The sequence below is a fragment of the Pseudomonas sp. 09C 129 genome (assembly GCF_002843625.1).
Classification (GTDB): Bacteria; Pseudomonadota; Gammaproteobacteria; order Pseudomonadales; family Pseudomonadaceae; genus Aquipseudomonas; species Aquipseudomonas chlororaphis.
In genome coordinates this window covers 6,781,932-6,838,312 of sequence record NZ_CP025261.1, presented here as the reverse complement: position 1 = coordinate 6,838,312, position 56,381 = coordinate 6,781,932, and the positions used below count along the sequence as shown (strand labels likewise).

Genomic DNA, 56,381 nt, shown 5'->3' with positions numbered 1-56,381 from the left:
TCGGTTCGGTGGAGGTCTCGTACCTGGTGTTCGCCGGCGAGTTGCCGTGGCGGGATTTCTGGTGGGTGTTCGCCGGGCCGACGCTGGCGGGGAACATCATCGGCGGCAGCTTCATCTTCGCCCTGATCAGCCATGCCCAGGTGCGCAGTGAAAGTGGCCTGCCAAAAACGACTGCGGACCCTGGGCGGGTCCGCGATCGATCAAAAAGCGATCAGTGAGCGTCCTGGGTGACCGCCGGTGCATCCTGGGTGACATGGCGCACCAGTTTGCCGATGGTCAGGCCCTGCAGGAGGATCGACGACAGCACCACGATGTAGGTGATGCTCAGCACCAGGTCGCGCTCCGGGCCCAATGGCAGGGCCAGGGCCAGCGCCACCGAAACCCCGCCGCGCAGGCCACCCCAGGTCAGCACCCGGATAGTGCCGCGCGGCACGCTGCGCCAGCGGCGTAGCAGGACGATGGCTGGAGCCACGGTGAGCAGGCGCGACAGCACGATCGCCACCGCCAGCAGACTCGCGGCCAGCAGGTGCAGCCAGTTGAACGGCAGCAGCAACAGCTCCATGCCGATCAGGGCGAACAGCAGGGCGTTGAGCATGTCGTCGAGCAGTTCCCAGAAACCGTCCAGGTAACGCCGGGTCATGTCGTTCATCGCCAGGTTGCGCCCCAGGTTGCCGATGATCAGGCCCGCCACCACCATCGCGATCGGTGCCGAGACGTGCAGTTCGCTGGCCATCGCCGAGCCGCCGATCACCAGGGCCAGGGTCAGCATCACCTCGATCTGGTGTTGCTCGATGCTCTTGATCATCAGGTACACCAGGTAGCCGATCAGCCCGCCGAACACCACGCCGCCGATGGCTTCATGGGCAAACAGCAGGGCGGTGGCGCCGACGGTCGGGGTTTCGCCGAGCTGGGCGATTCCCAGCAGCACGGTGAACACCACCACCGCGGTGCCGTCGTTGAACAGCGACTCGCCGACGATGGTGGTTTTCAGCGGCTTGGAGGCGTTGGCGGTACGCAGCACGCCAAGCACCGCGATCGGGTCGGTCGGCGAGATCAGGGCGCCGAACAACAGGCAATAGAGGAAGCTCACGTGCCAGCCGAACAGGCCGAAGATCCAGTAGGCCAGGCTGCCGATGACGAACGTGGCGATCAGCACGCCGACCGTGGCCAAAAGGCCGATGGGCCAGCGATAGCTGCGCAGGTCGTTGAGGTTGACGTGCAGGGCGCCGGCGAACAGCAGGAACGACAGCATCCAGTTCATCAGCAGGTCGCCGAAGTCGATCTGGCCGATCAGCTGTTGCACATGCTCTTCCAGGCCGGGATAGCCGAGGACGCTCAAGCCTTGCAGCAGCAGGGAAAACAGCAGGGCGGTGACCATCACCCCGATGGTCGGCGGCAGGCCGATGAAGCGGAAGTTGACGTAGGTGAGCAGGGTGGTCAGGCAGATGAAGGCGGCAACGAGTTCAAGCATCCGGAGTCCCTTGGATAGAAACGTGAAAAGAAAGCCCGAAAGCCATCGGGCAAGGGTTTGATGGGCCGCTGGCGGCCCGGGGCACACCGACAAGGAAAGTTCAGATTCTTCTGTCGGTGAGCCGGTCGGACAGTGCGCGGTTCTGCAGGCGACCGTGGGTCAGTCGCACGCTCGTCGAGGCTCAGCCGGATACATTGATCGCGGCCGCCTGGCGACGTTGCAGGTGAATGAACAGCAGCGCGGTCAGCACCGTCAGTCCGCCGACCAGTGCGCCGGTCCACGGCAGGTCGGCCAGGTCGGCGCCGCTGGCGACGACCAGGCCGCCGATCCAGGCGCCGGCGGCGTTACCCAGGTTGAAGGCGCTCTGGTTCAGGGTCGAGCCCAGGTTGGGAGCCTCATGGGCCTGGTCGATGATCAGCAATTGCAGGATCGGGCACAGGGCGAAGGCGAAAATCCCCCACAGCAGCAACGTGATCGCCGCCGGGATCAGCAGGTGGCTGGTCTGGCTGAACGCGGCCAGCACCAGCACCACGGCCAGCGCCATGGCCACCAGCGATGGCAGCAGGCGGCTGTCGGCCAGGCGGCCGCCGAGCATGCTGCCGGCCGTCAGGCCGACGCCGAACAGCAGCAACATGATGGTCACGCCATGGGGGCTGACGCCGGTGACGTCCTGCAGGATCGGCGCGATATAGGTGAAGACGCTGAACAGGCTGGTGGAGGCCAGCACGCTCATGCCCAGGGCCAGCAGCACGTTGGTCTTGCCCAGGACCTTGAACTCGCTGGCCAGGTTGGCTTTGTCCATGGCGATGTGCCGGGGCAGCCAGAACCACTGGGCAATGGCGGCGAGCACCCCGATCACCGACACCGCCCAGAAGGTCGAGCGCCAGCCGGCGTATTGCCCCAGTGCCGTGCCCAGCGGCACGCCGAGCACATTGGCCAGGGTCAGGCCGGTGAACATCATGGCGATCGCCTGGGCGCGTTTGTTCGGCGCCACCAGGCTGGCGGCGACCACCGAGCCGATGCCGAAAAACGCGCCGTGGCACAGCGCGGTGATCACCCGCGCGGCCATCAGCGTGGCGTAGTTCGGCGCCAGCGCGCAGAGCACGTTGCCGAGGATGAACATCAGGGTCATGCCCAGCAGCGTGGCCTTGCGCGGCATGTTGGCGGTGCCGACGGCGAGGATCGGCGCGCCGAACACCACGCCCAGGGCGTAACCGGTAATCAGCAGGCCGGCATGGGGAATGCTGACGGACAGGTCGCGGGCGACATCGGGCAGCAGGCCCATGATGACGAATTCAGTGGTACCGATGCCGAAGGCGGCAACAGCCAGTGCGAGCAAGGCGAGTGGCATGCGAGGATTCTCTGTCTGTAGTCTTGACGCCCTGATCAGGCATACGCATGCCGGCATTGCTCCTCCATCGGATCAGGTCCGGCGGATCGGGCAGCGGCAGGAGTTATGGGAATAGATATGCGCAACTGAGTGCGGCGTGGTCGGCGTCAGTATAGACAGCCGAGGCCCTTAGGTGAATCGATTCTCTTATCGCAAACAGGGAGTGTGAGGTGCTGGCGACAACTCTGGTTCTGGTGGCGGCGCTGCTGCATGCGGCGTGGAATACCCTGATCAAATTCAGTGGCGAACGGTTATTGGTGGTGGCCTGCATGGACAGCGTCGCCTTGTTGTTCGTGGCATTGATGTTGGGGGTCGTCGAGTGGCCGCCGCTGCAGATCTGGCCGTGGATCCTGGCGTCGGCGGTTTTCGAGTTGCTCTACCGCTACCTGCTGATCCAGGCCTATCGAGTCGGCGACCTGGGTCTGGTCTACCCATTGATGCGCGGTCTTTCGCCCCTGGTGGTGCTGGCCCTGACCCTGATCTTCGCGGGCGAGGTGCTCAGCCCCCAGCAGATCCTCGGCATCCTGTTGATCCCTTTCGGCATGCTGTGCCTGCTGTGGCAGGGCGGTGGCGGCGACCGCCTGCCATGGTCGATGTTGCCGGTGGTGGCGCTGATCGGCCTGTGCATCGGTTGCTACACCTTTATCGACGGCCAGGCATTGCGCCGCTGGTCCCATCCGCTGGATTACCTGGTGTGGGTGACGCTGCTCAGCGCCTGGCCCTTTCCGTTGCTGGCGCTGCTGCGCAAGCGTGCGGCCTTCAGCCTGTTCTGGCGCGAACAATGGAGGCTGGGGTTGAGCGTCGGATTCTGCGTATTGTTCAGCTACGCTCTGGTGCTGTGGGCCATGCAGCTGGGATCGATCGCCGAGGCGGCGGCGCTGCGGGAAATCAGCGTGATCCTGGTGGTGTTGTTCGGTATGCGTTACCTGAAAGAACCTTTCGGCCGCCCTCGGCTCTTAGCTTGTGGGCTGGTGCTGATCGGCATGCTGGTGATGAAGTTCTGACCCCGCTCCCCTCATGACTTTAAAAAGGACTCTGCCATGACCGTCGCTTTCTGGTGTGTATTGATCGCCATCTTCCTGCCGTACCTGTGCAACAGCATCGCCAAGTTCAGCGGGGGTAACTTTGGCCTGCGGCAGAACCATGACCCGCGGGCCTACCTCGAAACCCTCGAGGGTTTCGCCCGGCGGGCGCAAGCGGCGCAGCTCAACAGTTTTGAAGTGACCCCGGCCTTTGCCGCGGGGGTGATCATTGCCCACATCGCCAACGTCGCCGAACTGGTGACCATCGATGTGCTGGCGGTGTTGTTCATCACCAGCCGCCTGCTGTACATCATCTGCTACCTGGCGGACTGGGCGATCCTGCGGTCGCTGGTGTGGTTCGTTGGTGTCGCGCTGATTGCCAGCTTCTTCTTCGTTTCGATCTGACCTTCGTCACTGCCGCCGCCTCTCGACGAGGCGGCAGCGGCGCCAGGGCTATTTGCTGTCGGTGACTTCAGGCACTTTCGGCAGCGTGGCGCCCTTGGGCCAGAGCATCCAGATCTGGCCCTGTTGTTTCATGTCTCCCGCCAGTTGCCCGGCCGCGTCGCCGGTGCCCCAGAACAGGTCGGCGCGAACTTCGCCGGCGATCGCGCCACCGGTATCTTGCGCCGCCACCGGGCGGATCAGGCTGCTGCCATCGGGCCGGGTGGTGGAAAGCCACAACAGGCTGCCCAGCGGAATCACCTTGCGGTCCACCGCCACGCTGTAGCCGGACGTCAGCGGTACGTTCAGCGAGCCGCGCGGGCCTTCGTTGCTGTCCGGGTTGCGGTTGAAGAACACGTAGCTGGGGTTGCTGCCCAGCAGTTCCGGGATGCGATTGGGGTTGGCCTTGGCCCAGGCCGCGATGGTGCCCATGGTCACGTCTTCTTTCTTCAGTTCGCCCTGATCCACCAGCCAGCGGCCGATGGGACGGTACGGGTGGCCGTTCTGGTCGGCATAACCGATGCGCAACTGGCGCCCGTCTTCCAGCTGGATACGACCCGAGCCCTGGATCTGCAGGAATTGCAGGTTCATCGGGTCGGTCAGCCAGGCGATTACCGGCGCCTTGACCCCCTTGGTCTCGATGGTCGCGGCATCGTCGTAGGGTTTCAGCACCCGGCCTTCGAGGCGGCCGCGCAGGCGCTTGCCCTTGAGTTCGGGATAAATGCTGTCGAGGGCGACGATGATCATGTCTTCCGGCACGCCATAGACCGGTACTGACGCGGCCTGGGTCTGGGTCAGGCTGCCCGGATAGACAGGCTCGTAGTAGCCGGTGATCAGGCCGTTGCTGCTGCCGCTGGCCGAGCGCAGGCCGTAGACGTCCAGGTGCTGCTTGAGGAAGCTGCGGACATCGAGGGCGGTGAGCGGCACATTGGCCGCCGTCGCGCAGGTCGGGCCCCACACCGGGTCGGCTTTCAGCCGGGTGCAGGCACTGCGCCAGGAACCGAAGCCGGCCAGCAGGTCGTCGTCGGACACAGTGGGCAAGGTTTCCCAGCTGGCGCTGGTATAGGTGGCGATGGCGTGAGGCTGGGGTGGCTTGCCGACTTCGCCGCCATTGCATCCGGCCAGCAGGATCGCGGTCGGCAAGGCCCAGGCCAGGTGTCGACGCCACAGCTTGAAACGGGTGTTCATTGGGTACTTCCTTTGTGGCTTGCCTGGGCGCATGGCAACGTCAGGCAATCCATATTGTTAATAGGGCTATTGGTCTTTGCCGGACAGGCGAGGATACTGGCGGCCGTTTCCCGTGACCCGAAGCCACCATGACGCTTAAAAGACTCTCTGTTGTATTGCTGGCCTGCCTGACGTTGTCCGCTTGCGGCGGTGTCGATCCGAACTCCCCGCTGGGTCAGCGCAAGGCGATCTTCAAACAGATGCTCAAGACCGGTGAAGACCTGGGCGGCATGCTCCGTGGGCGTATCCCGTTCGACGGCCCACGCTTTACCGAAGGCGCGATCAAGCTGGACAACCTGTCCCACGAACCCTGGAAGCACTTCCCGCAGGTCAAGGAACAGGAGCACAGCAGCGCGACTGACGATGTCTGGCAGAAGCAGGCACGTTTCCAGGAACTGGCCCGCACCCTCGAGGCGGCCACCGGTGAACTGGTCATCGCCAGCAAGGTCCAGCCGTACAAGGCCAGCAACCTGGGGCCGGCGGTACAGAAAGTCGAAGATGCCTGCAGCGCCTGCCATAAAGAGTTTCGCGATCACTGATCCTGTCGCCTGAGGTGTCTGCGGCGGGCACATCTGCCGCAGCGGCTCGAACTTACTTGTCCAGTTCGTCGAGGGCTTCCTGCAATTCCTTGCGGGACTCGGCCAGCTTGTCCTTGCGCTTGTTGATCTTCTCGGCGTCGCCTTTTTTCATGGCCTTGTCCAGGTCGGTCTGGCGCCGGCTGACTTCATGCTTGGCGTCCAGCACCTTGTTTTCGCGTTCCTTTTTCAGCGAGGCGTCGGTGCAGTTCGCGGTGGCTTCGCTCAGGGCTTTTTCCAGGCCGGCCTGTTGTTCGCTGTTGCCGTGGGCCTTGGCCTGTTCGAGCTGGGTGCTGATGGCCTGGCGCTTGGCGGCGCAGCCGGTGAGTTCCGGGGCCTGCTCGGCGGCCATCAGGGCTGGGGTTGTCAGGGCGAATGCGGCGAAGAGGGTGAGCGGTGCAAGAAATTTCATAAAGGCTCCATGTGAAAAGATGAATAGCAGGAGTGGGGCGACGGGCTGTTTGAGCCATCTGCGTCCCCGGGGTTCAACGCCGCCGGCTGTAAAAGCCTCAGAAGCCTTCGATTCCGGCGGCACGTAATTCTTCACTCACGGCCAGGACCTGCGGATCGCGGAAAAAGGCGCTCAACTGAGCGGCGCGTCCCGGGCCGATAGCGCTTTGGGCCTGCCATTGTTCGGTGGTTCTGGCCGCCAGCGCCGCCCAGCCATCTTCGAGCCTGGCGTCGCCGGTCGGTGGCAGTCCAAGGGCTTTGAGCCAGCGATGAAACGGCTGTCGGCGGGCGCTGTGCAGGCTGCTCAGCAAACGCGCGATGCTGCGTTCGCCAAGGCCGGTAATGTTAGCAAGCTCTGCAGGTTCAAGGGTCAACCAATCGACCAAGCCGTTGATCAGTCCGGCGTCCACCAGCTTCTCCCAGGTGCCGGCGCCGACATGGGGCAGGTCCAGCCCGGATTTTCCGCTCAGCCAGGTCAAGCGTGCGAGGAACTGGCTCTCACAGCCGGGCAGGGGGTGCCAGCAACTGAGCGCATGGAAGGCCGAGGCATCCGGAACCTGCAGCGGAACACGCTGGGGCGTGCGCAGTATCACCGCGTTCAGGCGCGGGATGGTCAGGCCGGCGAGGCTGATCGACACCTGGTCGCCAGGGCGGATATCCAGCTTTTGCCAGCGCGGCAGCGAGCCGACGCTGACCCGCCTGATCTGCCGGTCGTCGAGCAGGACCGGCTCCAGTTCGAGCATCGGGGTGATCCGGCCGGTGCGGCCGATCTTGAAGTCGACCTTGCGCACCCTGGCCAGGGCCTGGGCGAACGGGTATTTCCATGCGGCGATCCAGTAGGGCGCCTTGGCCTGCCAGCGTTGCGCCTCTGGGCGTCGGCTCTGGCGCAGGACGATGCCATCGCTGGCGAAGGGCAGGGCCGAGCGATACCAGTGCTCTCGCCAGTGCCGGACCTCGGCGAACGTACTGACGCGCTGGCTGTACTCGCTGCTGTGGGCAAACCCCAGGGCCTTGAGGCCGGCCAGGCGCTGCGCCAGGGTGCTCGGGCCTTGGGGCCAGTCCCAGACGAACAGGCCGATCCGGCTGGCTTGCCGAGGCTCCAGCTGGTTGCGCGCCAAGAGGCCGGCGACCTGGCCGCGGGCATTCAGGCTGCCGGCCTTGGCCTGTATGTGATCGTTCTGGCGCCAATAGAGCTCGCCCTGTAGCAGCAGGTCCCGCGGTTCGGGCAGGCGTTTGGGGATGGCGCTTATCAGTTGCGCGGGCCCGGTCCAGTCCTGGCCCTGAAGGCCATCCCCGCGGCTGATGGCTTGCTGGAAGCGTCCCTGGCGATAGACCAGGGTCACGGCCACGCCGTCGATCTTGGGCTGGACCCAGACCTCCTCGCGGCCGGCGAGCCACTGGCGTACGGCACTTTCATCGGCCAGTTTCTCCACGCCGGTATGGGGAATGGGGTGCGGGACAGTACCGCGTGCGGTGCGTAGCGGGTTGGCGCGGTCTGCGCTGACGGTGGGGAAACAGCTTTGCCAATGTTCGAGCCGGGCGCGGGACTGGTCGTAGAGCTCGTCAGTCACCGGCGACAGGCCTTCACGGTGGTAGCTGTCGTCCCAGCGATTGATTTGCTGTTGCAGGGTGGCCGTTTCGGTTTGCGCCTGGGCAGGTGCCCAGTCGGGGCACGAGCTGGCGACGCTTGGCAGGGCGATGGCGCTCAGGAGGATTGCGGCCAATAGCGTGGCTCTGTAGGGCATGGGGAGCATCCTTGCTCGGGGGAGTCAGGCTGCAGGCTAGAGGGGTGGGCGGGAGGGAGAAAGGGCGTATGGATTGCCGGGTATTTCGCGGGCTGGTTGGACGATGCGCCGGTTTTTTCGCGAGCCGGCTGATACCCCTGGGAATCAGGCTGACCCCGTAGGAGCGCCCTGCAAATCATGAAACCTTCAGCTACAAAAAAGCCCCGCAAGGCGAACCGTGCGGGGCTTGGGTAAGTGCTGCCGGGATTACAGGTTGGCAGCGGCGCGCAGGGTTTCGGCGCGGTCGGTCTTTTCCCAGGTGAAGGTGGTGAAGGTGTCATCACCCACGGTCTTGGTTTGCGGGGTACGGCCGAAGTGGCCGTAGGCCGCGGTTTCGCGGTACATCGGGTGCAGCAGGTCGAGCATGGTGGTGATCGCGTACGGACGCAGGTCGAACACTTCGCGCACCAGCTTGATGATCTTGTCGTCGCTGATCTTGCCGGTGCCGAAGGTGTTCAGCGAGATCGAAGTCGGTTGCGCCACGCCGATGGCGTAGGACACCTGGATCTCGCAGCGCTCGGCCAGGCCGGCGGCGACGATGTTCTTGGCCACGTAACGACCGGCATAGGCGGCCGAACGGTCGACCTTCGATGGGTCCTTGCCGGAGAACGCGCCGCCGCCGTGACGGGCCATGCCGCCGTAGCTGTCGACGATGATCTTGCGACCGGTCAGGCCGCAGTCGCCGACCGGGCCGCCGATGATGAACTGGCCAGTCGGGTTGATGTGGAACTGGGTGTCCTTGGACAGCAGTTCGGCCGGCAGCACGTGCTTGACGATCAGTTCCATCACGCCTTCGCGCAGGTCTTTGTACGACACGTCAGGGTTGTGCTGGGTCGACAGGACCACGGCGTCGATGCCGACCACCTTGCCGCCTTCGTAGCGGCAGGTGACCTGGGACTTGGCATCCGGACGCAGCCACGGCAGCAGGCCGGACTTGCGGGCTTCGGCCTGGCGCTGCACCAGTTGGTGCGAGAAGGTGATCGGGGCCGGCATCAGCACGTCGGTTTCGTTGCTGGCGTAGCCGAACATCAGGCCCTGGTCGCCGGCGCCCTGGTCTTCAGGCTTGGCGCGGTCGACACCCTGGTTGATGTCGGGGGACTGCTTGCCGATGATGTTCATCACGCCGCAGGTCGCGCCGTCGAAACCGACGTCGGAGCTGGTGTAGCCGATGTCGGTGATGACGTCACGAACGATCTGCTCCAGGTCAACCCAGGCCGAGGTGGTGACTTCGCCGGCGACGATGGCCACACCGGTCTTGACCAGGGTTTCCACCGCTACGCGGGCGTGCTTGTCCTGGGCAATGATGGCGTCCAGCACCGCATCGGAAATCTGGTCGGCGATTTTGTCCGGATGCCCTTCAGACACGGACTCGGAGGTGAAAAGGGAGTATTCGCTCATCTCGACGGTTTCCTAAAATTTACCGATGGTGAGTGTCGCCAGCCGGTCGCTGAAAGTGGCGGACCTGGATCTGGAAACCATTACGTAAACCTACATACAGACTTTCTCCGGGAACCAGTCCCGCAGCGGTGGCCCAGCGGGCCAGATCATCCTGGTCAAACCCCAGCCAGAGATCACCGCAGGCCTCCCTGGCCCAACTCTGGTTGTGGCTGCACAACTCTGTCACTAACAGGCTGCCGCCCGGTTGCAGCAAGCCGGCCAGGCGCTTGAGCGCATCGGCCGGCGCGGCGAAATGGTGCAGGACCATGTTCAGCACCACGCAATCGGCCGCCAGGCTCACGCCATTCAGTGCATCGGCCAATTGCAGGCTGACGTTAGCCAGCGTTTCGCGTTCACAGACCTGGCGTGCCAGTTCGAGCATGGCCGGGCTGTTGTCCAACGCGGTCACCCGGGCGAAACGACGGGCCAGTTCCGGCAGGAAACTGCCATCCCCGGGGCCGACTTCGATGGCCGTGGCGGTGTCCGTGAAGTTCAGTTTGTCGAGCAGTGCCAGCACGCTTTCGCGGTACTGGGGCAGTCCTGCGATCAGGTCCTGCTGGGCGCGAAACTTCTCCGCGACCCGTGAGAAAAAGTCCTGGCTGGCGGCCGCCCGCTGGCGGTGCACCAGGCCGATACGCGATTGCACTTCGCCGGGCAGCGTCAGGTTGTCCACTTCATCCAGCAGGGCGGCGTGCAGCCTGCCGCCCAGCAGTTCGGTGTGGGGCAGGGCGCGCCGGTAGAAGATCGCGTTGCCTTCGCGGCGGGTTGCCACCAGGTCGGCCTGGGCCAGGACCTTCAGGTGGTGGCTCATGCCGGATTGGCCGATGGCGAAGATCTGTGCCAGTTCCAGTACGCCGAACGAGTCGTTGGCCAGCGCGCGCAATACATTCAGCCGCAGCGGGTCGCCGCCGGCCTTGCACAGGGCTGCCAGCTCGTCGCAGTCGTCATGGTTCATGGAGGGCGCGCGTAAATTCATAAGGCCAGCAGTCTAGTGACGCACCCCCAACCTCGCAAGACCAATATCAAAAAGTTTTGATATTGGTCGATAGATGGCACTTAACGCAGGTCCCTGTGTTCTACAAACGAACTGCGGAATGGTTTCATCAGGCGATTGCCCCTTTATCGACCGGAAAAACGCGCCAGAGTCATTATCTGTCATTGCCCCCGCCTACCGGCTGAGGGAAAATGCACGCCTTTTTCCGATTCGTTTTTATTCAACCCGACTTAGATAACCCCCAGGAGATCAGCGATGCCAAGCCGTCGTGAGCGTGCCAACGCCATTCGTGCCCTCAGCATGGATGCCGTGCAAAAAGCCAACAGCGGCCATCCCGGCGCCCCTATGGGGATGGCTGATATCGCCGAAGTACTTTGGCGTGACTATCTGAAGCACAACCCGAGCAATCCATCCTTCGCCGACCGTGACCGCTTCGTCCTGTCCAACGGCCACGGCTCGATGCTGATCTACTCGCTGCTGCACCTGACCGGCTACGACGTCACCATCGACGACCTGAAGAGCTTCCGCCAGCTGCACAGCCGCACCCCGGGCCACCCGGAATTCGGCTATACCCCGGGCGTCGAGACCACCACCGGCCCGCTGGGCCAAGGCCTGGCCAATGCTGTGGGCTTTGCCCTGGCGGAAAAGGTCCTGGCGGCGCAGTTCAACCGTCCTGGCCACAACGTCGTCGACCACCACACCTACGTGTTCCTGGGCGATGGCTGCATGATGGAAGGCATCTCCCATGAAGTCGCTTCCCTGGCCGGCACCCTGGGCCTGGGCAAGCTGATTGCCTTCTACGATGACAACGGCATTTCCATCGACGGCGAAGTCGAAGGCTGGTTCACCGACGACACGCCAAAGCGTTTCGAAGCCTACAACTGGCAGGTGATCCGCAACGTCGACGGTCACGACCCGGAAGAGATCAAGACCGCGATCGACACCGCGCGCAAAAGCGAGCAGCCGACCCTGATCTGCTGCAAGACCACCATCGGCTTCGGTTCGCCGAACAAGCAAGGCAAGGAAGACTGCCACGGCGCGCCACTGGGTGCCGAGGAAATCGCCCTGACCCGCGCCGCGCTGAAGTGGAACCACGGCCCGTTCGAAATCCCGGCCGACATCTATGCCGAATGGGATGCCAAGGAAGCCGGTCGCGCCGTCGAAGCCGAGTGGGACCAGCGTTTCTCCGCCTACTCCGCCGAGTTCCCCGAGCTGGCCAACGAGCTGGTGCGTCGCCTGAGCGGCGACCTGCCGGCTGACTTCTCCGAGAAGGCCGATGCCTACATCGCCGAAGTCGCGGCCAAGGGCGAAACCATCGCCAGCCGTAAGGCCAGCCAGAACGCCCTGAACGCGTTTGGCCCGCTGCTGCCGGAATTCCTCGGCGGTTCGGCCGACCTGGCCGGTTCCAACCTGACCCTGTGGAAAGGCTGCAAGGGTGTCAGCGCCGAAGACGCCAGCGGCAACTACATGTACTACGGCGTTCGCGAGTTCGGCATGACCGCCATCATGAACGGCGTGGCCCTGCACGGCGGCCTGGTGCCTTACGGCGCGACCTTCCTGATGTTCATGGAATACGCGCGCAACGCGGTACGCATGTCGGCCCTGATGAAGCAGCGCGTGATCCATGTCTACACCCACGACTCCATCGGTCTGGGCGAAGACGGCCCGACGCACCAGCCGATCGAGCAGATCGCCAGCCTGCGCTGCACCCCGAACCTCGACACCTGGCGTCCAGCCGATGCCGTGGAATCGGCGGTGGCCTGGAAAAACGCGATCGAGCGCAAGGACGGTCCTTCTGCGCTGATCTTCTCCCGCCAGAACCTGCAGCATCAGACCCGCAATGCCGTGCAGATCGCCGAAATCAGCCGCGGCGGCTACGTGCTCAAGGACTGCGCTGGCGAGCCTGAGCTGATCCTGATCGCCACCGGTTCCGAAGTCGGCCTGGCGGTGCAGGCTTTCGACAAACTGACCGAGCAGGGCCGCAAGGTGCGCGTGGTGTCCATGCCATGCACCAGCGTGTTCGATGCCCAGGACGCCGGCTACAAGCAGTCGGTCCTGCCGCTGCAGGTCAGCGCGCGTATCGCCATCGAGGCCGCGCACGCGGACTACTGGTACAAGTACGTCGGCCTGGAAGGTCGCGTCATCGGCATGACCACTTACGGCGAGTCGGCGCCTGCGCCGGCCTTGTTCGAAGAGTTCGGTTTCACCCTGGAAAACATCCTGGGTCAGGCCGAAGAGCTGCTGGAAGACTAAAAAAGCGCGAATGCGGCGGCCTCTGGTCGCCGCATCACTTTGTAGGAGCGAGCTTGCTCGCGATGGTCGTCAACGATAACGCTGGCTATCTGGATAACCGCGTCGTCCTGAAGCCCATCGCGAGCAAGCTCGCTCCTACAATGGTTTTGTATCGCTCATGAAGTTGTCGGCTAACGAGAACCCCATGCCTCAACCGCGTCCCTATAAAGTTGCACTCAACGGCTACGGCCGGATCGGTCGTTGTGTCTTGCGTGCCCTGTTCGAACGGGGGGCTGCGGCCGGGTTCGAGATTGTCGCGATCAACGATCTGGCCGACATGGCCAGCGTGGAATACCTGACACGCTTCGACTCCACCCATGGCCGGTTTCCCGGCGAAGTGAAGGTCGACGGCGACTGTCTGCATATCAATGGCAACTGCGTGAAGGTCCTGCGCAGTGCCACCCCCGAAGGCATCGATTGGGCGTCCCTGGGCGTCGATCTGGTGCTCGAATGCTCCGGCGCCTATCACACCCGTGAAGACGGCCAGCGTTTCCTCGACGCCGGTGCGCCGCGGGTGCTGTTTTCCCAGCCGATGGCCAGCGAGGCGGATGTCGACGCCACCATCGTCTACGGCGTCAACCAGGACTGCCTGACCGGTGACGAGCTGCTGGTGTCCAATGCGTCCTGCACCACCAACTGCGGCGTGCCGCTGTTGCGCCTGCTGGACCAGGCCATCGGTCTGGAATATGTGTCGATCACCACCATCCACTCGGCGATGAACGACCAGCCGGTGATCGACGCCTATCACCATGAAGACCTGCGCCGCACCCGTTCGGCGTTCCAGTCGGTGATCCCGGTGTCCACTGGTCTGGCGCGCGGTATCGAACGGCTGCTGCCGGAACTTGCCGGGCGAATTCAGGCCAAAGCTGTGCGCGTGCCGACCGTCAACGTGTCCTGCCTCGACATCACGATGCAGACCGTGAGCGATACCGACACCGGCGAAGTCAACCGGATCCTGCGCGAGGCCGCCACCAGCGGTCCGCTCAAGGGCCTGTTGGCCTATACCGAGTTGCCGCACGCCAGTTGTGATTTCAACCATGATCCGCATTCGGCGATCGTCGATGCCAGCCAGACCCGTGTTTCCGGCCCGCGGCTGGTGAACATCCTGGCCTGGTTCGACAACGAATGGGGTTTTGCCAACCGAATGCTGGACGTTGCAGGACACTATCTGCAAACAGCCGCACCCAAAGCTGTCTCTTAACTTCCCGTTTCCAAAAAAACAGTAACCCAGGAATTGCGACCCATGACCGTGTTGAAGATGTCCGACCTCGATCTGCAAGGTAAGCGCGTACTGATCCGCGAAGACCTCAACGTCCCAGTCAAGGACGGTGTTGTCACCAGCGATGCGCGTATCCTGGCTTCGCTGCCGACCATCAAGCTGGCCCTGGAAAAAGGCGCGGCCGTGATGGTCTGCTCGCACCTCGGCCGTCCGACCGAAGGCGAGTTCTCCGCCGAGAACAGCCTCAAGCCAGTGGCCGACTACCTGAGCCGTGCCCTGGGTCGTGAAGTGCCGCTGGTGGCTGACTACCTGGGCGGCGTCGACGTCAAGTCCGGCGACATCGTGCTGTTCGAGAACGTGCGCTTCAACAAGGGCGAGAAAAAGAACGCCGACGAACTGGCCCGGCAATACGCCGCCCTGTGCGACGTGTTCGTGATGGACGCCTTCGGCACCGCGCACCGCGCCGAGGGTTCGACCCACGGCGTGGCCAAGTTCGCCAAGGTCGCCGCTGCCGGCCCGCTGCTGGCTGCCGAGCTGGACGCGCTGGGCAAGGCCCTGGGCGCCCCGGCCAAGCCGATGGCGGCCATCGTCGCCGGCTCCAAGGTGTCGACCAAGCTCGACGTGCTCAACAGCCTGAGCCAGATCTGCGACCAACTGATCGTTGGCGGCGGCATCGCCAACACCTTCCTCGCCGCTGCCGGCCACCCGGTCGGCAAGTCGCTGTACGAGCCGGACCTGCTGGATACCGCGCGCGCCATTGCCGCCAAGGTCAGCGTGCCGCTGCCGGTGGACGTGGTGGTGGCCAAGGAATTCGCCGAAAGCGCCACCGCTACCGTCAAGCTGATTGCCGAGGTGGCGGCCGACGACATGATCCTGGACATCGGCCCGCAAACCGCGGCGAACTTCGCCGAGCTGCTGAAGTCGTCGAAGACCATCCTGTGGAACGGTCCGGTCGGCGTGTTCGAGTTCGACCAGTTCGGTAACGGCACCAAGGTGCTGGCCCAGGCCATCGCGGAGAGCGCGGCGTTCTCCATCGCCGGCGGCGGCGACACCCTGGCGGCCATCGATAAATATGGCGTGGCCGAGCAAATCTCCTACATTTCTACCGGTGGTGGCGCTTTCCTCGAATTCGTCGAGGGCAAGGTACTGCCGGCGGTCGAAGTCCTGGAAAGCCGGGCCAAGGCCTGAAGCCCCAATGGCCAGGCAAGGGAGTGTTCATATGGTCAAGACGTTACCGCTGTTGATCGTCGCGGGCTTGCTGGCCGGTTGCGGTAGTCAGCCTGCCCAGTCGGAGCCCGAGTCGGGAGAGCCTGAGAGAGGTTGCTATCAGGCCGACTGGCAGGCCGAGACTGCGCCGGTGATCAACAAGCGCATGGGACCCGATGGTCTGGACAAGTACGAGACTCCAGCCAAGGCCAAGGAACATGGTTGCCCTTGACGGGTCTGATTCGATAACGCGTTGTGCTGGCGGCCGTGGGCCGTCAGCCGAGGAACACCGATGAAAGGCTTTATCGCCGTGGCTGCGCTGGGATTGCTGGCAGGTTGCGCCAACTTCGACCTGTTCAAGCCGGCCGAGACGGACAACTGGACGACCTGGGTGTGCGACAGCCAGGCGCAAGTGGTCTGGCGCTACACCGACAGCGGCCGCAAGGAAGTCGATGTGCGGTTGGGCGGGGCCGATCAGGTCTATCGCCTGAAGCTGGAGCCGAGCGGTTCCGGTTCGCTGTACAGCAACGACATGCTGGCGTTTCACGAAAAAGGTGACGAAGGCCTGGTTTACTGGGTCGCCACCAACGATTTGATCGGCCGCGGCTGTAAAGCGCCGTAGGCCGGGAGCCGATGCTGAACCCGTAGGAGCGAAGCTTGCTCGCGATAGCGATCCAACCGTCAACAGGAATGTTGAATGCGATGACCCTGATCGCGAGCAAGCTTCGCTCCTACAGAGATAGGCGCGGCTCGCAAGATTGATGCAGTAACGAATCGGCAGGCCGGGCTGACCCCCGATCTGCAATCACTTGAATAGCAGCCGCCGCTACGGCAGGCTTGCACGATTAACGACCCTCGACCGGGAGAGATACACACAATGGCACTCATCAGCATGCGCCAGATGCTGGACCACGCAGCCGAATTCGGCTACGGCGTTCCAGCCTTCAACGTCAACAACCTTGAACAGATGCGCGCCATCATGGAAGCAGCTGACAAGACTGACTCTCCGGTGATCGTCCAGGCTTCGGCCGGTGCCCGCAAATACGCCGGCGCACCTTTCCTGCGTCACCTGATCCTGGCGGCGATCGAAGAATTCCCGCATATCCCGGTGTGCATGCACCAGGACCACGGCACCAGCCCTGACGTCTGCCAGCGTTCGATCCAGCTGGGCTTCTCCTCGGTCATGATGGACGGCTCCCTCGGCGAAGACGGCAAGACCCCGACCGACTACGAGTACAACGTTCGCGTGACCCAGCAGACCGTGGCCATGGCTCACGCCTGCGGCGTTTCGGTGGAAGGCGAACTGGGCTGCCTGGGTTCCCTGGAAACCGGCATGGCCGGTGAAGAAGACGGCATCGGCGCCGAAGGCGTGCTGGACCACAGCCAGATGCTGACCGACCCGGAAGAAGCCGCGGACTTCGTCAAGAAGACCCAGGTCGACGCCCTGGCCATCGCCATCGGTACCAGCCACGGTGCCTACAAGTTCACCAAGCCGCCTACCGGCGACGTACTGGCTATCGACCGCATCAAAGAGATCCACAAGCGCATCCCCAACACCCACCTGGTGATGCACGGTTCGTCTTCGGTTCCGCAAGAGTGGCTGGCGATCATCAACCAGTACGGCGGCGACATCAAAGAAACCTACGGCGTGCCGGTTGAAGAAATCGTCGAAGGCATCAAGTACGGCGTGCGCAAGGTCAACATCGACACCGACCTGCGCCTGGCGTCCACCGGGGCGATGCGTCGCCTGATGGCCACCAACCCGAGCGAGTTCGACCCGCGCAAGTTCTTCGGCGCCACCGTGACCGCCATGCGCGACGTGTGCATCGCCCGTTACGAAGCCTTCGGCACCGCTGGCAACGCCTCGAAGATCAAGCCGATCTCCCTGGAAGCGATGTTCCAGCGTTACCTCAAAGGTGAGCTGAACGCCAAGGTCAACTAAGCCTTTGTGTTGAACGAAAAAGCCCGCAGCGATGCGGGCTTTTTTGTGCCTGTGGCAAACACCTCATCGTGCAGGAGCGAGGCTTGCCCGCGACGAGGGCCTGACATTCGCCATGGATGTCGCCAGGCAGACCGCTATCGCGGGCAAGCTTCGCTCCTACAGAAGATCAGGTTTCGTTGTGATCGATATCCAGCTTGTAGAAGGTCACCTTGCCGCCTTCGGTGGTGTAGCCGGTGTTGTCCTGCACGTACACCCCGGCCTTGAAGTACAGCGGCTTGTCGCGCCAGGTGCTGCTGAGCTGGGTGTCCCATTGATAGCCTGCGGCGCTGACGCCCAGGGCACCGCCCGGGCTCAGGTGGATCAGGTAGGAGAACTCGCGGTCCAGCGGCACGTTTTCGGCGACGATGATCACCCGGCTATCGGTATCGTCCGGATGCATGCGGACCTTGGCGACTATGTTGCCGCTCTGGGTGGTGGTCTTGTACTGGTACTCGACCTTCACCAGGGGCTTGGTGCTGTTGTAGGCGTGGATCTGGCCGATGACGATCTTGCCCGTGGACGGCACCTGGTTCACCGCCAGGGTGGCGTAGAGCAGGTTGTCGGCTTCCGGGTAGGTCCAGTTCTTCAGGGTGCCGTTGGAGTAGGTTTCCCGCAGCTCGCTGCGCGGGTAGATGGCGTTGGCGGTGCGGGAACCGGTGACGGGCGACCAGAAGAACAGGGTGCCGGTGTCGGAATGGAAATATTGATCCTTGAAGCCATCCACCAGTCGGGGGGTGTCGATAGTCGCCGGTGGACTGCCTTCGGGAATGCTCAGATTCCAGGTTGCGAGGTCGATCATAGTCAAAGCTTCCCGATTTGATGCCGGATAAAAAAGCCGACAAAGGCTTTAGCCTGCGCTTTTGAAGGCGATCTTTATAAGCGTAGAAGGGACTTTTGTTAATGCCCGTCCGGCGGATAATTGGCGTCAACCATCTGTCAAAAAAACACCTCCACCGGTTTCAGCAGCTATGGGGCTGACCGTTAGTCGGGTGCCTCGGGCTTTGGCTAAATGATGGCGCTGTGACAGCTTCTGCTTTATTGGATCCAGGTCTAGAGTGAAGTCTCAGTATTTGTCCGGCCTTGTTCGCAGGCCGACCCTACACAGACAAGAGAAGCAGCATGGAATGCGCGCAAACTCGGCCAGGTGAAGCCCGCTCGGTCTTACTGATTGTTGATGATTACCCTGAAAATCTGCTCAGCATGCGTGCACTCCTGCAGCGCCACGACTGGCAGGTCATGACCGCCGCCTCGGGTGTCGAGGCCCTGGGGCTGTTACTGGAACACGACATCGATCTGGTGTTGCTGGATGTACAGATGCCGGAAATGGACGGTTTCGAAGTCGCCCGCCTGATGCGCGGCAGCCAGCGAACCCGGCTGACCCCGATCATTTTCCTCACCGCCAACGAGCAGTCCAAGGACGCGGTGATCAAGGGCTACGCCAGCGGCGCGGTGGATTATCTGTTCAAGCCGTTCGATCCGCAGATCCTCAAGCCCAAGGTGCAGGCGCTATTGGAGCAGCAGCGCAATCGCCGCGCACTGCAGCGCCTGAGCCATGACCTGGAGAGTGCCAGGGCCTTCAATGCCTCGGTGCTGGAGAACGCCGCGGAGGGGATTCTGGTAGTGGATGAGGGCGGAGTCATCCGCTTTGCCAATCCGGCGATTTCCCGCTTGCTCAACGCTCCGGTGAATGAGCTGGAGGGGGCGTGGCTGCTCGACTATCTGCAAAAGCCCCATGTGCCGCAGTGGGCCGAATCCGAGCTGTATGCCAGCTATCGCAAGGGTGAGACCTACCGCCTGCACGACGCCACGTTGCGTACGGCTCCGGGCCAGCAGGTGTCGGTGGCGTTGTCCTGCGCGCCACTGCCGAGCGAGCAGAAGGCGATGGTGGTGACCTTGCTCGACATGTCGGAAGTCCGTCATCTGCACCAGCAACTGGAATACCAGGCAGTGACCGACCCGCTGACCGGCCTGCTCAACCGTCGTGGCTTCTACCAGACCGTGGAAAGCCTGTTGTTGCGCAGCGAGCGCTCCGACAAGTCGGTGGTGCTGCTGTACCTGGACCTGGACGGATTCAAGCGGGTCAACGATTCCCTGGGGCATGACGCCGGGGACCGGGTGCTGCGCTGGGTGTCCGAACAGATAAAGGCCTGCCTGCGTTCCTTCGACATCCTGGCGCGCATAGGCGGCGATGAGTTCACCGCTTTGCTGGAGCTGGAGTTTCCGGAACAGGCGGCGAAGATTTCCGAGAAGCTCATCGAGCGCATATCGATCTGTCAGCAGTTCGATGGCCTTGAGGTCGCGCTGGGGGCCAGTATCGGTATCGCCATCTACCCCGATTGCGGTTCCAATCTGGATGGCCTGATGCGCGCGGCGGACATCGCCATGTACGAGTCCAAGCGTGCCGGGCGCCAGCAGTATCGTTATTACGACCACGAAATGAACGGCCGTGCCCGCTCGCGGCTGATGCTCGAGGAAAGCGTGCGCAGCGCGGTCGAGCACAAGGAGTTCAACCTGGTGTACCAGCCCCAGGTGGCGATTGCCGATGGGCGCCTGCGCGGTTTCGAAGCCCTGTTGCGCTGGCGGCATCCGAGTGTCGGCGATGTGCCGCCGGGGTTGTTTCTGCCGCTGCTGGAGGAGGCGCGGCTGATCAGCCGCCTGGGGAGCTGGATCTATCAGCAGAGTGCGAGCCAGCGGGCGTCCTGGAAAACACTGTTCGCCGAGCAGACCGTGCTGGGCGTGAGCTTGAGCGGCACCCAGTTCGCCATGCCGAACCTCGCCACCGAACTGCGCCAGGTCCTGGAACGCCATGGCCTGGAACCTCGGCAGTTGGAGGTCGAGATCACCGAAGACGCCCTGACCCAGAACCTCGACGAGTCGCGCAAGCAGCTGCGCCTGTTGCGCAGTCTCGGGGTGCGGGTGGCGCTGGATGACTTCGGTTCGGGCGCCTGTTCGCTGGCCCACCTGCGGGATCTGCAGCTCGATACCCTCAAGCTCGACCGTCACCTGATCGCCAGGTTGCCGGATTCGGCACGGGATGCGGCGCTGGCGCGCTGCGTGATCGACCTGTGCAAGGCGTTCGGCGTGCTGGTGATCGCCGAGGGCGTGGAGACCCTGGAGCAGTACCGCTGGCTGCAGGCCAACGGCTGCGAGTACGTGCAGGGCTTCCTGGTGGCCCGGCCGTTGATCGCCGCGGATGCCGAGCGCTTTGCCGAGCCTTTCGACTGGAGCGCGTTGCCGGGTTGAATTCGCTACACTGGCGGCCTTTCGTGATTGCATTGGCGCCCCATGACCGCGTTGAAATACCTCCAGGCCTATCCCGCCACCCTGCAAGAGCAAGTGCGCCAGCTGATTGCGCAAGGGCGGCTGGGCGATTACCTGAGCCAGCGGTACCCCGGCAAGCACGGGGTGCAGAGCGACAAGGCGCTGTACGGCTATGCCCTGGAGTTGAAGCAGGAGTACCTGCGCAACGCCCCGGCCATCGACAAGGTGCTGTTCGACAACCGCCTGGACCTGACGCACCGCGCCCTGGGCCTGCACACCACGATCTCGCGGGTCCAGGGCGGCAAGCTCAAGGCCAAGAAGGAAATCCGCATCGCTTCGCTGTTCAAGGAGGCGGCGCCGGAGTTCCTGCGCATGATCGTTGTCCACGAGCTGGCGCACTTCAAGGAAAGCGAGCACAACAAGGCGTTCTACAAGCTCTGCGAGCACATGCTGCCGGGCTATCACCAACTGGAATTCGACCTGCGGGTCTACCTGACCTGGCGCGACCTGCACGCCAGGGCAGGTGGTTCCGAGTAACCCTGTACAAGGAACGGGCGATGGACGTGAGCAAGACCAAGAGCAGCTTTTACCGCCGGCTGTATGTGGCGTACCTGATCGACAGCGGCCTGGCCAGCAATGTCCCGGCCCTGACCGAGGCCACCGGCATGCCGCGGCGCACGGCGCAGGACACCATCGCCGCCCTGGCGGATCTGGATATCGTCTGTGAGTTCGAGCAGCAGGACGGCGCGCGCAATCATGCCGGCAGCTATCGGATCAAAAGCTGGGGCGCGATCGACAAGGGCTGGATCGAGGCGAACCTGTCGCGGATCAAGACGGTGTTGGAGTATCCCTGAGGGAACTCGGCAGCCGGTCGATGCGAAGGCGAACCTGCTGGCGCCAGCAGGTTCGCGATGACGCTATCAGCTTCGGCGCATGCCGATATGCGGAATATCGTCTTCCAGGTACTCCTCGCCCACGACGTTGAAGCCGTAGCGCCCGTAATACCCCTGCAAATGCGCCTGGGCCGACAGATAGATCGGCATCTGCGGCCAGCGTTTCTGCGCCTGTTTCAGGGCGTGCTCCATCAGTTCATGGCCCAGTCCCTTGCCCCGCGCTTGCGGGGCGATCACCACGCGGCCGATGACCACGTCTCCGCCCTGGGAGGTCGGGTCGAGCAGGCGCAGATAAGCCACCAGCTGGTCATCATCCCAGGCCATCAGGTGGCAGGTGTCGCCTTCCAGGTCCTGGCCATCGACTTCCTGGTAGGCGCATTTCTGCTCGACCACGAAGACTTCGGTACGCAACTGCAGGATCGCGTACAACTGCTCCTTGCCCAGATCGGTGTGGTGTTTGCAGACCCATTCGATTGTCATCGTTTCATCCTTTGGAAAGCGGTGCCCGGATGTTAAGCGCCTGGCGGGTGGCTTGTCTTGTCTGGTGCTGGAGTGGCGTTTCTGTGAGGTAGGTCAAAATGCCATCATCGCATTGGTTCGTGGCGGTCTTCTTTGTGTAATCTGCGCTGAAGCGCTGTGCAGTGGCACCCATAAGCTACTGTTAGGAGCTGGGTCGTGGCCGTCCGCCGGCCGGAGAACCTCGAGTCTGGGCAAAAAAACACGCAGGGCTGTCCGCCCGCTAAGGATCTTTTAGCATGCCGCGATTGCATCGAGCTTTTGCTTTGATCGGATTGCTGTTGCTGGGCCAGAGCGCTTATGCGGAAAAATTGCGATTGGTCGCCGACGTCTGGCCGCCCTTCACGGATGCGACGCTGGTCAACGGCGGGCTGGCCACCGACATCGTCAGCACCGCGCTGGCCCGGGCCGGTTATGCCAGCGAGTTCGAACAGGTGCCCTGGGCGCGGGCCTTGCTTGGCGTCGGCGAGGGGCGTTACGACGTGCTGGTGAATGCCTGGTTCAATGAGGCCCGCACCCAGCTGGGGCAATTCTCCTCGGAGTATCTGGTCAATCGGGTGCGTTTCATCCGGCGCAAGGATGCCCCCATCGAATACACCAACCTCAAGCAACTGCACCAGTACCCCATCGCGGTGGTGCGCGGTTATGCCTACTCCCCCGATTTCGACAGCGATCCAGAACTGCAGAAGGTCCTGGTGCACAACTTCGCGATGGCGGTGCGCATGCTGGCAGCCGACCGGGTCAAGCTGACCCTGGAGGACGAGTACGTTGCCCGCTATTACCTGGCGCGGGAGTCGCCGCGGGTGCGTAACGCGGTGGAGTTCCTGCCCAATTCCCTGAGCGAGAACGGCCTGCATATCCTGGTCAGCCTGAAGAACCCCGCACATGCGCAGATCGTGGCGGGGTTCGATCGAGAGATCGAGGCGATGAAAGCCGACGGCAGCTACGACCGCTTGCTGCGCCAGCACGGGATGTAAGGGGGGCAGCGGCAAGCTACAAGCTACAAGCTACAAGCTACAAGCAAGGCAGTCCGCACCCGTCTTGCAGCTTGAAGCTCGAAGCTTGCAGCTGCTCTTAGGCCGCCTTGATCAGATGCGCCGCCAGGGTCCGCAAGGGGCCCAGTTGGCGGCAGATCAGCGCCAGTTGGGTCTGCACCAGCCGCTGGCCTTCATCGATCTCGTCCGGCATCTGCTCCAGCTCATTGGCCAGGGCCTCTTCGGCATCGCTCTGGATCGCCACCGGCTGCTTGCTCGCCAGGCCCTGGGCGATTTCATCGATGCTGCTGGCCAGGCTGACCCCGGCCCCGCCGATCAGGTGCTCGCGGACTTCCGCCGGCAGCTGGGTTTCCCGATGCGCGCCGAGGCCGGAGAGGTAACTGAGCAGGGTGTGCGAGAGCACCAGGAAGCGAAAGCCCACGTCCGCTTCCTTACGGAAATGCCCAGGCTCCATCAGCATGTTGGCCAGGGTGGTGGACAGCGCCGCGTCGGCGTTGTGGGCGTTGCGCCGGGCCAGGCGGTAAGCCAGGTCGTCGCTCTTGCCGGCCGCGTACTGCTGCATGATCTGCCGCAGGTAGATGCTGTTGCAGGTCAGGGTATTGGCCAGCACCTTGTTCAGGCGTCGGCCCTGCCAGTCCGGCAGGAACAGGAACACCGCCAGGCCGGCGATCAGGCTGCCCAGCAGGGTATCGAACAGGCGCGGCAGCAACAGCCCGTAGCCGTCGCCCACCTGGTTGAAGCAGAACAGCACCATGATGGTGATGGCGCCGGTGGCCAGGGTGTAGCGGGTGGTGCGGTTGGTAAAGAACACCACCCCGGCGGCAATCGCGAACAGCGACTGCACCAGCGGGCTGGGGAACAGGTCGAACAGCGCCCAGGCGACCACCAGGCCGATGGCGGTGCCGATGATTCGCTGGCCCAGCTTGCGCCGCGTGGCGCCATAGTTCGGCTGGCAGACGAACAGGGTGGTGAGGATGATCCAGTAACCCTGGGAGGGGTGGATCAGGTGCACCATGCCGTAGCCGATGCTCAGGGCCAGGGGCAGGCGCAGGGCGTGGCGAAACAGCAGCGACGTCGGGGTCAGCTGGGTGCGCAGGCGGGTCCAGACGTCCTTGAGGTTGCGCGGCGAACGGTCCAGCAGGCTGCTGTCGGTGGCGTCGGCGAGGGCGTCGGGGTTGCTGGCGTCACTGAGCAGGCGGTCGAGGGTGCCGAGGTTGGCGGCCAGCGCCCGCAGCGAACGCAGCAGGCCGCGCCAGGCCGGGTTGCTCTGGATGCGCAGGTGTTCCAGGGAGGCGTGCAGGTCGCTCAGGGCTTCGGCGAAGCTGGCGTCGTAGACGAAGGGCTGGCGCAACTGGATGGATTCGCCCAGGGCCCGGCAAGCCTTGCCCTGCTGGCGCAGCAGGCGTTGGCAGCGGAACAGTACGTCGCTGTGGAAGAACGCATCGGCCAGGGCGTTGTAGGGGTAGTGGGACGAGCTGGCGCGTTCGTGGATGTCCTGGGCGAGGAAGTACAGCTTCAGGTAGCGGCTGACTTTGGAGCCCGGCCGGCCGTTGCCGACCCGGTGCAGGATGATTTCCTTGGCGGCGTTCAGGGCCGCCACTACCCGGCCGTTCTGCTGCGCCAGTTCCAGCCGGCGTGCTTCCACGTCCAGCTGGCGGATCGGCTCGAACAGCGACGACTTGAGCTTGAGGTAATAGCCCAGCTCGCGGAACAGGCGCGCCAGGCTCTGCTGCACCGGTTGGTTGGAAAACATCGCCTGCCAGAGTACCGACAGCAGGCCGTACCAGGCGGCACCGGCCACCAACAGCAGCGGTTCGTGCCAGAAGTCGGTGACGGCGCCGCCGCGCTGGTCCACGCCGATCATGGTGTAGACCGACAGGATCAGGGTCGCCGAGGCAATCGCCCCGTAACGTTCGCCCAGGGCGCCGAGCATGGTCAGGCCAAAGCTGGCCAGCGCCAGGGCGATGACGAAGATCCAGGGGTAGGGGAACAACAGTTCGACGGAAAGGGCAGCGACGCTGAAACACACCAGGGTCACGGCCAGGGCATTGATCCGGCCTTGCCAGCTGTCGTCGGTCTCGGCCAGGGCGCTGGCGATAATCCCCAGGAACAAGGGAATCAGCAAGGCCATTTCGTCCTGGTACCAGCACAGCGCCATGCTCCCGGTCAGAGCGATGAACACCCGCACGCTGTAGCTGAATTTATCCAGCGCCCAAAGGCGCCGCAGTGACTGACGAAAGCTGGTCGATGACATGAAGTGAGAAAGCCTTCCGGGGCGATGCCGCTAAATTGAGCCAGTATTGACGACCGTGCAATGGGGTCGTCACATCCGACAGCAAATTCTGTTCCCGCTGATGTTCATCGGAACCTTTAGCCGCTGCCGAAGGCTGCGATCGACCCGAAGGGGCGCAGCGATCTGGCGCCCCGAGGTCCTGCGGACCTATCGCAGCCTGCGGCAGCGGCTACAGGATACGGGGAAGCCTTGTAGCCGCTGCCGAGCCCTGCGAGGCTGCGATCGGGCGCGCAGCGGCCGCATAACAGGCGACCGTGTTCGGCCTGTCCCACCGCAGTGGCCGGTTCTGCGGCTCCTGGGGCAGCGGCTACAGGCCAGGTGAACGGCGGATCAGACGTACTGCGCGGCCGCGTAGCCGGAGGCCCAGGCCCACTGGAAGTTGAAGCCGCCCAGGTGGCCGGTGACGTCCAGCACCTCGCCGATGAAATACAGCCCCGGGCTCTTCAGCGACTCCATGGTCTTGGACGACACCTCGCGAGTGTCGACGCCGCCCAGGGTCACTTCGGCGGTGCGATAACCCTCGGTGCCGGCCGGGACCACTTTCCAGCACGCCAGTTGCTCGGCGATCTGCGCCAGTTCGGCGTGGGTGTACTGCTTCATCGGTTTGGAGACGAACCAGTTGTCCGCCAGCAGGCCGGCCATCTTCTTGGTGAAGATCTCGCCAAGCAGGGTCTTCAGCTCGCTGTTCGGGCGTTCGGCCTGTTGCTGTTGCAGCCAGCTTGCGGCGTCGTGGTCTGGCAGCAGGTTGATCTCCACCGTGTCGCCGGATTCCCAGAACGAGGAAATCTGCAGGATCGCCGGACCGCTCAGGCCACGGTGGGTGAACAGGATGTTCTCGCGAAAGCTCATGTCGTTGCAGCTCACCAGGCAGTCCACCGAGGTACCGGACAGCTCGCCGCACAGCTCCTTGAGCTGGTCGGTGATGGTGAACGGCACCAGGCCCGCGCGGGTCGGCAGCAGCTCGTGGCCGAACTGCCTGGCCACCTGATAGCCGAAGCCGGTGGCGCCCAGGGTCGGAATCGACAGGCCGCCGGTGGCGATCACCAGGGATTGGCACTGGAGCTGGCCGAGGGTGGTTTCCAGCAGGTAGCCGCTGTCGAGCTTCTCGATCTGCTGGATCGAGGTGTCCAGGTGCAGCTGGACGCCGACCTGGTCGCACTCGTCGAGCAGCATGCCGAGGATGTCGCTGGACTTGTTGTCGCAGAACAGCTGGCCGAGTTTTTTCTCGTGGTACGGCACGCCGTGCTTGGCCACCAGGCCGATGAAATCCCACTGGGTGTAGCGGGCCAGGGCCGACTTGCAGAAATGCGGGTTGTGCGAGAGGAAATTGCCCGGCTCGGTGTACATATTGGTGAAGTTGCAGCGCCCACCGCCGGACATGAGGATCTTCTTGCCGGCCTTGTTGGCGTGGTCCAGCAGCAGCACCTGGCGGCCACGGCCGGCCGCGGTCAGCGCGCACATCAACCCTGCGGCGCCAGCGCCAATGATCACGACTTCGGTAGAGCGCAAAACGGTGTCCTCACACAAGTGTCGAGGCAACCCCGTTCCCGTAGGAGCGAGGCTTGCCCGCGATAAACGATGATGCGGTTGTACCTGGCAGACCGCGGTGCCTTGATCGCGGGCAAGCCTCGCTCCTACGGGAGAGCAGGCATTGGCCGCGGTGGTATTACAGGATGCGCACGCGCAGCGAACGGCCCTTGATCTTGCCGCTGTTCAGGCGTTGCAGGGCCTGCTTGGCAATGCCGCGGTCCACGGCGACATAGGCCTGGAAGTCGAAGATCGCGATCTTGCCGACCTGGGTGCCGGGGATGCCGGCTTCACCGGTCAGGGCGCCGAGGATGTCGCCCGGACGCACTTTGTCCTTGCGCCCGGCGCCGATGCACAGGGTGCTCATGGCCGGCAGCAGCGGGCCGCCGCCCTGGGATTTCAGGCTGTCGATCTGTTCCCAGTTCAAGGGCGACTTCTGCAATTGCTCGATGGCCTGGGCGCGGTGCGCCTCGGACGGCGCCACCAGGCTGACCGCCAGGCCCTTCTCGCCGGCGCGGCCGGTGCGGCCGACGCGGTGGATGTGGATCTCCGAATCCCGCGCCAGCTCGACGTTGATCACCATGTCCAGGGCATCGATGTCCAGGCCGCGGGCGGCCACATCGGTGGCCACCAGCACCGAGGTGCTGCGGTTGGCGAACATCGCCAATACCTGGTCGCGGTCGCGCTGTTCCAGGTCGCCGTGCAGGCCCACCGCGGACATGCCCTTGGCGGTCAGGTGGTCGACGGTTTCCTGGACCTGCTGCTTGGTGAAGCAGAAGGCCACGCAGGACTCTGGACGGAAGTGGTTCAGCACCTTGACCACCGCGTCGATGCGTTCTTCCGGCGAGATCTCGTAGAAACGCTGTTCGATCTGGCTGTCGGCGTGCAGGGCTTCGGCCTTCACCTGCTGCGGGTCGCGCATGAACTTCGAGGCCAACTGCTTGATGCCCACCGGGTAGGTGGCGGAGAACAGCAGGGTCTGCCGGCGCTCGGGGGTGTAGGCGATGATTTCTTCGATCGGGTCGTAGAAGCCCATGTCCAGCATGCGGTCGGCTTCGTCGAGGACCAGGGTGTTGAGGCCGTCGAGTTTCAGCGAGCCCTTGCGCAGGTGCTGGGACAGGCGGCCCGGGGTGCCGACGATGATGTGCGCGCCGTGTTCCAGCGAGGCGATCTGCGGGCCGAAGGACACGCCGCCGCACAGGGTCAGGACCTTGATGTTGTCTTCGGCGCGGGCCAGGCGGCGGATTTCCTTGGCCACCTGGTCGGCCAGCTCGCGGGTCGGGCAGATCACCAGGGCCTGGCAACCGAAGTAGCGCGGATTGATCGGGTTCAGCAGGCCGATGCCGAACGCGGCGGTCTTGCCGCTGCCGGTCTTGGCCTGGGCGATCAGGTCCATCCCCTTGAGGATCACCGGCAAGCTTTGCGCCTGGACCGGCGTCATCTGGGCATAACCGAGTGAGTCGAGGTTAGCCAGCATGGCGGCGGACAGCGGCAAAGTATTAAAAGCGGTGGCAATGGTGGTCACGGGACGGGCCTGCAAAACAAAATGTCGCGCAGTGTATCAGTCCCGCTCCCTTTACCTGCAATTTCTGGACGAGCGAGCCATCGCTCGCTCCTGTAGCCGCTGCCGAAGGCTGCGATCGGCGGCGCAGCCGACGTCAATCGAGCTGCATGTTTTATCCGATGCGCCTCAGTGCTCGATATGCTCCTGGACCTTCTTCGCCCGTCGGCCGTCCCTGGGCGACAGCTGCAGGAAGATCGCCGCCGCCAGCATCGCCATGATCCCCACCGTGAGGAAGGTCAGCTGGAAGGCGCCGAGCACGGTGTTCACGCCATCGTTGCCGACTTCGGCGGTGAAGCCGCCGAGCAGCGCGCCGGCGCAGGCCACCCCCAGGCTCAGGGACAGTTGCGCCACCACCGATAGCAGGCTGTTGCCGCTGCTGGCGGAAGCGTCGTCGAGGTCGATCAGGGTCACGGTGTTCATCGCAGTGAACTGCAGCGAGTTGATCGCCCCCAGCACCGCCAGCATGCCCAGCAGTAGCGGGTAGGGCGTCTGTTCCGTCACTAGACCCATGCTGGCGAGCATGATCCCCAGCGCCAGGGTGTTGCCGGTGAGGACGATGCGGTAGCCCAGGCGTTCGATCAGCGGACGGGCGATGGACTTGGCGAGCATCGCCGCGGCGGCCAGCGGCAGCATGCTCATCCCGGCCTGGGACGGTGAATAACCGAGGGCCACTTGCAGCAGCAAGGGCACCAGGAACGGCAGGGCGCCGCTGCCGAGGCGGGCGAACAGATTGCCGAGGATGCCTACGGCAAAGGTCCGCACCTTGAACAGCGAAGGCGCGAACAGCGGGTTGTCGATATGCCCGGCCCGCAGCCAGTAGGCCGCGAGGCAGGCCAGGCCGCCGAACAGCAGCAACATCACCCGCAGGTGCGGCAGGTGCAGTTCGCCCAGGCCCTCCATAGCGATGGTGATCAGCACCATCGCCGCGCCGAACAGCAAAAAGCCCAGGCCGTCGAAACGCGTGCGCTCGCTGCCGCGCAGGTCGGGAATGAAGCGCCAGACGGCATAACAGCCGATCGCGCCCACCGGCAGGTTGATCAGGAAGATCCAGTGCCAGGTCAGGTACTGCACCATCCAGCCGCCCATGGTCGGGCCGATCAGCGGGCCGAGCAGCCCGGGAATGGTGATGAAACCCATGATCCGCACCAGTTCCGAGCGCGGGTAGGCGCGCAGCACCACCAGCCGGCCGACGGGCAGCATCAGGGCGCCTCCCAGGCCCTGGATCACCCGGGCGCCGACCAGCATGCTCAGGGAGTTGGACAGGGCACAGAGCAATGAGCCGATGCTGAACAGCAGGATGGCGCCGAAGAAGATTTTCTTGGTGCCGAAACGGTCGGCGATCCAGCCCGAGGCCGGGATCAGCAGCGCCACGGTGAGCATGTAGGCGATGACCACGCCCTGCATGCGCAACGGATCTTCCGCCAGGTCGCGGGCCATGGCCGGCAGGGCGGTATTGAGGATGGTACCGTCGAGGGATTGCATGAAAAAGGCGATGGCCACCACCCACGGCAGCCAGCGGGCGGTGGTGGCGTCAAGTTCGGCACGGTTGGGCATGGGACCTCTTTCTTGTTGTGAACACCTATCCCCCCTGCAACCGCATCGCGGGCAAGCCTCGCTCCTACAGACACGCTCCCGTAGGAGCGAGATTTGCGTGCGACAGCGGTTACAAGGTCAACGTCAGCCGGCTCACCAGTGCGCCCGGCAATTGCGCCGAGGCGGTCTGGCGCTGACTGTAGGTACTGGCCGACAGCAGCAGCTCGCGCTCCCGGGTCAGGCCTTCCAGGTGCGAACCCAGCAGGCTGTAGACGCTGTCATCGAAACGCATGGTGCTGACCGGAGCCTGGATCTCGCCGTTCTCCACCCAGAAGGTAGCGAAGCGGGTCATGCCGGTCAGGCGCGCCGCCGGCTGGTCCGAGTAGTTCAGGTACCACAGGTTGCTGATGTACAGGCCGGTGCCCAGTTGCTTGAGAATCTCCTGCTGCGACAACTGCCCGGGCGCCATGTTCAACGCGCTGGGGTATTCGCCGCTGCCGGCACCGTTGGTGGCCAGGCTGTATTCGGCGGCGCTGCGCGAGTTGATCAGTTGCCCTTGGGCGACGCCGCCGGCGATCAGCGACAGGTCGCTGCGCGGGTAGCCTTCGTCGGAAAACGCCGGGCTCAACGAGTCGCTGACCTGCTCGTCCAGCGACACCAGGGGACTCAGGCTGGCATCGCCGGCATAGAGCTTTTGCAGCGGGCTGTGCTTGCTGGCGATGGACTGTGCGGAAAACCCGCCCCAGCTCAGCATGCCCATGATTTCTTCCAGGGCCGCCGGCGCCAGGTAGGCGCGATACTGCCCGGGCGCCAGGGTGCGCAACGGTCGTCCGAGAAACGCCAGCTGTTCCCGGGCCTGCTGGAAGCGCTGGGCGAAGCCCTGGCTGCTCCATTCGTGCCCGGCGTAGCTGGCTTTGACGGCCTGGCCATTTTCGTGGAACAGGCTGAAATCGAAGTTGAAGCTGTTGGCCTGGTGCCAGCCAAAGGCTCCCGAGGAACTGGCAAAACCACGGCTGATGGGACCTGCCGCATAGAACCCCACCAGGTCCAACCCGGCGGCGGCCTGGCCGATTTCGGCCACCACCTGCTCGCTGCTGGGCAGCGGGTGTTCCTGCACATTGTGGGTGTTCCAGGCATCGGGGTTGAGCAGCAGGTACGGGTCCCGGGGCAGCAGCGGCAGGGTCTCGCGCAACTGTTGCAGGCCTTCGGCCAGGCGCTGGACATCGACCTGCGGGTCGCCGGCGAGGGTGATTTCGAGGTCGGCATGGCGCCCGTCGTCGATCAGCTTGAAGCCGAGGCTGGCCTGCTGCACTTGCCCGGCCTGGCGCACCTTGGCGTGGTTGAAACGGATGAACTGCGAAGACTCGGCGGCGTAGCTCAGGGTGAACTGCTCGGGCCCGCGCACGGCATCGCGCAGCCAGCCCACCAAAGCCTTGAACTGCTCGGCCTGATTCAGGGACGTACTCATCAGGCGTCTCCTCCAAATACATCGACATGGCTGAACACGCAGGCCGGCGAGGCATGGCCGACGCGGATCACCTGGTTCGGTTCGCCCTTGCCGCAGTTCGGCGTGCCCAGGACCTTGAAGGTGCTGGCGTCGCCGACGGCGCTGAGGTTTTTCCAGAACTGCGCGGAAATCGCCCGGTAGTTGGGGTTTTTCACCACGCCCTTGAGTTCGCCGTTCTCGATCAACTGGCCCCATTCACAGCCGAACTGGAACTTGTTGCGCGCATCGTCGATGGACCAGGAACGGTTGGTGGACATCAGGATGCCGTTCTCGATACCGCCGATCAGCTGCGCCAGCGGCTGGTCGCCGGGTTCGATATTGAGGTTGGCCATGCGGTCGATGGGCGGGCGGTTCCAGCTGCAGGCGCGGCTGTTGGCCACGCCGTCGAGGCCGGCGCGAAATTGCGAGAGCGCGCCGCCCAGCGGGCGCAGCAGCAGGCCCTGCTTGATCAGAAACTGCTTGCTGGCGGGCGTGCCGTCGTCGTCATGGCCGTAGCTGGCCAACTGCTCGGGAATGTCCGGGTCGAAGGTCACGTTGAGCAGGCTGGAGCCATATTGCAGGCTGCCGAAGTCGCTGCTTTTCACGAAGCTGGTGCCAGCGTAGTTGCGCTCGTCGCCGAGGATACGGTCCAGCTCCAGCGGGTGGCCGATGGATTCGTGGATCTGCAGCATCATCTGGTCCGGCATCAGCAACAGGTCGCGCGGGCCCTGGGGCGTATTGGGCGCCAGCAGCAATTGCAGCGCCTGGTCGGCGACCTGGGCCCCGGCGCCGATCAGCCCGCAGCGGCTGATCACGTCGGCGCCGCCTTGCTGGCCGAAGTTCTCGCGGCCCAGGCTGCGGGTCTGGCTGTCGCTGCCGTCGTAGGCGGTGACGTCCATGCCCGGGTAGACGAAGCGCTGGGCCTGGCGCAGTTCGGCGCCGGCGCTGTTGAGGTAGATCTGCTCGACCTGGGTGAGGCCGAGGCTGACCTGCCAGTTCACCAGGCGCTCGTCCCTGGGCACGGCCGCGGACTCGTCGCCAAGCAACTGGTAGCAGTCGCTCAGGGAGGGAAAGGGCTGGTCGAGGTTGGGCGAGAAGTAGTCGCCGCGGTCGCTGGACACCGCCTGTTCGCGCAGGTCGAGCAGGGCGTGGGCGGCGATCAGCCGGGCCTGTTGCTCGGCGCGTTGCAGCGCGGCCTGCAGGCCGCTTTGCGACAGGTCGTTGGTGGCGGCGTAAGCCTCGACGCCATTGACCCGCACGGTGAGCATCGCGCCTTCGTCGCGGCTCAGGCTCGGCGGCTCCGCGACGTTCTTGCGCACCGACAGGTACTGGCCGGATTCGCGCACGTAGCGCAGGGAAAAGAATTCGGCGCCCGTGCGCAAGGCAGCGAAGCGCTGCTTGAGCTGGGGGTGGAAATCGAACATCTGAGGAACCTCCATGTGAACAGTCTGGCTGTTGCAGGCCTTATCGAGAGCAAGCGGGCGTCGGGCCAGGGTTTTTCTGTAGGAGCAGCCGGTCGACGCTCGATTGCTCGCGATAAAGCCCGAAGGGCTTGGAAGCCAGGTCGGAAAAGGTGCTGGGGAATGCTGCGAGCGCCTAGATTAGGCCCGTGCGGGGCGCGGTATCAAGCAGGGAGGCGCAGGGAAATGTTGGAGAACTGTAGTCGTGGCCAAGGGCTGTGATTCGGCAATCGGGTTCTGCCTGGTGAATCGTGGTGGCTGGTTTACGTCGGCTGCGCCGCCGATCGCAGCCTGCGGCAGCGGCTACAGGCCGGATACAGCAAAAAGGCGCCGATCGTTGCGATCGGCGCCGTTCGAAGTTACTGCGCGGTAGCGCTCACTTCACGTACCGGCTTGCCACGTACCGGGGCATCGCCCGCCACGTAGTAGGCGGCCTTGCTGCGCGGTAGTGGCTGGCGGCCACGGATCTTGTCGGCGATTTTCTCGGCCATCATGATCGTCGGCGCGTTCAGGTTGCCGGTGGTGATGATCGGCATGATCGAGGCATCGACCACGCGCAGACCCTGCATGCCATGCACGCGACCCTGGCCATCGACCACGGCCATTTCGTCGGTGCCCATCTTGCACGAGCAGGATGGGTGGAACGCGGTTTCGGCGTGCTCGCGGATGAATTTATCCAGTTGCTCGTCGGTCTGCACTTCGATGCCCGGGCTGATTTCGCGGCCGCGGAAGGCGTCCAGCGCCGGCTGTTGCATGATTTCCCGGGTCAGGCGGATGCCGTCGCGGAATTCCTGCCAGTCCTGCTCGGTGGCCATGTAGTTGAAGAGGATGCTCGGGTAGTCGCGCGGGTTCTTCGACTTGAGCTGGATCCGGCCGCGGCTTGGCGAGCGCATGGAACCCATGTGCGCCTGGAAGCCGTGTTCTTTCACACCGTTGCTGCCGTTGTAGTTAATCGCCACCGGCAGGAAGTGGTACTGGATGTTCGGCCATTCGAACTCTTCGCGAGTGCGGATGAAGCCGCCGGCTTCGAACTGGTTGCTGGCGCCGATACCGGTGCCGTTGAACAGCCACTCGGCACCGATGGCTGGCTGGTTGTACCAGAGCAGCGATGGGTACAGCGAGACCGGCTGGGTGCAGGCGTACTGCAGGTACAGTTCCAGGTGGTCTTGCAGGTTTTCACCAACGCCCGGCAGGTCGTGGACCACCGGGATGTCCAGGCTTTCCAGGAGCTTGGCCGGGCCGACGCCGGAACGTTGCAGGATCTGTGGCGAGGCGATGGCGCCGGAGCACAGCAGCACTTCCTTGCGGGCACGGGCTTCGACGCGCTCTTCGGCGGAGCCGACCAGGTAACGCACGCCAACGGCACGCTTGCCTTCGAACAGGATCTTGTCGGTCAGGGCGTGGGTGACGATGCTCAGGGTCGAACGCTTTTTCGCCACGTCGAGGTAACCGCGGGCGGTACTGGCGCGACGGCCTTTAGGCGTCACGGTACGGTCCATCGGGCCGAAACCCTCCTGCTGGTAGCCGTTGAGGTCTTCGGTACGCGGGTAACCGGCCTGCACGCCGGCTTCGACCATGGCGTGGAACAGCGGGTTGTTGCCGGCTTTCGGCGTGGTCACGCTGACCGGGCCGTCGCCGCCGTGGTAGTCGTTCGGGCCGATGTCGCGGGTTTCGGCTTTACGGAAGTACGGCAGGCAGTCCAGGTACGTCCAGTCTTCCAGGCCTGGCAGTTTTGCCCAGCCGTCGTAGTCCATGGCGTTGCCGCGGATGTAGCACATGCCGTTGATCAGCGAGGAACCGCCCAGGCCCTTGCCGCGGCCGCATTCCATCCGGCGACCGTTCATGTGTGGCTCCGGGTCGGTTTCGTAGGCCCAGTTGTAGCGACGGCCTTGCAGCGGGAACGCCAGGGCGGCCGGCATCTGTGTGCGGAAGTCGAAACGGTAGTCCGGGCCGCCGGCTTCGAGCAGCAGCACGGTGACGCCTTCGTCTTCAGTCAGACGGGTCGCCAGGGTGTTACCGGCGGAGCCGGCACCGATGATGATGTAATCGTATTCTTGGGACATTGAATGCACCCTCTTTGAGATGGGTCGGATCGGACGATCAATAAACCTGTAGCCGCTGCCGAAGGCTGCGATCGGCCCGGAGCTATCGAAGGCCCTACGGGCCTTGTCGCAGCCTCGCAAGCGGGGCAGCGGCTACAGGGTTTGTCGTTCAGGCTGGGTGTCTTAGAACACCGAGGCGTAGTCGCCCAGCTCGACCTGTACCGATTTGATGCGGGTGAAGTTGTTCAGCGAGCTGATCCCGTTCTCACGGCCAACACCCGACTGCTTGTAGCCGCCGACCGGCATCTTGGCGTCGGATTCGCCCCAGGCGTTGATCCAGCAGATACCGGCTTCGAGCTGATGAATCACGCGGTGCGCGCGGTTCAGGTCACGGGTTACCACACCGGCGGCCAGGCCGAAGTCGGTGTCGTTGGCGCGACGGATCACTTCTTCTTCGGTTTCGTAGGTCAGGATGCTCATCACCGGGCCGAAGATTTCTTCGCGAACGATGGTCATCTCGTCGGTGCAGTCGGTGAACACGGTCGGCGCCACGAAAGCACCTTTGGCGAATGCGCCGTCGGTCAGGCGTTCGCCGCCGCACAGCAGGCGGGCGCCTTCTTCCTTGCCCTTGGCGATGTAGCCCAGCACGCTTTCCATGTGGGCGAAGCTGACCAGCGGGCCGAAGTTGGTGTTTTCATCTTCCGGGTTGCCAACGCGAATGCGCGCGACGCGCTCGACGATCTTGGCTTCGAAAGCGGCTTTCAGGTGGCTCGGTACGAAGACGCGGGTACCGTTGGTGCAGACCTGGCCGGAGCTGTAGAAGTTGGCCATCATCGCGGTGTCGGCGGCGCGATCCAGGTCGGCGTCGTCGAAGATGATCAGCGGCGACTTGCCGCCCAGTTCCATGGTCACGTCTTTCAGCGAGGAGCTGGAAGCGCTGGCCATGACCTTCTTGCCGGTGTCGGTGCCGCCGGTGAAGGAGACTTTCTCGATGCGCGGGTGTTCGGTCAGCCAGGTGCCGACTTCGCGGCCGCTACCGGTCAGGACGTTGAACACGCCAGCCGGAACGCCGGCTTCGGTGTAGATCTCGGCCAGTTTCAGAGTGGTCAGCGAAGTGACTTCGCTTGGCTTGAAGATCATCGCGTTACCGGCCGCCAGGGCTGGCGCGGATTTCCACAGGGCGATCTGGATCGGGTAGTTCCACGCGCCGATACCGGCCACGACGCCCAGCGGCTCGCGACGGGTGTAGACGAACGAAGTGGTGCGCAGCGGGATCTGCTCGCCTTCGATGGCCGGTACCAGGCCCGCGTAGTATTCCAGCACGTCGGCGCCGGTGACGATGTCGACATACTTGGTTTCGGAGTAGGCCTTGCCGGTGTCCAGGGTTTCCAGGGCAGCCAGTTCATCGTTGCGCTCGCGCAGGATGTCCACGGCGCGACGCAGGATGCGCGAACGCTCCATGGCGGTCATCGCGGCCCAGATCTTCTGGCCTTTCTCGGCGCTGACGACAGCGCGCTCGACGTCTTCTTTAGTCGCACGTTGCACTTGAGCGAGGACTTCACCGTTGGCCGGGTTGATGGCGTCGAAGGTGGCGTCGCTGCCGGCGTCGGTGTAGCCGCCGTCAATGTAGAGTTTTTGCAGTTCGAAACGGGCCATGTTGATAGTCCTCGCAAGTGCATGAGTGGTTGGCGTTGACCACTGGGCGCGCCGTGTAGCCTGGGCGCGCTGGTCAGTGGCGGTTCAGGGGGCCGAGCGTCTTGTAATGTGCTCTAGCGCTCCTGCTTAGCCAGTTGGAAATCCATGTATTCGTAAGCGATCCGGTGCGCCTGCTCGGTGTCGAAAGCGTCTCCCGACAGCGCGCCGCGCAACCACAAACCGTCGATCAGGGCTGCCAGGCCTCGCGCCGCGCTGCGTGCATCATCCAGCGGCAGGACGCGGCGGAACTGGCAGCACAGGTTGGAATACAGGCGGTGATCGTTGATCCGCTGCAACCTGTGCAAAGACGGGTGGTGCATGCTGGTGGCCCAGAAGGCCAGCCAGGTTTTCATTGCCGGGCCATTGACCTGGCTGGCGTCGAAGTTGCCTTCGATGATCACCTGGAGGTGCGCCCGCGGGCTGCTGTCCTCCAGCGCCTGACGGCGCGCGGTGACGTTCTCGCTGAGGACACTCATCAGATACTGCGCCGTGGCGGCGATCAGGCCGTTCTTGTCCTGAAAGTAGTGACTGATGATGCCGTTCGAGACACCGGCCAAACGGGCGATCAGCGCAATGCTGGCGTCCCCCATCCCGACCTGATCGACCGCCAGCAACGTGGCTTCGATCAACTGCTGGCGGCGTATGGGTTGCATACCGACCTTGGGCATCTTGCACATCTCCTTAGGCCTGCTGGCAGTCGTGAAACGGCTACCGGCGTGAGGGCCAGTCTATTTTGTTTTGATTGAACGTTCAATCAACAAAGAATAAGATCTGCGACAAATCGTCGCTGCCTCCAGGTCCTTCCTGCGTGTAGATGGCGGAAAAGCGACCTCCGAAAAAGTCTGAAACCCAAGCAGGGCATAGCGTGAGCCAGCGAGGACGGATGTGTTGAATGGGCAAGACGCTTAAGGCCAGGTGACGAACTGCACGTTTGCACAAGGCCTTCGACGCTGGTTCTCAACGCAACCCCTGCGGGTTCGGGCTTTTTTCGGGGTGTCTTTATATCACCCGTCGGTCGGCTGCCAACTAACCGATTGGTCGGGTGCCGTGTTGCCTTGTGTTCTTCTCTCGCACTGCCTGGAGCATCTGTGCCATGAGTTCTGCCTCTCTTATAAAGACCCCACCGGAAAAGGTGCGGGTCAACGGTTGGGTGTTCTACACCTCCACCGCGCTGATCCTGCTGCTGACCGCCATTCTGATCATCGCCCCGCAAGAGGCCGGCAGACTGCTCGGCATTGCCCAGGCCTGGTTGTCCCGCAGCTTCGGCTGGTACTACATGGTGGTGATCGCCGCCTACCTGGTCTTCGTCGTCGGCCTGGCGTTTTCCTCCTACGGCAAGCTCAAGCTGGGGACCAAGCAAGACACTCCGGATTTCAGCTATGGCGCCTGGGCCGGCATGCTGTTCTCGTCCGGTATCGGCATTTCGCTGCTGTACTTCGGTGCTTCCGAACCGCTGGACCACTACTTCAATCCGCCTGAAGGCGTACCGGGCAGCAACCAGGCCGCGCGTTCGGCGCTGCAACTGACGTTCCTGCACTGGGGCCTGCACGGCTGGGCGATCTACGCCCTGGTCGGCCTGGCCGTGGCCTACTTTGCCTACCGCCACAACCAGCCACTGGCGCTGCGTTCGGCGTTGTACCCGCTGGTGGGCGAGCGCTGGGTCAAGGGCGCGGCCGGCCACGCGGTGGACGGTTTCGGCATGTTCGTGACCCTGCTGGGCCTGGTGACCAACCTGGGCATCGGCTCGATGCAGGTGTCTTCCGGCCTGGAAAACCTGTTCGGCATGGAACACAGCAACACCAACCTGCTGATCGTGATCATCGTCATGAGTACCGTGGCCACCATCGCCGCGGTATCCGGTGTGGAAAACGGCATTCGCCGCCTGTCCAACCTGAACATCGTACTGTTCAGCGGCCTGCTGATCTTCGTGCTGCTGTTTGGTCCGACCCTGCACCTGCTCAACGGTTTCGTGCAAAACGTCGGCGATTACCTCAACGGTGTGGTGCTCAAGACCTTCGACCTCTATGTGTACGAAGGCGACAGCGCCAAGTCCGACCGCTGGCTGGGCCTGTGGACCCTGTTCTACTGGGCCTGGTGGATTTCCTGGGCGCCATTCGTCGGCATGTTCATCGCGCGTATTTCCCGCGGCCGTACCGTGCGCGAACTGGTGGCGGGCGTGCTGCTGATTCCGCTGGGCTTCACCCTGGCCTGGCTGTCGGTGTTCGGTAACTCGGCCCTGGACCTGGTGATGAACCATGGCGCGGTGGAGCTCGGCAAGACGGCGCTGGAACAGCCGTCCATGGCGATCTACCAACTGCTGGATCATTACCCGGCGTCGAAGATTGTCATCGGCGTGTCGATTTTCGTCGGCTTCGTGCTGTTCCTGACCCCGGCCGACTCCGGCGCGGTGATGATGGCCAACTTGTCCTGCAAGGGCGGCAACGTCGACGAAGACGCCCCGCACTGGCTGCGGATCTTCTGGTCGGTGGTGATCACCCTGGTGACCGTCGGCCTGCTGTTCGCCGGTAACTTCGAAGCCATGCAGACCATGGTGGTGCTGGCTGGCCTGCCGTTCTCGGTGGTGCTGGTGTGCTTCATGTTCGGCCTGCACAAGGCCATGCGCCAGGACACGCAGATCGAACAGGAACAGGCGGAACTGGCGGCCCGTGGTCGTCGTGGTTTCAGCGAGCGCCTGACCCAGCTGGACCTGCAGCCGACCCAGGCGGTGGTCCAGCGTTTCATGGACAAGCACGTGACGCCGGCACTGGAAGAAGCCGCGACCCAGCTGCGCAACCAGGGCCTGGATGTGCAAACCCTGCTGGGCAAGTCCAAGCGTTGCATGGGCGTGCGGATCGAGATGGAAGAGGGCAACCCTTTTGTCTATGAAGTGAGCCTGGACGGCTACTTGGCTGCGCCGAGCGAATCGGCCGATGCGCCCGAAGAGCGTGCACGCTACTACCGCGCCGAGGTCTACCTGCACAACGGCAGCCAGGAATACGACTTGATGGGCTTCACGCAGGAGCAGATCACCCGTGACGTGCTCGATCAGTTCGAAAGCCATCGGCAGCTCCTTGGCCGGGTCTACAGCTAAGACGTGAGGGACGCGGTGTAGCCCTGTTACGCCGCGTCCCCTGTATCGCGAGCAAGCTCGCTCCTACAAGGATTGGATTTGACCTGTAGGAGCGAGCTTGCTCGCGAAGCGCCATCCCTGACCCAGCGCAACACCCGCTCCCGCAACAGGGAGCAAACCTGCACCCTTTATTCCCGATAAAACAAAAACGCCGCGATCGATGTCGCGGCGTTTTTGTCTGCGTGTCGCTGTTACCCCAGGTTCTTGCCGAGCAGCGCGTGGTAGAGCTCGCTGTCGCCGAGGATCCCCACCACCTTGTTGTTGTCATGCAGCACCAGCTTGTTGCCGGTCTGGTAGCGGATCTGCAGCGCGTCGCGCATGCCGATGTTGGAGTCCACCAGGGTCGGCTTGCGGCCCAGGCCTTCCACCGCCTGGCCCGGGATCCAGTTCTGCAGGTCGAGGCTGGCGCCGTTCTGGCGTGCGCCCTTGATGGTGTTGCCCTCGGCCAGGTCGAGCCAGGAGTCGCCACCCGGGTCCAGGCACACCGAGCCGTTGATGCGTTTGCAGTTGTCCAGGGTGCGCATCAGGCTGCGGCCGCAGAGCACGTTGAGCGGGTTGGTATGGGCGACGAAGGTGCGCACATAGTCGTCCGCCGGGTTCAGCACGATTTCTTCCGGCTTGCTGTACTGGATGATCCGCCCGTCTTTCATGATGGCGATGCGGCTGCCCAGTTTCAGGGCCTCGTCGAGGTCATGGCTGACGAACACGATGGTCTTGCTCAGCTTGCGTTGCAGCTCCAGCAGTTCGTCCTGCAGGCCCTGGCGGATCAGCGGGTCGAGGGCGGAGAAGGGTTCGTCCATCAGCAGGATGTCGGCGTCCATCGCCAGGGCGCGGGCCAGGCCGACACGTTGCTGCATACCGCCGGACAGTTCGTCGGGCTTCTTGTTGCGCCACTGGGTCAGGCCCACCAGCTCGAGTTTCTCGTCCACCAGCTTGCGCCGTTCCTTTTCCGGCCGGCCCTGCATTTCCAGGCCGAAGCTGATGTTCTCGCGAACGGTCAGCCAGGGCATCAGGGCGAACTTCTGGAACACCATGGCGATGCGCTTGGTGCGCATCATCTTCAGTTCCGCCGGGGTACAGGAAGCGATGTCGATCTGCTTGCCCTCATGCTCGACGAACAGCTTGCCGCGGCTCACGGTGTTGAGGCCGTTGATGCAGCGCAGCAGGCTCGACTTGCCGGAACCGGAGAGGCCCATCAGCACGCAGATTTCGCCTTTCTCGATGTCCAGGCTGGCCTTTTCCACACCGACGATCAGGCCGGTCTTTTTCAGGATCTCGTTGCGGGTCATGCCCTGATCCAGCAGCTTGAGCGCCTCGCGTGGATCCTTGGAGAAGATAACGTCGACGTTATCGAAGCGGATTATGCTCATGCGTCACCCCCTACTTTGGCTTCGGGTTGTTTGCAGATACGGTCGAGCATGATCGCCAGCAGTACGATTGCCAGGCCCGCTTCGAAGCCCAGGGCGATATCGGCGGTGTTCAGTGCGTTGACCACGGGTTTGCCCAGGCCATCGGCGCCCACCAGGGCCGCGATCACCACCATCGACAACGACAGCATGATGCACTGGGTGATGCCGGCGGCGATGCTCGGCATGGCATGGGGCAGCTCGATACGCGACAACAGTTGACGGCGGGAGCAGCCAAAGGCCTTGCCGGCGTCCATCAACTCTTGTGGTACATCGCGGATGCCCAGGTAGGTCAGGCGGATCGGCGCGGCAATGGCGAACACCACCGTGGAAATCAGGCCTGGTACCACGCCCAGACCGAACAGGGTCAGGGTAGGAATGAGGTAAACGAAGGTCGGTACGGTCTGCATCAGATCGAGCACCGGACGCATCATGGTGTAGAACATCGGCTTATGCGCGGCGACGATGCCCAACGGCACGCCAATGAGCACGCAGACCAGGGTGGCGAACAGCACCTGGGCCAGGGTTTCCATGGTTTCCTGCCAGTAACCCAGATTGAGGATCAGCAGGAAGGACAGCACGACGAAGGCGGTCAGGCCCCATTTGCGTTGAATGATATGCGCCAGCAAGGCAATCAGGCCGATCAAGGCCAGTGGGTTGAACCAGGTCAGCGCAAACGTCACGCCGTGGATCATCGTTTCCAGGGTCGATGCGATCGCATCGAATGTGTTGGCGCCGTGTTGCGTCAACCATTCGACGAAGGCAGCGATGTACTGGCCTAAAGGGATTTTCTGATCAATGAGCATGGTATTGAACGTCCGCATGCAAGGAATAAACAGCCCGGGCGGGCGACCCCGCCCGGCATAAGCGACTTACTGTGCAAGCTTGGCTTTCACGGCCTCCAGGCCAGGTTTTCCGTCAATGGTGGTCACGCCAGCGAGCCAGGTATCGAGTACCTCGGGGTTTTTCTTCAGCCAGGCCTTGGCGGCCGCCTCGGGCTTCATCTTGTCGTCCAGGACGTTACCCATCAGGGTGCTTTCCATGTTCAGGGTGAACGACAGATTCTTCAGCAACTGACCGACGTTGCTGCATTCCTCGGCGTAGCCCTTGCGGGTATTGGTGTAGATGGTCGCCTGGCCGTAGTTGGGGCCGAAGAACTCGTCGCCGCCGGTCAGGTACTTCATCTTGAAACGGGTGTTCATCGGGTGCGGTTCCCAGCCCAGGAACACCACCGCGGTGCTGCGCCGTTGCGCGCGCTCGACCTGGGACAGCATGCCCGCCTCGCTGGACTCGACCACCTTGAAGCCGGCGTCCTTGAGGCCGAAGGCGTTCTTGTCGATCATGCTCTGGATCATGCGGTTGCCGTCGTTGCCCGGCTCGATGCCGTAGATCTTGCCGTCCAGTTCTTTCTTGAACTTGGCGATGTCGGCGAAATCCTTCAGGCCCTTGTTGTACAGCTCTTCCGGGACCGCCAGGGTGTACTTGGCGTTCTCCAGGTTGGCGCGGATGGTTTCCACGGTGCCGGCATCGCGGTAGGGCTTGATGTCGTTTTCCATGGTCGGCATCCAGTTGCCGAGGAACACGTCCATGTTCTTGCCGTCGGCCAGGGACTTGTAGGTCACCGGTACGGAAATCATCGTGGTCTTGGTCTTGTAGCCAAGGGCATCGAGCACGACGCTGGTGGTCGCGGTGGTGACGGTGATGTCGGTCCAGCCGACATCGGAGAAGTTTACGGTGCTGCATTGCGCCGGTTCTGCGGCGTGCGCCAGAAGCGGCAGACTCAGCATGGCGGCCAACAACAACGACGGGGAACCTTTCATGGGGTGGACTCCTGGGTGTTTTCTGGCGGTGTGTCTGACCGCACTTATAAGTGTTGCGGTTGGGGCGAGTGGGACAGCTCTACCACAGTGCCTTGCAATCGAGTCGAGACTGATCATGTACCAGTGAAAATCTGACGCCTACAGGGTGCGTCGTATCCAGTACAGGGAGGGTCGCATCCAGTGTCGGTGAGGTCGCTTACAGCTTTTTTCAGCACTTTTTGCCCATCTGAACCGCAAAAAAACGGCCAGAACCGCAGGTCCGCGGACCACGGCGTTGGTGGGCATGAGTGAGTCGGTGTGAGACGTCGAACGACACTGCAAAAGCCTGATGATGCGCGTATCTCGGCGGATTACTGCTTGAGCGTAGCAGCTTCGCCACCGGGCGTTTTGGCGCCCGGCGTGTGCTCATCGAGGAGTTTCGCAGTCATGGCTATCAGTGTTTTCGACCTGTTCAAAATCGGCATCGGCCCCTCCAGTTCCCACACCGTCGGGCCCATGCGCGCCGCGGCGCTGTTCGTCCAGGCCCTGCGCGAGAAAGACCTGCTGGGCCAGGTGCGCCGCGTCGAGGTAAGGCTCTACGGTTCGCTGTCGGCCACCGGCATCGGCCACGGCAGCGACAACGCGGTGATCATGGGGCTGATGGGCGAATGGCCGGATGCGATCGATCCGTCGCAGATCGGCTGTCGCATCGAGACCCTGCGCGAAACCAATACCCTGCTGCTCGACAACCGCCTGCCGATTCCCTTCGTCTGGGCGCGCGACATGCTGCTGATCGACGAAAACCTGCCGTTCCATCCCAACGCCATGACCCTGGTGGCCGAAGGCGACTCCGGGGAACTGCACCGCGATACCTATTATTCCGTGGGCGGCGGTTTTGTCGTCGACCAGGCCCAGGCCAGCAGCGGCGTGGTGGACCTGGATCGCACCGAATTGCCTTATGACTTCTCCAGCGCCGTGGAGCTGCTGAGCCTGTGCCAGAAGCACAACCTGCGGGTGGCCGAACTGATGATGGCCAACGAGAAGGTCTGGCGTTCGGAGGAGGAGATCCGCGCCGGCCTGATGAAGCTCTGGCAGGCCATGCAGGATTGCGTCGAGCAGGGCCTGAAACACGAAGGCATTCTGCCCGGCGGGCTCAATGTGCGGCGCCGCGCGGCCAAGCTGCATCGCAGCCTGCAGGAACTGAACAAACCCAATGTGATCGGCTCGACCCTGAGCGCCATGGAGTGGGTCAACCTGTTCGCCCTGGCGGTGAACGAGGAAAACGCCGCCGGCGGACGCATGGTGACGGCGCCGACCAACGGCGCGGCGGGGATCATCCCGGCGGTGCTGCATTACTTCATGCGCTTCAGCGAGGACGTCACCGACGCCAACGTGGTGGACTTTTTCCTCGGTGCGGCGGCGGTGGGCATCCTCTGCAAGAAAAACGCCTCGATCTCCGGCGCCGAAGTCGGCTGCCAGGGCGAGGTGGGTTCTGCCTGCGCGATGGCCGCCGCCGGCCTGGCGGAGATTCTCGGGGCGTCGCCGGAGCAGCTGTGCAATGCCGCGGAAATCGGCCTGGAGCATAACCTCGGCCTGACCTGCGACCCGGTCGGCGGCCTGGTGCAGGTGCCGTGCATCGAGCGCAACGCGATTGCCGCGGTGAAGGCCATCAACGCCGCGCAAATGGCCCTGCGCGGCGACGGCCAGCACTTCATTTCCCTGGACCGGGTGATCCGCACCATGCGCGATACCGGCGCCGACATGCACGACAAATACAAGGAGACATCCCGCGGCGGCTTGGCGGTCAGCGCTGTGGAGTGTTGATGCTTTAACAGCGGGACTGCTGCGCAGTCCATCGCAGGCAAGTCGGATCGCCGCCCGCTTGCTCCTACAGAAAACGCATTCCGTAGGAGCGAGGCTTGCCCGCGATGACGCCGGATCATCCACCGCCTGTTTCCAATCCATTGCTCATAAATTGAACACCCCGCGGCGCCCTCGCCACCTTTTGGAGCGTCGCAAACAGGTAAGTCCCAAGGCTCATCGGTCAGGTTTTTCGCTGACCTCGGCTGAGCGCCCACCTGTGCTTGCGGTGACACTCTTTTCCCGGGACGTTTCTCGCCGTTCCCACAAGTGCTACCGATTTGCTCACAGCCACCGGGCCAGGGCCCTTCCAGGCCGATTCGACACTGATAACCCGCACATTGCGCACGGCTTATATAGACGCATCGCGACGTCGTTTTCAGGAGTTATTGAATGGCCATTCAATTTTAGGCATGGCAATTGCTCTGTCCTCACAAAGCCCGTCTCCCACGTGAGAACGATGGCAATAACAAGAGCCTCCGCCTGAGGCCATCACCTGCTTTGTGTGAGGAGATACCGCGATGACGTCGTTCAACTCCGGGGCTCAACCCCAGAACCGTGCGCCTCAATCCATCGGCTTTTTGCTGCTGGACAATTTCACGCTGATTTCCCTGGCGTCCGCGGTCGAGCCGCTGCGCATGGCCAACCAGTTGTCCGGTCGCGAGCTGTATCGCTGGACCACCCTCAGCGTCGACGGCGGCCAGGTCTGGGCCAGTGATGGCCTGCAGATCACCCCCGACGCCTCCATGCACAAAGCCCCGGCCCTGGACACCGTGATCGTCTGCGGCGGCATCGGCATCCAGCGCACCGTGACCCGCGAACATGTGTCGTGGCTACAAAGCCAGGCGCGCCAGTCCCGCCGCCTCGGCGCGGTCTGCACCGGCAGCTGGGCCCTGGCCTGCGCCGGCCTGCTCGACGGTTTCGATTGCAGCGTGCACTGGGAATGCCTGGCCTCGATGCAGGAAGCCTTCCCGCGGGTGGCCATGAGCACCCGCCTGTTCACCCTCGACCGCAACCGCTTCACCAGTTCCGGCGGCACCGCGCCGCTGGACATGATGCTGCACTTGATCAGCCGCGATCACGGCCGTGAACTGTCGGCGGCGATCTCGGAAATGTTCGTCTACGAACGTATCCGTAACGAGCAGGATCACCAGCGCGTGCCGCTCAAGCACATGCTCGGCACCAACCAGCCGAAACTGCAGGAAATCGTCGCGCTGATGGAAGCCAACCTGGAAGAGCCGATCGACCTCGACGAACTGGCGGTCTACGTTTCGGTATCCCGTCGCCAGCTGGAGCGGCTGTTCCAGAAATACCTGCACTGCTCGCCATCGCGTTACTACCTGAAGCTGCGGCTGATCCGCGCCCGGCAACTGCTCAAGCAGACGCCGATGTCGATCATCGAAGTGGCTTCGGTCTGCGGTTTTGTCTCCACGCCGCACTTCTCCAAGTGCTACCGCGAGTACTTCGGCATTCCACCGCGTGACGAACGCGTGGGCTCCAACACCGCCCAACAGGTGGCGATGATGCCGATTCCGCAGGCGCTGGTGCTGGCCGGCCCGATGTCCTCGCTGAGCCAGGCGCGCAACGAATCGACCTTCGCCAGCGTCAGGCTGTAATCACAGGCTTTTCCTGAAGTACACGACGCGCTCGGTTTCCTCGAAACCGAGCGCCTTGTGCACGGTCTGGCTCACCAGGTTTTCCAGGCCGGTATCCGAAGCCATTTCCACGCAGCCCTGATCCCGCCCCCATTGGGCGACGGCATCGATCAGCCGTTCGGCAATGCCCTGGCGCCGCTGTTCGGCGCTGACGTACAAACCCTCCAGAAACACCACCGGCGAATGCTCGGTGCCGTTCACGTAGTCGTGGCGTAACGAAGCCTCGGCCAACCCTACTGGCCGCCCATCGGCGGTATAAGCGAGCAGGTTGATATAGCGCTGCGGGTCGTCCAGCAAACTGGCGATTTCGTCCCGGTGTTCCTCGGCCGGACAGTCGGGCCACAGCGCCTGGCGCAACGGCAGCCAGTCCGCTTGATGGGCTGGCTGGCAGGGTTCGATTCGAATCATGGGGGCGGCTCCTTGGTGTGCAGGCACCGCACTCTACTCCGCGATCCGCTCCCGGCGAAGGCTCAGGCGCGGCTGTTCTGGAATTGGGCCAGGGCCGGCAACAGTTGTTTGTCGATGGCCTGGCGCACGGCCGGCAGGATGGTGGCATTGCCGGTGAGCATCTGCTCGACCATGCCCTTGAGGGCCTTGGCCCGGGCATCGCTCAAGCCGCGCACCGCACACTCGCAGGCCTGGTCGGCCGTGGCGCCGGCCGGCATTTCAAAACCCAGGGCCCTCAGTTGGCCGAGCAGGTCGTCCTGGTCAATCAGATCCGCGTGCATCATGACTCTTATCCTTGTTCAGGGAGTGTGGTCGTGAGCCGATTCTGGTAGCCACCCGGACAGTCGGCAAGGGCGAATTGTCGCAATGGCCGGGATGCCTATGAACAGGTCGTTTTCGGCTAACTTGGCTTGAAGGCGACTGGGCACACTGGATTCCAGCTCGGTCATCGAAGGTTTGGTCACCCTCGTGTCGGCTCCTCAGAAAACCTCCTCTGCCCCGATCCTGTCACGGCTTGATCGGGGATTTTTTTGCCTGGAGAAAGGTGGTGTCTGGGCCATTTTTTCGCGAGCAAGCTCGCTCCTACAGGTTCGCGTCGTAGCACGATGCTGGGTACGACATCGCCTCTGTAGGAGCGAGCTTGCTCGCGATTGACGCGACGCGGTCTAACGCTGCAACACCAGGATCCGCGACAGCAACTCGTCGCGGTCGATGTAGCAACCCTGGAAATGCCGCGCGCCGGTGGCGGGGTCGAAGGCGTTGCGGGCGTGCAGGGTGCGGCGGTTGTCGAAGCACCACAGCTCGCCCGGGTTGAGGCGCTGGATCAGGCGAAAGCGCGGCTCGCGGGTTATGGCGATAAAGCGTCGATAAGCGCGGTAGAGCCGGGGCATGTCATCCACCGAGGCCTCGAACGGCCCGCGCAGGAAGTTGGCCATGCGGATCTCCGTGACCTCACCCAGCGCATCCAGGGCGATCACCGGCGCCAGGCAGCGGTAGTCGCTGTGGCGGTCCTTGTTGCGAAACTCCACGGGGATCTCGCACAGCGCGTGAAACGCCTCGGGGTCTTCGCGGCGCAAGGCGTCGGCGATGGCAAAACCGTCGACAAAGATGCTTTCGCCGCCTTCGGCGTCGTTCACCAGGCAATGCAGGAACTGCAGGCCCGGTTGCAGCTCGCGGGTTGGCAGGTCGGTGTGCAGCGGCAGGTTGAAAGCGGTGTAGGCGTTGCTGTCGGCGTCGGCCTTGGATTGCACGTTGAACAACACGCCGAAATTGCTCTCGCGGATAAAGGCGATGCGCTTGGCGACCTGGGCCAGCGACCCCGGTTCGGTGGGCACGCCGCGGACCTGCGTCAGGCCGATATCGCGCACCGCCAGCAGCCATTGCAACAGCGCCTGCGGGTCCTCCATCAGCACCTGGTACTCGAACACCGGCAGTTGCAGCCGGCTGTCCCACAACTGGCTGTGTGGCCGACGGGCGCGGCGCTCGGCGCGGCTTTCATCGTCGTAGGCGTGGGCCCGCAGCCAACCCGGATCGAAGCGGCTGAGGTGGCCGTCCTGCCAGTCGATGCTCAGGCAGCCCTGGGCGTCGATCCGGCTGACGGCCGGGGCCAGGTCTTCGGCGACGTCGACGATCTCCAGCACCTGCTCGCGGGTCACGCTGTAGACGCAGTGCGCGCAGGGGCAGTTGTCGCGCAGCCACTGATGATGAAAGGGGCTCGAGCGACCGTCGGCCCACTGCACCTGAACACGGTCCGCCTGGGCTTGTACGGCGGTCAACGCGCTGATCAACGGGTAACTGCGGAAGTCGGCAAAAGCGGTGGAGGTATTCACGGTGCGCTCCTGTTTATGGGCGGTTATTTTTCCGGCGGCAGGGCAATCACCCGACCGATCCAGGCGGGGGCGGGGAGGTTGGCCTGCTCGGCGGCGATGGCTCGCAGTCTGTTCAGCACCGGCTCGCTGAACGGCGCCGAGCGCGGGCCGGCGAGGTCGACGTGGAGCAGCATCTGCTCGTTGCCGGCCAGTTCCAGGTCGTCACCGACCTTGTGCAGGCTGTGGTACAGGTGCAGGCGCTTGCGGTCGTGGCCGATGATTTGGGTGTGTACTTCGACCTCGGTATCGAGCTTCACTTCATGCAGGTAATTGAGGTGCAGCTCCAGGGTGAATAGCGAGTTGCCGCTGGCTTCGCGGTGGTTGCTGTCCATGCCCAGCCGGTCCATCAGGGCGTCGGTGGCGTAGCTGAAAATCAGCAGGTAGAAAGCGTCCCGCAGGTGGCCGTTGTAATCGACCCAGTCGGGGCTGATGCGGGTGGTGTAGGTGGTGAGTGCGGGCATGTCATGGGCTCACGAAAATGGCGGGCTGAACCTGTAGCCGCTGCCGCAGGCTGCGATCGGCTCCGCAGGAGACGCGCTCTTGCGGCCCCTGGAAGGCTCTTCGAGCCTTATCGCAGCCTGCGGCAGCGGCTACAGGGGGCGTCAGGGTTACTCGCTGAAGCTCATGCCGTGTTTGGCCTTGGTGGTTTTAACCGCTTCGAGCACGGCGAGCAGGCAGTCATCACGATAGCGCTCCAGCGCCGAAATGCTGTGGGTGCCGAGCTGCTCGGCGGTGCCTTCGACCACGTCGTCGATCAGCTTGTCGGTCAGTTCCGGGGCCGGCAGGTAGGTCCACGGCAGCTGCAGGGCCGGGCCGAACTGGGCCATGAAGTGGCGCATGCCGGCATCGCCCCCGGCCAGGGTGTAGGTCAGGAAAGTGCCCATGAACGACCAGCGCAGGCCGGCGCCGAAGCGGATCGCGTCGTCGATCTCGCCGGTGGTGGCGACGCCGTCGTTGACCAGGTGCAGGGCCTCGCGCCACAGCGCCTCCAAAAGACGGTCGGCGATAAAGCCCGGGACTTCCTTGCGCACATGCAGCGGGCGCATGCCGAGGGATTCATAGACCTTGATCGCGGCCTGCACGGCTTCTGGCGCGGTGTTCTTGCCGCCGACCACTTCCACCAGCGGCAGCAGGTACACCGGATTGAACGGGTGGCCGACCACGCAGCGTTCCGGGTGGGTGGAGCTCTCGTAGAACTCGCTCGGCAGCAGGCCGGAGGTGCTGGAGCCGATCAACGCATTGGGCTTGGCCGCGGCGCTGATCCTGGCGTGCAGCTCGAGTTTCAGTTCCAGGCGTTCCGGGGCGCTTTCCTGGATGAAGTCGGCGTCTTTCACGCACTCCTCGATGGTCGCGACAAAGCGCAGGCGATCCTGCGCAGCGCCCGGTGCCAGGCCCTGTTTCTCCAGGGCGCCCCAGGCATTGGCCACGCGCTTGCGCAGGGCCGCCTCGGCGCCGGGCGCCGGGTCCCAGGCCACCACGTCCAGGCCGTGGGCGAGGGCGCGCGATACCCAGCCGCTGCCGATGACACCGCTGCCCAGGGCGGCGAAGGTTTTGATTTCGGTGATAAAGCTCATGGTCATTTCCTGAAAGTCAAAAGTGAACATATCTGTAGCCGCTGCCGAGCAACGCGAGGCCGCGTACGGCTGCGCAGCAGTCGTAAGGCCAGACGGCGCGGTAAATCAGGTCATTCGTGGTGACCCTTGTGGCGGCTGCGTTGCAGCCGTGCGCGGCCTCACGGGCTCGGCAGCGGCTACAGGTAATCGCCTTCCGGGTCAGCCGCGCTTGCGCAGGCCCATCCTGGCCCGGCCCTCGGCCGGGGTCAGGACGCGGGCGCCGAGGCGGCTGAGGATCTCGCCGGCGCGCTCCACCAACTGGCCGTTGGTCGCCAGTACGCCCTTGTCCAGCCACAGGTTGTCTTCCAGGCCGACCCGCACGTTGCCGCCCAGCAGCACCGCCTGCGCGGCCATCGGCATCTGCATGCGGCCGATACCGAAGCCGGCCCAGACCGCGCCGGCCGGCAGGTTGTCGACCATGGCCTTCATGGTGGTGGTGTCGGCCGGCGCGCCCCAGGGAATGCCCAGGCACAGCTGGAACAGCGGGTCGTCCAGCAGGCCTTCCTTGATCATCTGTTTGGCGAACCACAGGTGGCCGGTGTCGAAGATTTCCAGCTCGGCCTTCACCCCCAGTTCCTGGATGCGCTTGGCGCCGGCGCGCAGTTGCGCCGGGGTGGACACGTAAATGGTGTCGCCGTCGCCGAAGTTCAGGGTGCCGCAGTCCAGGGTGCAGATTTCCGGCAGCAGTTCCTCGACGTGGGCCAGGCGGGTCAACGGGCCGACCAGGTCGGTATTGGGGCCGAACTCCATCGGGTTTTCGCCGGCGCCGATCTCCAGGTCGCCGCCCATCCCGGCGGTGAGGTTGACGATGATGTCGACGTCCGCCTCGCGGATACGCTCCATCACTTCGCGGTACAGCGCGACATCGCGGCTGAACTTGCCGGTTTGCGGGTTGCGCACGTGGCAGTGGACCACGGTGGCGCCGGCCTTGGCCGCTTCCACCGCGGCGGCGGCAATCTGTTTCGGGGTGACCGGCACGTGGGGGCTTTTGGCGGTCGTGTCGCCAGCACCGGTGAGTGCGCAGGTGATGATGACGTCGTGGTTCATGGTGCGGGTTCCTTACAGGCGTGGTGGGTCGCTGCGCAGGCGTTTGGCGCTGCGCAGAGGGAGTTCGGGGTGGTTATTGGCTGGTCAGTTTCAGGTTGTCGGCAGCGGGTTTGCCGTCGAAGGTGGTGACCCCTTCGAGCCAGCGCGCCTTGTCCTGCGGATGCTCGGCCAGCCATTGCCTGGCCGATTCCAGGGCGTCCTTGTGGTCGAGCAGCGGTTGCATCATGCGGCTCTCGTCCTCGGCGCTGAAGGTCAGGTTGCTCAGCAGCCGGCTGACATTCGGGCACTGCTCGGCGTAGGTTGGCGCGGTGACGGTCCACACCGTGGCCATGCCTTCGTTCGGGCCCAGGGCGTCATCGCTGCCGGTGAGGTAGGTCATCTGCACATTGACGTTCATCGGGTGCGGCGCCCAGCCGAAGAACACCACGGCTTCCTTGCGTCGCACGGCGCGATCCACCGCCGCGAGCATGCCGGCCTCGCTGGATTCGACCAGCTGGAATTTGCCCAGGCCGAACTGGTTCTTGGTGATCATCGCCTTGATCTGGGTATTGGCGCCCGAGCCGGGCTCGATGCCGTAGATCTTGCCGCCCAGTTCCTTCTCGAATTTGGCGATGTCGGCGAAGGTTTTCAGGCCCTTGTCCGCCAGGTAGGTGGGCACGGCGAGGGTGGCGCGGGCGTCCTTGAGGCTGGGCTCGGCCAGCACCTTGACCTGCTTGGCGTCGACGAAGGGGGTGATGGTCTGGGTCATCAGCGGGTTCCAGTAGCCGAGGAACAGGTCCAGGCGCTGGTCGCGGATGCCGGCGAAAATAATCTGCTGCGAGGCGCTGGTCTGCTTGGTCTTGTAGCCGAGGCCGTCGAGCAGCACCTGGGCCATGGCGCTGGTGGCGATCACGTCGGTCCAGTTGACCACGCCGAGGCGCACGTTCTGGCAGCTGGCGGCGTCGGCGGCCATGGCGCCGGAGCTGAGAAAGACGGTACCGCTGAGTGCAAGGACGCAACTGCTGATCAGTCGTTTCATGAAGGTTTCCTCGGCAGGTCGTTATTGTCGGTTCCGGCGTCTATGTGCGCCGGTGATGCCACGTTACGCAGCTGGCGGGCGCTGAAAACGCACAGCGGCGACCGGCTCTTGCACTGCAGCGACCTTCGTCTTGAACCCGGCGTGGAAACGGCGTATCACAGTGGCCACGCTGCCCGTCATCCGAGTGCGTTCCATGTCCCAGGATTTCTATTTCTTGCTGATGCCGGGCTTCTCGGCCATCGGGTTCATCTCGGCCATCGAGCCGCTGCGCGTGGCCAATCGCTTTCGCGGCGAGCTGTATCGCTGGCATGTGCTGAGCGCCGATGGCGGCGCGGTATTGGCGAGCAATGGCATGTCGGTCAACGCCGACGCGGCGCTGGAGCCGTTGAAGAAGGGCGCGACCCTGCTGGTGGTGGCCGGCTTCGAACCGTTGAAGTTCGTCACCCCGGCGCTGGTGCACTGGTTGCGCCGCCTGGATGTGGAGGGCGTGACCCTGGGCGGCATCGACACCGGCAGCGTGGTCCTGGCGCAGGCCGGGCTGCTCGAAGGCCACCGCGTGACCCTGCACTGGGAAGCGATCGAGGCGTTCAAGGAGTCCTATCCCCAGATCAGCGTGACCCAGGAGCTGTTCGAGATCGACCGGCGGCGCATCACCTCGGCTGGCGGCACCGCGTCCATCGACATGATGCTCGACCTGATCGGCCAGGCCCACGGCCCGGAGCTGGCGATCCAGGTCAGCGAACAGTTCGTGCTCGGGCGCATCCGCCCGCGCAAGGACCACCAGCGCATGGAAGTCGCCACCCGCTACGGCATCCGCAACAAGAAGCTGGTGCAGGTGATCGGCGAGATGGAACAGCACAGCGAGCCGCCCCTGAGCACCCTGCAACTGGCCGAGTCGATCAAGGTCACCCGGCGCCAGCTCGAACGCCTGTTCCGCCTGCACCTGAACGACACCCCGAGCAACTTCTACCTGGGGCTGCGCCTGGAAAAGGCCCGGCAACTGCTGCGCCAGACCGACATGAGCGTGCTGGAAGTCAGCATCGCCTGCGGCTTCGAATCACCCTCGTATTTCACCCGCAGCTATCGCGCCCGGTTTGCCCAGTGCCCGCGGGAAGACCGGCGCCAAAGCCTGAAGGTCTGAGCTGCTGATTCTGTAGGAGCGAGGCTTGCCCGCGATGGCGGTCTGCCTGACCCAGCGCGTTGCCTGCGTCGCGAGCAAGAGAGACAGGATTACTTTTTCAGCAACGCCGCACAGGCGGTCTTGTACGCCTCATGCTGATACTTGTTCAGCGTCGCCGGCAGGTCGACGTTGTGCTTCTTGTTCTGCGCGTTGATGGTCTGCGGCGACAGCAGGGTCACCTCGCAGTTGTCCAGCAGCTGGAACACGCCTTCGATCTTGAAGGTGGTCGGGCCGCCGGCGAATTCGCCTTTTTTGCTGCGCTTCTTGATGGCGATGCGGCTGATGCCGTTGTCGCGGACGAAGGCGGCCACCTGGGCCGCGAAGGCTTTGACGTTGGCGGCTTCGTCATCGTCGTCCAGGGCGATTTTCTTGCAGGCGTTGGCCAGGTGTTGCGCCGTGCCGTCTTGCAGGGTGGCCAGGGCGAAGATGGCTTCGCTGCCTTTGATTTCGATGCCGCAGATGCTCATGGGAAAACCTTTTCTCGATGAATGGCGTGCAGCTTACAGTTCCAGCTGGTCGGCGCGAATGCCGAAGGCCGCGGCGATCTTCTCGCGGGTGGCGCGCCGAGGCTTGGCGACGCTTTCCTGCTGGGCGAAGGCCGGCTGGGAAATGCCCAGGCGCCTGGCGACCTCGTCCTGGGTCAGGTGCAGGTGCTCGCGCCAGGCGCGGATCGGCGTGGCGCCGTCAACGATGCGGCTGACCACGTCATGGGGGATCAGGTCCGGCTCTTGGCGTTGCGCCACATAGTCCGCATAAGGGATCACCACGAACGCCGGCTTGCCGTCCGTGCCGTTGATGATCTGGATGTCAGTAGGTGCGTTCGTCACGTTTCTTGACCTCTTGAATACTGACCACTCTGATAGCGCCATCCCAGTCGAACAGGATTCGATAGTTGCCCACTCGCAGGCGATAGGCATAGGCGTGACCGCTGAGCGCCTTGACGTTGCCGGTGTCGGGCATGTCGCCGAGCAAGGTCACCGCGTCACGGATCTGTAGCTGATGGGCGCTGTGCAATCGCAGCAGTTGTTTGACGGCCTTACGGGTCCACAGGATGCTGTTCATGAACGAATATAAGCCTTTTATAAGATTAATCAATCTTTGCTTATATTCGCTCGCGGGCCAAGGCGAGAACCTTGTCCGGGTATTGCTCATGCTTCTGTAGGAGCAGGGGGGACGCCCAGTCCTTGCCCGCGATTGCGGTATTCCTGTTGTAGAAAAACTTGCGGCCGACTCGTTACTCCTGCCCGATCGACTCAAGAAATTCCGACCGTTCATCGCTCATGCGCGCCAGGCAGTCGGCCTGGGCAACGGCGTAGGCCTTGCTGCCGGGTTTGGCGGGGAAGGTATCGACGGCGCAGTCGGCGTCGCGCTGTTTCTGCCACAGCTGCTGGGCGTTCTGCACCTTGGCGGTGATGTCGGCCAGCTGCGCCTTGTCGCTGCCGTATTGCGTGCCCAGGCGTTCGAGCAGGCCCTGCAGGTTGTCGCTCAGCAGTTGCTCGGCGGTGGTTTTGTTGAAGGTGGCGCATTCCAGAGTCTGTTGATCCTGTTCGACGCTGTCGCACGGGGAGTTGTCGGCTTCTTCAGCCGCCTGTGCGCCCGTCGCCAGCAGTGCCAAAGCCAGGAAGATCGATTTCATTGCGTCGCAGCCCCCTCTAATCCAGTGATGCGGCGGATTCTGGCCCATGCGCATGACAAAGAACAGATGGGGCAAGGGACGCCCGGCAGACCCTTTGTCGCGGATTGACGCTTTCGGCAATTCCCCTGTCGTTTTTGCACCCGGCTGCCCGGGCACCGAGGCATATGCTGACCCCAAAGCGCCGGCAGACGATTCGGCGCATGAATTGCCAATAAGGGGACTGCCTGATGAGCCCAGCCGAATTGCACGCCGACAGCATCGTTATCGACGGGCTGATCATTGCCAAGTGGAACCGTGAGCTGTTCGAAGACATGCGTAAAGGCGGCCTGACCGCGGCCAACTGCACCGTGTCGGTGTGGGAGGGCTTCCAGGCCACGGTCAACAACATCGCCTCCAGCCAGAAGCTGATCCGCGAGAACAGCGACCTGGTGATGCCGGTGCGCACCACCGCCGACATCCGCAAGGCCAAGGAACTGGGCAAGACCGGCATCCTGTTCGGCTTCCAGAATGCCCACGCCTACGAGGACCAGATCGGCTACGTCGAGGTGTTCAAGCAGCTGGGCGTGGGTATCGTGCAGATGTGCTACAACACCCAGAACCTGGTGGGCACCGGCTGCTACGAGCGCGATGGCGGCCTGTCGGGCTTCGGTCGCGAGATCGTCGCCGAGATGAACCGCGTCGGTGTCATGTGCGACCTGTCCCATGTCGGCTCCAAGACCTCCGAGGAAGTCATCCTCGAATCGAAAAAGCCGGTCTGCTACTCCCACTGCCTGCCGTCGGGCCTCAAGGAACACCCGCGCAACAAGTCCGATGAAGAGCTGAAGTTCATCGCCGACCACGGCGGTTTCGTCGGCGTGACCATGTTTGCGCCGTTCCTGGCCAAGGGCATCGATTCGACCATCGACGACTACGCCGAGGCCATCGAATACACCATGAACATCGTCGGCGAAGACGCCATCGGCATCGGC

At 63.6% G+C, this 56,381-nt stretch carries 51 protein-coding genes (2 of these 51 cut by a window edge); 19 read left to right on the top strand and 32 right to left on the bottom strand.

Annotated elements, in window-relative coordinates; genetic code table 11:
• Positions 1 to 218: the 3' portion of a formate/nitrite transporter family protein gene (locus tag CXQ81_RS30660; protein WP_101339342.1), read on the top strand. The gene continues 670 nt to the left of window position 1, outside the view; the window shows 218 of its 888 coding nt (coding positions 671–888); the start codon falls outside the window, past its left edge; the stop codon is at positions 216 to 218.
• On the opposite strand, the gene CXQ81_RS30655 is transcribed toward CXQ81_RS30660, so the two are convergent.
• Positions 212 to 1,471, bottom strand: a complete 1,260-nt coding sequence (locus CXQ81_RS30655) for a sodium:proton antiporter (protein ID WP_101339341.1) — start codon at positions 1,469 to 1,471, stop codon at positions 212 to 214. The two genes, CXQ81_RS30660 and CXQ81_RS30655, sit on opposite strands and share 7 nt — an antisense overlap.
• 181 nt (positions 1,472 to 1,652) lie before the next feature.
• Entirely contained in the window at positions 1,653 to 2,822 is a 1,170-nt protein-coding gene (locus tag CXQ81_RS30650) for an MFS transporter (protein WP_009045990.1), read from the bottom strand.
• 209 nt (positions 2,823 to 3,031) lie between these two features.
• Here CXQ81_RS30650 and CXQ81_RS30645 point away from each other — a divergent pair, with 209 nt between their 5' ends.
• Together CXQ81_RS30645 and CXQ81_RS30640 are read left to right on the top strand one after the other, a co-directional pair.
• On the top strand, positions 3,032 to 3,865 hold the full coding sequence (locus tag CXQ81_RS30645) for an EamA family transporter (protein WP_101339340.1): 834 nt from the start codon (positions 3,032 to 3,034) through the stop codon (positions 3,863 to 3,865).
• A 36-nt stretch (positions 3,866 to 3,901) separates the two neighbouring features.
• Positions 3,902 to 4,288, top strand: coding sequence for an MAPEG family protein (locus CXQ81_RS30640; protein WP_087089521.1), 387 nt, complete (start codon positions 3,902 to 3,904; stop codon positions 4,286 to 4,288).
• Between the two features lie 48 nt (positions 4,289 to 4,336).
• Here the strand turns inward: CXQ81_RS30640 and CXQ81_RS30635 are convergent, their stop codons facing one another.
• Positions 4,337 to 5,512, bottom strand: a complete 1,176-nt coding sequence (locus CXQ81_RS30635; protein ID WP_009045987.1) for a murein transglycosylase A — start codon at positions 5,510 to 5,512, stop codon at positions 4,337 to 4,339.
• Between the two features lie 128 nt (positions 5,513 to 5,640).
• Here CXQ81_RS30635 and CXQ81_RS30630 point away from each other — a divergent pair, with 128 nt between their 5' ends.
• Positions 5,641 to 6,090, top strand: a complete 450-nt coding sequence (locus CXQ81_RS30630) for a cytochrome c (RefSeq protein WP_007922344.1) — start codon at positions 5,641 to 5,643, stop codon at positions 6,088 to 6,090.
• 52 nt (positions 6,091 to 6,142) lie between these two features.
• On the opposite strand, the gene CXQ81_RS30625 is transcribed toward CXQ81_RS30630, so the two are convergent.
• The 4 genes from CXQ81_RS30625 to CXQ81_RS30610 form a co-directional block, all read right to left on the bottom strand.
• Positions 6,143 to 6,538: a DUF1090 domain-containing protein gene (locus CXQ81_RS30625; RefSeq protein ID WP_062824362.1), complete on the bottom strand. Its 396-nt coding sequence runs from the start codon at positions 6,536 to 6,538 to the stop codon at positions 6,143 to 6,145.
• Between the two features lie 97 nt (positions 6,539 to 6,635).
• Positions 6,636 to 8,321, bottom strand: a complete 1,686-nt coding sequence (ligB, locus tag CXQ81_RS30620) for an NAD-dependent DNA ligase LigB (protein WP_101339339.1) — start codon at positions 8,319 to 8,321, stop codon at positions 6,636 to 6,638.
• 246 nt (positions 8,322 to 8,567) lie between these two features.
• Positions 8,568 to 9,758 (bottom strand): methionine adenosyltransferase, encoded by a 1,191-nt coding sequence (gene metK, locus CXQ81_RS30615; protein WP_009045984.1) that lies wholly within the window; start codon positions 9,756 to 9,758, stop codon positions 8,568 to 8,570.
• A 19-nt stretch (positions 9,759 to 9,777) separates the two neighbouring features.
• Positions 9,778 to 10,773: a metalloregulator ArsR/SmtB family transcription factor gene (locus CXQ81_RS30610; protein WP_037033913.1), complete on the bottom strand. Its 996-nt coding sequence runs from the start codon at positions 10,771 to 10,773 to the stop codon at positions 9,778 to 9,780.
• Positions 10,774 to 11,046: 273 nt separating this feature from the next.
• On the opposite strand from CXQ81_RS30610, the gene tkt reads away from it, so the two are divergent.
• From tkt to fba, 6 genes are all read left to right on the top strand, one after another.
• Complete coding sequence (gene tkt, locus CXQ81_RS30605; protein WP_007922335.1) at positions 11,047 to 13,044, top strand: transketolase; 1,998 nt, start codon at positions 11,047 to 11,049, stop codon at positions 13,042 to 13,044.
• Positions 13,045 to 13,228: 184 nt separating this feature from the next.
• Complete coding sequence (gene epd, locus CXQ81_RS30600; RefSeq protein ID WP_009045982.1) at positions 13,229 to 14,284, top strand: erythrose-4-phosphate dehydrogenase; 1,056 nt, start codon at positions 13,229 to 13,231, stop codon at positions 14,282 to 14,284.
• A 42-nt stretch (positions 14,285 to 14,326) separates the two neighbouring features.
• The gene (locus tag CXQ81_RS30595; RefSeq protein ID WP_101339338.1) at positions 14,327 to 15,490 is read left to right on the top strand and encodes a phosphoglycerate kinase; all 1,164 of its coding nucleotides are present in this window, start codon (positions 14,327 to 14,329) and stop codon (positions 15,488 to 15,490) included.
• Positions 15,491 to 15,521: 31 nt separating this feature from the next.
• Entirely contained in the window at positions 15,522 to 15,740 is a 219-nt protein-coding gene (locus CXQ81_RS30590) for a hypothetical protein (RefSeq protein WP_007922316.1), read from the top strand.
• A gap of 60 nt (positions 15,741 to 15,800) precedes the next feature.
• Positions 15,801 to 16,130 (top strand): MliC family protein, encoded by a 330-nt coding sequence (locus CXQ81_RS30585; protein ID WP_101339337.1) that lies wholly within the window; start codon positions 15,801 to 15,803, stop codon positions 16,128 to 16,130.
• A 255-nt stretch (positions 16,131 to 16,385) separates the two neighbouring features.
• On the top strand, positions 16,386 to 17,450 hold the full coding sequence (fba, locus tag CXQ81_RS30580; RefSeq protein ID WP_003229012.1) for a class II fructose-bisphosphate aldolase: 1,065 nt from the start codon (positions 16,386 to 16,388) through the stop codon (positions 17,448 to 17,450).
• A gap of 166 nt (positions 17,451 to 17,616) precedes the next feature.
• On the opposite strand, the gene CXQ81_RS30575 is transcribed toward fba, so the two are convergent.
• Positions 17,617 to 18,288: a polysaccharide lyase family 7 protein gene (locus tag CXQ81_RS30575; RefSeq protein ID WP_007922313.1), complete on the bottom strand. Its 672-nt coding sequence runs from the start codon at positions 18,286 to 18,288 to the stop codon at positions 17,617 to 17,619.
• A gap of 320 nt (positions 18,289 to 18,608) precedes the next feature.
• Here CXQ81_RS30575 and CXQ81_RS30570 point away from each other — a divergent pair, with 320 nt between their 5' ends.
• Genes CXQ81_RS30570 through CXQ81_RS30560 form a run of 3 tightly spaced genes read left to right on the top strand, consistent with a single transcriptional unit; the run spans position 18,609 to position 21,604 of the window.
• Positions 18,609 to 20,732 (top strand): bifunctional diguanylate cyclase/phosphodiesterase, encoded by a 2,124-nt coding sequence (locus CXQ81_RS30570; protein ID WP_101339336.1) that lies wholly within the window; start codon positions 18,609 to 18,611, stop codon positions 20,730 to 20,732.
• Positions 20,733 to 20,774: 42 nt separating this feature from the next.
• Positions 20,775 to 21,287 (top strand): M48 family metallopeptidase, encoded by a 513-nt coding sequence (locus CXQ81_RS30565; protein ID WP_101339335.1) that lies wholly within the window; start codon positions 20,775 to 20,777, stop codon positions 21,285 to 21,287.
• Between the two features lie 20 nt (positions 21,288 to 21,307).
• Positions 21,308 to 21,604 (top strand): helix-turn-helix domain-containing protein, encoded by a 297-nt coding sequence (locus CXQ81_RS30560; protein WP_007922307.1) that lies wholly within the window; start codon positions 21,308 to 21,310, stop codon positions 21,602 to 21,604.
• A gap of 66 nt (positions 21,605 to 21,670) precedes the next feature.
• Here the strand turns inward: CXQ81_RS30560 and CXQ81_RS30555 are convergent, their stop codons facing one another.
• A complete protein-coding gene (locus CXQ81_RS30555) occupies positions 21,671 to 22,123 on the bottom strand; it encodes a GNAT family N-acetyltransferase (RefSeq protein ID WP_007922299.1) in 453 nt (150 codons plus the stop codon).
• A gap of 275 nt (positions 22,124 to 22,398) precedes the next feature.
• On the opposite strand from CXQ81_RS30555, the gene CXQ81_RS30550 reads away from it, so the two are divergent.
• Positions 22,399 to 23,136 carry an ABC transporter substrate-binding protein gene (locus CXQ81_RS30550; RefSeq protein WP_007922297.1) on the top strand — a complete coding sequence of 246 codons (738 nt, stop codon included), beginning with the start codon at positions 22,399 to 22,401 and terminating at the stop codon, positions 23,134 to 23,136.
• 97 nt (positions 23,137 to 23,233) lie between these two features.
• Here the strand turns inward: CXQ81_RS30550 and yccS are convergent, their stop codons facing one another.
• From yccS to betI, 9 genes are all read right to left on the bottom strand, one after another.
• On the bottom strand, positions 23,234 to 25,408 hold the full coding sequence (gene yccS, locus CXQ81_RS30545) for a YccS family putative transporter (RefSeq protein ID WP_087089508.1): 2,175 nt from the start codon (positions 25,406 to 25,408) through the stop codon (positions 23,234 to 23,236).
• 369 nt (positions 25,409 to 25,777) lie between these two features.
• Positions 25,778 to 26,956, bottom strand: a complete 1,179-nt coding sequence (locus CXQ81_RS30540) for an NAD(P)/FAD-dependent oxidoreductase (protein ID WP_007922295.1) — start codon at positions 26,954 to 26,956, stop codon at positions 25,778 to 25,780.
• Between the two features lie 157 nt (positions 26,957 to 27,113).
• Positions 27,114 to 28,451, bottom strand: coding sequence for an ATP-dependent RNA helicase DbpA (gene dbpA, locus CXQ81_RS30535; protein WP_238437657.1), 1,338 nt, complete (start codon positions 28,449 to 28,451; stop codon positions 27,114 to 27,116).
• Positions 28,452 to 28,664: 213 nt separating this feature from the next.
• Entirely contained in the window at positions 28,665 to 30,185 is a 1,521-nt protein-coding gene (gene mdtD, locus CXQ81_RS30530; protein WP_371860917.1) for a multidrug transporter subunit MdtD, read from the bottom strand.
• 16 nt (positions 30,186 to 30,201) lie between these two features.
• On the bottom strand, positions 30,202 to 31,539 hold the full coding sequence (locus CXQ81_RS30525) for a TldD/PmbA family protein (protein ID WP_101339333.1): 1,338 nt from the start codon (positions 31,537 to 31,539) through the stop codon (positions 30,202 to 30,204).
• Positions 31,539 to 32,981, bottom strand: a complete 1,443-nt coding sequence (locus tag CXQ81_RS30520) for a TldD/PmbA family protein (protein WP_101339332.1) — start codon at positions 32,979 to 32,981, stop codon at positions 31,539 to 31,541. The genes CXQ81_RS30525 and CXQ81_RS30520 overlap by 1 nt, the downstream gene beginning before the upstream one ends.
• A gap of 395 nt (positions 32,982 to 33,376) precedes the next feature.
• Complete coding sequence (gene betA, locus CXQ81_RS30510; protein WP_009045967.1) at positions 33,377 to 35,080, bottom strand: choline dehydrogenase; 1,704 nt, start codon at positions 35,078 to 35,080, stop codon at positions 33,377 to 33,379.
• Between the two features lie 162 nt (positions 35,081 to 35,242).
• Positions 35,243 to 36,715, bottom strand: coding sequence for a betaine-aldehyde dehydrogenase (gene betB / locus CXQ81_RS30505; RefSeq protein WP_007925976.1), 1,473 nt, complete (start codon positions 36,713 to 36,715; stop codon positions 35,243 to 35,245).
• A 113-nt stretch (positions 36,716 to 36,828) separates the two neighbouring features.
• A complete protein-coding gene (betI, locus tag CXQ81_RS30500) occupies positions 36,829 to 37,422 on the bottom strand; it encodes a transcriptional regulator BetI (protein ID WP_007925978.1) in 594 nt (197 codons plus the stop codon).
• Between the two features lie 425 nt (positions 37,423 to 37,847).
• Between betI and betT the strand changes: the two genes are divergently transcribed.
• Positions 37,848 to 39,845, top strand: a complete 1,998-nt coding sequence (gene betT, locus CXQ81_RS30495; RefSeq protein ID WP_007925980.1) for a choline BCCT transporter BetT — start codon at positions 37,848 to 37,850, stop codon at positions 39,843 to 39,845.
• Positions 39,846 to 40,075: 230 nt separating this feature from the next.
• Here betT and choV read toward each other — a convergent pair whose 3' ends face one another.
• From choV to CXQ81_RS30480, 3 genes are all read right to left on the bottom strand, one after another.
• Positions 40,076 to 41,254, bottom strand: coding sequence for a choline ABC transporter ATP-binding protein (gene choV / locus CXQ81_RS30490; protein WP_007925983.1), 1,179 nt, complete (start codon positions 41,252 to 41,254; stop codon positions 40,076 to 40,078).
• Complete coding sequence (gene choW, locus CXQ81_RS30485) at positions 41,251 to 42,096, bottom strand: choline ABC transporter permease subunit (protein ID WP_007925985.1); 846 nt, start codon at positions 42,094 to 42,096, stop codon at positions 41,251 to 41,253. Before choW ends, choV begins: the two co-directional genes overlap by 4 nt.
• A gap of 66 nt (positions 42,097 to 42,162) precedes the next feature.
• Positions 42,163 to 43,110, bottom strand: a complete 948-nt coding sequence (locus CXQ81_RS30480) for a choline ABC transporter substrate-binding protein (RefSeq protein ID WP_007925988.1) — start codon at positions 43,108 to 43,110, stop codon at positions 42,163 to 42,165.
• 426 nt (positions 43,111 to 43,536) lie between these two features.
• On the opposite strand from CXQ81_RS30480, the gene CXQ81_RS30475 reads away from it, so the two are divergent.
• Both CXQ81_RS30475 and CXQ81_RS30470 read left to right on the top strand, forming a co-directional pair.
• Entirely contained in the window at positions 43,537 to 44,913 is a 1,377-nt protein-coding gene (locus tag CXQ81_RS30475; RefSeq protein WP_101339330.1) for an L-serine ammonia-lyase, read from the top strand.
• Positions 44,914 to 45,470: 557 nt separating this feature from the next.
• Positions 45,471 to 46,565 carry a GlxA family transcriptional regulator gene (locus CXQ81_RS30470; RefSeq protein WP_007925992.1) on the top strand — a complete coding sequence of 365 codons (1,095 nt, stop codon included), beginning with the start codon at positions 45,471 to 45,473 and terminating at the stop codon, positions 46,563 to 46,565.
• Here the strand turns inward: CXQ81_RS30470 and aac(6') are convergent, their stop codons facing one another.
• The 7 genes from aac(6') to CXQ81_RS30435 form a co-directional block, all read right to left on the bottom strand.
• Positions 46,566 to 47,012 (bottom strand): aminoglycoside 6'-N-acetyltransferase, encoded by a 447-nt coding sequence (gene aac(6') / locus CXQ81_RS30465; protein ID WP_007925994.1) that lies wholly within the window; start codon positions 47,010 to 47,012, stop codon positions 46,566 to 46,568. It abuts the gene before it with no gap.
• A 62-nt stretch (positions 47,013 to 47,074) separates the two neighbouring features.
• On the bottom strand, positions 47,075 to 47,335 hold the full coding sequence (locus CXQ81_RS30460) for a hypothetical protein (RefSeq protein ID WP_007925996.1): 261 nt from the start codon (positions 47,333 to 47,335) through the stop codon (positions 47,075 to 47,077).
• Positions 47,336 to 47,716: 381 nt separating this feature from the next.
• Positions 47,717 to 48,880 (bottom strand): gamma-butyrobetaine dioxygenase, encoded by a 1,164-nt coding sequence (locus CXQ81_RS30455; protein WP_101339329.1) that lies wholly within the window; start codon positions 48,878 to 48,880, stop codon positions 47,717 to 47,719.
• Between the two features lie 23 nt (positions 48,881 to 48,903).
• Positions 48,904 to 49,380: a thioesterase family protein gene (locus CXQ81_RS30450; protein WP_007926003.1), complete on the bottom strand. Its 477-nt coding sequence runs from the start codon at positions 49,378 to 49,380 to the stop codon at positions 48,904 to 48,906.
• Positions 49,381 to 49,527: 147 nt separating this feature from the next.
• On the bottom strand, positions 49,528 to 50,493 hold the full coding sequence (locus tag CXQ81_RS30445; protein WP_101339328.1) for an L-carnitine dehydrogenase: 966 nt from the start codon (positions 50,491 to 50,493) through the stop codon (positions 49,528 to 49,530).
• 198 nt (positions 50,494 to 50,691) lie between these two features.
• The gene (locus tag CXQ81_RS30440) at positions 50,692 to 51,579 is read right to left on the bottom strand and encodes a 3-keto-5-aminohexanoate cleavage protein (RefSeq protein WP_101339327.1); all 888 of its coding nucleotides are present in this window, start codon (positions 51,577 to 51,579) and stop codon (positions 50,692 to 50,694) included.
• 73 nt (positions 51,580 to 51,652) lie between these two features.
• Positions 51,653 to 52,597 carry a choline ABC transporter substrate-binding protein gene (locus CXQ81_RS30435; protein ID WP_101339326.1) on the bottom strand — a complete coding sequence of 315 codons (945 nt, stop codon included), beginning with the start codon at positions 52,595 to 52,597 and terminating at the stop codon, positions 51,653 to 51,655.
• A 193-nt stretch (positions 52,598 to 52,790) separates the two neighbouring features.
• Between CXQ81_RS30435 and CXQ81_RS30430 the strand changes: the two genes are divergently transcribed.
• Positions 52,791 to 53,738: a GlxA family transcriptional regulator gene (locus CXQ81_RS30430; protein WP_101339325.1), complete on the top strand. Its 948-nt coding sequence runs from the start codon at positions 52,791 to 52,793 to the stop codon at positions 53,736 to 53,738.
• A gap of 89 nt (positions 53,739 to 53,827) precedes the next feature.
• Here the strand turns inward: CXQ81_RS30430 and CXQ81_RS30425 are convergent, their stop codons facing one another.
• From CXQ81_RS30425 to CXQ81_RS30410, 4 genes are all read right to left on the bottom strand, one after another.
• On the bottom strand, positions 53,828 to 54,244 hold the full coding sequence (locus CXQ81_RS30425) for a DUF3010 family protein (RefSeq protein ID WP_101339324.1): 417 nt from the start codon (positions 54,242 to 54,244) through the stop codon (positions 53,828 to 53,830).
• Between the two features lie 33 nt (positions 54,245 to 54,277).
• Complete coding sequence (locus tag CXQ81_RS30420) at positions 54,278 to 54,646, bottom strand: helix-turn-helix domain-containing protein (protein ID WP_087089476.1); 369 nt, start codon at positions 54,644 to 54,646, stop codon at positions 54,278 to 54,280.
• Positions 54,585 to 54,839, bottom strand: a complete 255-nt coding sequence (locus tag CXQ81_RS30415) for a type II toxin-antitoxin system RelE/ParE family toxin (RefSeq protein ID WP_101339323.1) — start codon at positions 54,837 to 54,839, stop codon at positions 54,585 to 54,587. Before CXQ81_RS30415 ends, CXQ81_RS30420 begins: the two co-directional genes overlap by 62 nt.
• A 172-nt stretch (positions 54,840 to 55,011) precedes the next feature.
• A complete protein-coding gene (locus tag CXQ81_RS30410; protein WP_101339322.1) occupies positions 55,012 to 55,413 on the bottom strand; it encodes a lysozyme inhibitor LprI family protein in 402 nt (133 codons plus the stop codon).
• A gap of 227 nt (positions 55,414 to 55,640) precedes the next feature.
• Here CXQ81_RS30410 and CXQ81_RS30400 point away from each other — a divergent pair, with 227 nt between their 5' ends.
• Positions 55,641 to 56,381: the 5' portion of a dipeptidase gene (locus CXQ81_RS30400; protein ID WP_007926352.1), read on the top strand. The gene runs 237 nt beyond the window's last position; 741 of the gene's 978 nt are visible here — the first part of the coding sequence; it begins with the start codon at positions 55,641 to 55,643; its stop codon lies off the right edge, out of view.

Bases quoted from the DNA above. Each gene is read 5' to 3' on its own strand.
- CXQ81_RS30655 (WP_101339341.1), bottom strand. From the start codon at position 1,471: ATGCTTGAACTCGTTGCCGCCTTCATCTGCCTGACCACCCTGCTCACC.
- CXQ81_RS30650 (WP_009045990.1), bottom strand. From the start codon at position 2,822: ATGCCACTCGCCTTGCTCGCACTGGCTGTTGCCGCCTTCGGCATCGGT.
- CXQ81_RS30640 (WP_087089521.1), top strand. From the start codon at position 3,902: ATGACCGTCGCTTTCTGGTGTGTATTGATCGCCATCTTCCTGCCGTAC.
- CXQ81_RS30635 (WP_009045987.1), bottom strand. From the start codon at position 5,512: ATGAACACCCGTTTCAAGCTGTGGCGTCGACACCTGGCCTGGGCCTTG.
- CXQ81_RS30630 (WP_007922344.1), top strand. From the start codon at position 5,641: ATGACGCTTAAAAGACTCTCTGTTGTATTGCTGGCCTGCCTGACGTTG.
- CXQ81_RS30625 (WP_062824362.1), bottom strand. From the start codon at position 6,538: ATGAAATTTCTTGCACCGCTCACCCTCTTCGCCGCATTCGCCCTGACA.
- ligB (WP_101339339.1), bottom strand. From the start codon at position 8,321: ATGCCCTACAGAGCCACGCTATTGGCCGCAATCCTCCTGAGCGCCATC.
- metK (WP_009045984.1), bottom strand. From the start codon at position 9,758: ATGAGCGAATACTCCCTTTTCACCTCCGAGTCCGTGTCTGAAGGGCAT.
- CXQ81_RS30610 (WP_037033913.1), bottom strand. From the start codon at position 10,773: ATGAATTTACGCGCGCCCTCCATGAACCATGACGACTGCGACGAGCTG.
- tkt (WP_007922335.1), top strand. From the start codon at position 11,047: ATGCCAAGCCGTCGTGAGCGTGCCAACGCCATTCGTGCCCTCAGCATG.
- epd (WP_009045982.1), top strand. From the start codon at position 13,229: ATGCCTCAACCGCGTCCCTATAAAGTTGCACTCAACGGCTACGGCCGG.
- CXQ81_RS30595 (WP_101339338.1), top strand. From the start codon at position 14,327: ATGACCGTGTTGAAGATGTCCGACCTCGATCTGCAAGGTAAGCGCGTA.
- CXQ81_RS30590 (WP_007922316.1), top strand. From the start codon at position 15,522: ATGGTCAAGACGTTACCGCTGTTGATCGTCGCGGGCTTGCTGGCCGGT.
- CXQ81_RS30585 (WP_101339337.1), top strand. From the start codon at position 15,801: ATGAAAGGCTTTATCGCCGTGGCTGCGCTGGGATTGCTGGCAGGTTGC.
- fba (WP_003229012.1), top strand. From the start codon at position 16,386: ATGGCACTCATCAGCATGCGCCAGATGCTGGACCACGCAGCCGAATTC.
- CXQ81_RS30575 (WP_007922313.1), bottom strand. From the start codon at position 18,288: ATGATCGACCTCGCAACCTGGAATCTGAGCATTCCCGAAGGCAGTCCA.
- CXQ81_RS30570 (WP_101339336.1), top strand. From the start codon at position 18,609: ATGGAATGCGCGCAAACTCGGCCAGGTGAAGCCCGCTCGGTCTTACTG.
- CXQ81_RS30565 (WP_101339335.1), top strand. From the start codon at position 20,775: ATGACCGCGTTGAAATACCTCCAGGCCTATCCCGCCACCCTGCAAGAG.
- CXQ81_RS30560 (WP_007922307.1), top strand. From the start codon at position 21,308: ATGGACGTGAGCAAGACCAAGAGCAGCTTTTACCGCCGGCTGTATGTG.
- CXQ81_RS30555 (WP_007922299.1), bottom strand. From the start codon at position 22,123: ATGACAATCGAATGGGTCTGCAAACACCACACCGATCTGGGCAAGGAG.
- CXQ81_RS30550 (WP_007922297.1), top strand. From the start codon at position 22,399: ATGCCGCGATTGCATCGAGCTTTTGCTTTGATCGGATTGCTGTTGCTG.
- yccS (WP_087089508.1), bottom strand. From the start codon at position 25,408: ATGTCATCGACCAGCTTTCGTCAGTCACTGCGGCGCCTTTGGGCGCTG.
- dbpA (WP_238437657.1), bottom strand. From the start codon at position 28,451: ATGCTGGCTAACCTCGACTCACTCGGTTATGCCCAGATGACGCCGGTC.
- CXQ81_RS30525 (WP_101339333.1), bottom strand. From the start codon at position 31,539: ATGAGTACGTCCCTGAATCAGGCCGAGCAGTTCAAGGCTTTGGTGGGC.
- CXQ81_RS30520 (WP_101339332.1), bottom strand. From the start codon at position 32,981: ATGTTCGATTTCCACCCCCAGCTCAAGCAGCGCTTCGCTGCCTTGCGC.
- betA (WP_009045967.1), bottom strand. From the start codon at position 35,080: ATGTCCCAAGAATACGATTACATCATCATCGGTGCCGGCTCCGCCGGT.
- betB (WP_007925976.1), bottom strand. From the start codon at position 36,715: ATGGCCCGTTTCGAACTGCAAAAACTCTACATTGACGGCGGCTACACC.
- betI (WP_007925978.1), bottom strand. From the start codon at position 37,422: ATGCCCAAGGTCGGTATGCAACCCATACGCCGCCAGCAGTTGATCGAA.
- betT (WP_007925980.1), top strand. From the start codon at position 37,848: ATGAGTTCTGCCTCTCTTATAAAGACCCCACCGGAAAAGGTGCGGGTC.
- choV (WP_007925983.1), bottom strand. From the start codon at position 41,254: ATGAGCATAATCCGCTTCGATAACGTCGACGTTATCTTCTCCAAGGAT.
- choW (WP_007925985.1), bottom strand. From the start codon at position 42,096: ATGCTCATTGATCAGAAAATCCCTTTAGGCCAGTACATCGCTGCCTTC.
- CXQ81_RS30480 (WP_007925988.1), bottom strand. From the start codon at position 43,110: ATGAAAGGTTCCCCGTCGTTGTTGTTGGCCGCCATGCTGAGTCTGCCG.
- CXQ81_RS30475 (WP_101339330.1), top strand. From the start codon at position 43,537: ATGGCTATCAGTGTTTTCGACCTGTTCAAAATCGGCATCGGCCCCTCC.
- CXQ81_RS30470 (WP_007925992.1), top strand. From the start codon at position 45,471: ATGACGTCGTTCAACTCCGGGGCTCAACCCCAGAACCGTGCGCCTCAA.
- CXQ81_RS30460 (WP_007925996.1), bottom strand. From the start codon at position 47,335: ATGATGCACGCGGATCTGATTGACCAGGACGACCTGCTCGGCCAACTG.
- CXQ81_RS30450 (WP_007926003.1), bottom strand. From the start codon at position 49,380: ATGCCCGCACTCACCACCTACACCACCCGCATCAGCCCCGACTGGGTC.
- CXQ81_RS30445 (WP_101339328.1), bottom strand. From the start codon at position 50,493: ATGAGCTTTATCACCGAAATCAAAACCTTCGCCGCCCTGGGCAGCGGT.
- CXQ81_RS30440 (WP_101339327.1), bottom strand. From the start codon at position 51,579: ATGAACCACGACGTCATCATCACCTGCGCACTCACCGGTGCTGGCGAC.
- CXQ81_RS30435 (WP_101339326.1), bottom strand. From the start codon at position 52,597: ATGAAACGACTGATCAGCAGTTGCGTCCTTGCACTCAGCGGTACCGTC.
- CXQ81_RS30430 (WP_101339325.1), top strand. From the start codon at position 52,791: ATGTCCCAGGATTTCTATTTCTTGCTGATGCCGGGCTTCTCGGCCATC.
- CXQ81_RS30425 (WP_101339324.1), bottom strand. From the start codon at position 54,244: ATGAGCATCTGCGGCATCGAAATCAAAGGCAGCGAAGCCATCTTCGCC.
- CXQ81_RS30420 (WP_087089476.1), bottom strand. From the start codon at position 54,646: ATGGCGCTATCAGAGTGGTCAGTATTCAAGAGGTCAAGAAACGTGACG.
- CXQ81_RS30415 (WP_101339323.1), bottom strand. From the start codon at position 54,839: ATGAACAGCATCCTGTGGACCCGTAAGGCCGTCAAACAACTGCTGCGA.
- CXQ81_RS30410 (WP_101339322.1), bottom strand. From the start codon at position 55,413: ATGAAATCGATCTTCCTGGCTTTGGCACTGCTGGCGACGGGCGCACAG.